This window comes from Pseudomonas sp. IT-P171, from assembly GCF_949767765.1.
Classification (GTDB): Bacteria; Pseudomonadota; Gammaproteobacteria; order Pseudomonadales; family Pseudomonadaceae; genus Aquipseudomonas; species Aquipseudomonas fluorescens_B.
Map to the genome: position 1 here is coordinate 1 of NZ_CATKQN010000009.1, position 57,671 is coordinate 57,671.

At 60.7% G+C, this 57,671-nt stretch carries 51 protein-coding genes and 2 pseudogenes (1 of these 53 running past the window's edge); 24 read left to right on the plus strand and 29 right to left on the minus strand.

Going from position 1 to position 57,671, the window contains the following annotated elements; genetic code table 11:
• Positions 1–59 precede the first annotated feature (59 nt).
• The 3 genes from ACM6I5_RS07230 to rpmE form a co-directional block, all read right to left on the minus strand.
• On the minus strand, positions 60–1,328 hold the full coding sequence (locus ACM6I5_RS07230) for a malic enzyme-like NAD(P)-binding protein (RefSeq protein ID WP_017336118.1): 1,269 nt from the start codon (positions 1,326–1,328) through the stop codon (positions 60–62).
• 182 nt (positions 1,329–1,510) lie between these two features.
• A complete protein-coding gene (locus tag ACM6I5_RS07235; RefSeq protein WP_414879941.1) occupies positions 1,511–2,311 on the minus strand; it encodes a thermonuclease family protein in 801 nt (266 codons plus the stop codon).
• Positions 2,312–2,325: 14 nt separating this feature from the next.
• On the minus strand, positions 2,326–2,556 hold the full coding sequence (gene rpmE / locus ACM6I5_RS07240) for a 50S ribosomal protein L31 (protein ID WP_414879940.1): 231 nt from the start codon (positions 2,554–2,556) through the stop codon (positions 2,326–2,328).
• 170 nt (positions 2,557–2,726) lie between these two features.
• Between rpmE and ACM6I5_RS07245 the strand changes: the two genes are divergently transcribed.
• From ACM6I5_RS07245 to ACM6I5_RS07290, 10 genes are all read left to right on the plus strand, one after another.
• Positions 2,727–4,946: a primosomal protein N' gene (locus ACM6I5_RS07245; protein WP_017336115.1), complete on the plus strand. Its 2,220-nt coding sequence runs from the start codon at positions 2,727–2,729 to the stop codon at positions 4,944–4,946.
• A gap of 267 nt (positions 4,947–5,213) precedes the next feature.
• Positions 5,214–6,950, plus strand: a complete 1,737-nt coding sequence (gene argS, locus ACM6I5_RS07250) for an arginine--tRNA ligase (RefSeq protein WP_414883505.1) — start codon at positions 5,214–5,216, stop codon at positions 6,948–6,950.
• A gap of 1 nt (position 6,951) precedes the next feature.
• On the plus strand, positions 6,952–7,650 hold the full coding sequence (locus tag ACM6I5_RS07255; RefSeq protein WP_017336113.1) for an SPOR domain-containing protein: 699 nt from the start codon (positions 6,952–6,954) through the stop codon (positions 7,648–7,650).
• 288 nt (positions 7,651–7,938) lie between these two features.
• A complete protein-coding gene (hslV, locus tag ACM6I5_RS07260) occupies positions 7,939–8,469 on the plus strand; it encodes an ATP-dependent protease subunit HslV (protein ID WP_007899242.1) in 531 nt (176 codons plus the stop codon).
• A gap of 55 nt (positions 8,470–8,524) precedes the next feature.
• Positions 8,525–9,862, plus strand: coding sequence for an ATP-dependent protease ATPase subunit HslU (gene hslU / locus ACM6I5_RS07265; RefSeq protein ID WP_017336112.1), 1,338 nt, complete (start codon positions 8,525–8,527; stop codon positions 9,860–9,862).
• A 193-nt stretch (positions 9,863–10,055) separates the two neighbouring features.
• Positions 10,056–10,436 carry a gamma-butyrobetaine hydroxylase-like domain-containing protein gene (locus tag ACM6I5_RS07270; RefSeq protein WP_017336111.1) on the plus strand — a complete coding sequence of 127 codons (381 nt, stop codon included), beginning with the start codon at positions 10,056–10,058 and terminating at the stop codon, positions 10,434–10,436.
• A gap of 260 nt (positions 10,437–10,696) precedes the next feature.
• Entirely contained in the window at positions 10,697–12,376 is a 1,680-nt protein-coding gene (phaC, locus tag ACM6I5_RS07275) for a class II poly(R)-hydroxyalkanoic acid synthase (protein ID WP_414879939.1), read from the plus strand.
• Between the two features lie 84 nt (positions 12,377–12,460).
• Positions 12,461–13,315 (plus strand): poly(3-hydroxyalkanoate) depolymerase, encoded by an 855-nt coding sequence (gene phaZ, locus ACM6I5_RS07280; protein ID WP_010464458.1) that lies wholly within the window; start codon positions 12,461–12,463, stop codon positions 13,313–13,315.
• A 114-nt stretch (positions 13,316–13,429) separates the two neighbouring features.
• Positions 13,430–15,112, plus strand: coding sequence for a class II poly(R)-hydroxyalkanoic acid synthase (gene phaC, locus ACM6I5_RS07285; protein WP_414883467.1), 1,683 nt, complete (start codon positions 13,430–13,432; stop codon positions 15,110–15,112).
• Positions 15,113–15,171: 59 nt separating this feature from the next.
• On the plus strand, positions 15,172–15,792 hold the full coding sequence (locus ACM6I5_RS07290) for a TetR/AcrR family transcriptional regulator (RefSeq protein WP_017336107.1): 621 nt from the start codon (positions 15,172–15,174) through the stop codon (positions 15,790–15,792).
• A 128-nt stretch (positions 15,793–15,920) separates the two neighbouring features.
• Here the strand turns inward: ACM6I5_RS07290 and ACM6I5_RS07295 are convergent, their stop codons facing one another.
• The 3 genes from ACM6I5_RS07295 to ACM6I5_RS07305 all read right to left on the minus strand — a co-directional run bounded on the left by ACM6I5_RS07295 (position 15,921) and on the right by ACM6I5_RS07305 (position 17,789).
• Positions 15,921–16,802 carry a phasin family protein gene (locus ACM6I5_RS07295; protein WP_414883468.1) on the minus strand — a complete coding sequence of 294 codons (882 nt, stop codon included), beginning with the start codon at positions 16,800–16,802 and terminating at the stop codon, positions 15,921–15,923.
• Between the two features lie 10 nt (positions 16,803–16,812).
• Entirely contained in the window at positions 16,813–17,235 is a 423-nt protein-coding gene (locus ACM6I5_RS07300; RefSeq protein ID WP_017336105.1) for a phasin family protein, read from the minus strand.
• A gap of 278 nt (positions 17,236–17,513) precedes the next feature.
• The gene (locus ACM6I5_RS07305; protein WP_017336104.1) at positions 17,514–17,789 is read right to left on the minus strand and encodes a polyhydroxyalkanoic acid system family protein; all 276 of its coding nucleotides are present in this window, start codon (positions 17,787–17,789) and stop codon (positions 17,514–17,516) included.
• 155 nt (positions 17,790–17,944) lie between these two features.
• Here ACM6I5_RS07305 and ubiE point away from each other — a divergent pair, with 155 nt between their 5' ends.
• From ubiE to ACM6I5_RS07360, 11 genes and pseudogenes are all read left to right on the plus strand, one after another.
• A complete protein-coding gene (gene ubiE, locus ACM6I5_RS07310; protein ID WP_007948968.1) occupies positions 17,945–18,715 on the plus strand; it encodes a bifunctional demethylmenaquinone methyltransferase/2-methoxy-6-polyprenyl-1,4-benzoquinol methylase UbiE in 771 nt (256 codons plus the stop codon).
• Entirely contained in the window at positions 18,715–19,338 is a 624-nt protein-coding gene (locus ACM6I5_RS07315; RefSeq protein WP_017336103.1) for an SCP2 domain-containing protein, read from the plus strand. Before ubiE ends, ACM6I5_RS07315 begins: the two co-directional genes overlap by 1 nt.
• Complete coding sequence (gene ubiB, locus ACM6I5_RS07320) at positions 19,335–20,939, plus strand: ubiquinone biosynthesis regulatory protein kinase UbiB (RefSeq protein ID WP_414883469.1); 1,605 nt, start codon at positions 19,335–19,337, stop codon at positions 20,937–20,939. The genes ACM6I5_RS07315 and ubiB overlap by 4 nt, the downstream gene beginning before the upstream one ends.
• A gap of 80 nt (positions 20,940–21,019) precedes the next feature.
• Positions 21,020–21,421, plus strand: coding sequence for a phosphoribosyl-AMP cyclohydrolase (gene hisI / locus ACM6I5_RS07325; RefSeq protein ID WP_414883470.1), 402 nt, complete (start codon positions 21,020–21,022; stop codon positions 21,419–21,421).
• On the plus strand, positions 21,414–21,746 hold the full coding sequence (locus ACM6I5_RS07330; protein ID WP_008047820.1) for a phosphoribosyl-ATP diphosphatase: 333 nt from the start codon (positions 21,414–21,416) through the stop codon (positions 21,744–21,746). The genes hisI and ACM6I5_RS07330 overlap by 8 nt, the downstream gene beginning before the upstream one ends.
• Positions 21,747–21,771: 25 nt before the next feature.
• Positions 21,772–22,050, plus strand: coding sequence for a twin-arginine translocase TatA/TatE family subunit (locus ACM6I5_RS07335; RefSeq protein ID WP_017336100.1), 279 nt, complete (start codon positions 21,772–21,774; stop codon positions 22,048–22,050).
• A gap of 10 nt (positions 22,051–22,060) precedes the next feature.
• A complete protein-coding gene (gene tatB, locus ACM6I5_RS07340) occupies positions 22,061–22,522 on the plus strand; it encodes a Sec-independent protein translocase protein TatB (protein ID WP_017336099.1) in 462 nt (153 codons plus the stop codon).
• The gene (tatC, locus tag ACM6I5_RS07345; protein WP_414883471.1) at positions 22,519–23,313 is read left to right on the plus strand and encodes a twin-arginine translocase subunit TatC; all 795 of its coding nucleotides are present in this window, start codon (positions 22,519–22,521) and stop codon (positions 23,311–23,313) included. Before tatB ends, tatC begins: the two co-directional genes overlap by 4 nt.
• Positions 23,310–24,017: a 16S rRNA (uracil(1498)-N(3))-methyltransferase gene (locus ACM6I5_RS07350; protein ID WP_017336098.1), complete on the plus strand. Its 708-nt coding sequence runs from the start codon at positions 23,310–23,312 to the stop codon at positions 24,015–24,017. The genes tatC and ACM6I5_RS07350 overlap by 4 nt, the downstream gene beginning before the upstream one ends.
• Positions 24,018–24,256: 239 nt before the next feature.
• A pseudogene (locus tag ACM6I5_RS07355) lies at positions 24,257–25,315 on the plus strand (methyl-accepting chemotaxis protein); the annotation flags it as partial.
• Between the two features lie 144 nt (positions 25,316–25,459).
• Positions 25,460–26,173 carry a methyl-accepting chemotaxis protein gene (locus ACM6I5_RS07360; protein WP_414883506.1) on the plus strand — a complete coding sequence of 238 codons (714 nt, stop codon included), beginning with the start codon at positions 25,460–25,462 and terminating at the stop codon, positions 26,171–26,173.
• A gap of 454 nt (positions 26,174–26,627) precedes the next feature.
• Here ACM6I5_RS07360 and mdoH read toward each other — a convergent pair whose 3' ends face one another.
• From mdoH to hutC, 17 genes are all read right to left on the minus strand, one after another.
• Positions 26,628–29,198: a glucans biosynthesis glucosyltransferase MdoH gene (mdoH, locus tag ACM6I5_RS07365; protein ID WP_017336096.1), complete on the minus strand. Its 2,571-nt coding sequence runs from the start codon at positions 29,196–29,198 to the stop codon at positions 26,628–26,630.
• Positions 29,191–31,002, minus strand: a complete 1,812-nt coding sequence (locus ACM6I5_RS07370; protein WP_414879934.1) for a glucan biosynthesis protein G — start codon at positions 31,000–31,002, stop codon at positions 29,191–29,193. Before ACM6I5_RS07370 ends, mdoH begins: the two co-directional genes overlap by 8 nt.
• A gap of 321 nt (positions 31,003–31,323) precedes the next feature.
• A complete protein-coding gene (gene dtd, locus ACM6I5_RS07375; protein ID WP_414879933.1) occupies positions 31,324–31,761 on the minus strand; it encodes a D-aminoacyl-tRNA deacylase in 438 nt (145 codons plus the stop codon).
• Positions 31,758–32,729 (minus strand): prolyl aminopeptidase, encoded by a 972-nt coding sequence (pip, locus tag ACM6I5_RS07380; RefSeq protein ID WP_017336093.1) that lies wholly within the window; start codon positions 32,727–32,729, stop codon positions 31,758–31,760. The genes dtd and pip overlap by 4 nt, the downstream gene beginning before the upstream one ends.
• Positions 32,730–32,810: 81 nt before the next feature.
• Positions 32,811–33,764 (minus strand): alpha/beta hydrolase, encoded by a 954-nt coding sequence (locus tag ACM6I5_RS07385; protein ID WP_050558245.1) that lies wholly within the window; start codon positions 33,762–33,764, stop codon positions 32,811–32,813.
• Positions 33,765–33,969: 205 nt separating this feature from the next.
• The gene (locus ACM6I5_RS07390) at positions 33,970–34,926 is read right to left on the minus strand and encodes a choline ABC transporter substrate-binding protein (RefSeq protein WP_414883472.1); all 957 of its coding nucleotides are present in this window, start codon (positions 34,924–34,926) and stop codon (positions 33,970–33,972) included.
• Positions 34,927–35,198: 272 nt separating this feature from the next.
• Positions 35,199–36,002: an N-formylglutamate deformylase gene (gene hutG / locus ACM6I5_RS07395; RefSeq protein ID WP_414883473.1), complete on the minus strand. Its 804-nt coding sequence runs from the start codon at positions 36,000–36,002 to the stop codon at positions 35,199–35,201.
• 10 nt (positions 36,003–36,012) lie between these two features.
• Entirely contained in the window at positions 36,013–37,218 is a 1,206-nt protein-coding gene (hutI, locus tag ACM6I5_RS07400) for an imidazolonepropionase (protein ID WP_017336089.1), read from the minus strand.
• Between the two features lie 101 nt (positions 37,219–37,319).
• Positions 37,320–38,852: a histidine ammonia-lyase gene (gene hutH / locus ACM6I5_RS07405; RefSeq protein WP_414883474.1), complete on the minus strand. Its 1,533-nt coding sequence runs from the start codon at positions 38,850–38,852 to the stop codon at positions 37,320–37,322.
• Between the two features lie 120 nt (positions 38,853–38,972).
• Entirely contained in the window at positions 38,973–40,496 is a 1,524-nt protein-coding gene (gene hutH, locus ACM6I5_RS07410) for a histidine ammonia-lyase (RefSeq protein ID WP_414883475.1), read from the minus strand.
• A gap of 154 nt (positions 40,497–40,650) precedes the next feature.
• On the minus strand, positions 40,651–41,481 hold the full coding sequence (locus tag ACM6I5_RS07415; protein ID WP_414883476.1) for a quaternary amine ABC transporter ATP-binding protein: 831 nt from the start codon (positions 41,479–41,481) through the stop codon (positions 40,651–40,653).
• Positions 41,478–42,329, minus strand: a complete 852-nt coding sequence (locus ACM6I5_RS07420) for an ABC transporter permease (protein ID WP_017336085.1) — start codon at positions 42,327–42,329, stop codon at positions 41,478–41,480. The genes ACM6I5_RS07415 and ACM6I5_RS07420 overlap by 4 nt, the downstream gene beginning before the upstream one ends.
• A 70-nt stretch (positions 42,330–42,399) precedes the next feature.
• A complete protein-coding gene (locus tag ACM6I5_RS07425) occupies positions 42,400–43,368 on the minus strand; it encodes an ABC transporter substrate-binding protein (RefSeq protein ID WP_017336084.1) in 969 nt (322 codons plus the stop codon).
• Between the two features lie 68 nt (positions 43,369–43,436).
• Positions 43,437–44,909 (minus strand): purine-cytosine permease family protein, encoded by a 1,473-nt coding sequence (locus tag ACM6I5_RS07430; RefSeq protein WP_414883477.1) that lies wholly within the window; start codon positions 44,907–44,909, stop codon positions 43,437–43,439.
• 57 nt (positions 44,910–44,966) lie between these two features.
• Positions 44,967–46,649, minus strand: a complete 1,683-nt coding sequence (hutU, locus tag ACM6I5_RS07435) for a urocanate hydratase (RefSeq protein ID WP_017336082.1) — start codon at positions 46,647–46,649, stop codon at positions 44,967–44,969.
• A 521-nt stretch (positions 46,650–47,170) separates the two neighbouring features.
• The gene (locus tag ACM6I5_RS07440) at positions 47,171–47,740 is read right to left on the minus strand and encodes a HutD family protein (RefSeq protein WP_414879922.1); all 570 of its coding nucleotides are present in this window, start codon (positions 47,738–47,740) and stop codon (positions 47,171–47,173) included.
• A complete protein-coding gene (gene hutC / locus ACM6I5_RS07445; protein WP_174602685.1) occupies positions 47,737–48,447 on the minus strand; it encodes a histidine utilization repressor in 711 nt (236 codons plus the stop codon). Before hutC ends, ACM6I5_RS07440 begins: the two co-directional genes overlap by 4 nt.
• A gap of 146 nt (positions 48,448–48,593) precedes the next feature.
• On the opposite strand from hutC, the gene ACM6I5_RS07450 reads away from it, so the two are divergent.
• Positions 48,594–49,958 (plus strand): formimidoylglutamate deiminase, encoded by a 1,365-nt coding sequence (locus ACM6I5_RS07450; protein WP_414883478.1) that lies wholly within the window; start codon positions 48,594–48,596, stop codon positions 49,956–49,958.
• Positions 49,959–50,077: 119 nt separating this feature from the next.
• Here ACM6I5_RS07450 and ACM6I5_RS07455 read toward each other — a convergent pair whose 3' ends face one another.
• Together ACM6I5_RS07455 and ACM6I5_RS07460 are read right to left on the minus strand one after the other, a co-directional pair.
• A complete protein-coding gene (locus tag ACM6I5_RS07455; RefSeq protein ID WP_017336078.1) occupies positions 50,078–50,647 on the minus strand; it encodes a lipocalin family protein in 570 nt (189 codons plus the stop codon).
• A 31-nt stretch (positions 50,648–50,678) separates the two neighbouring features.
• Positions 50,679–50,933: a hypothetical protein gene (locus tag ACM6I5_RS07460; protein WP_007907841.1), complete on the minus strand. Its 255-nt coding sequence runs from the start codon at positions 50,931–50,933 to the stop codon at positions 50,679–50,681.
• Between the two features lie 294 nt (positions 50,934–51,227).
• On the opposite strand from ACM6I5_RS07460, the pseudogene ACM6I5_RS07465 reads away from it, so the two are divergent.
• Positions 51,228–52,250 (plus strand): annotated as a pseudogene (locus tag ACM6I5_RS07465) (cache domain-containing protein); the annotation flags it as partial.
• Positions 52,251–52,343: 93 nt separating this feature from the next.
• Positions 52,344–53,108 (plus strand): methyl-accepting chemotaxis protein, encoded by a 765-nt coding sequence (locus ACM6I5_RS07470; protein ID WP_371927683.1) that lies wholly within the window; start codon positions 52,344–52,346, stop codon positions 53,106–53,108.
• Between the two features lie 116 nt (positions 53,109–53,224).
• On the opposite strand, the gene ACM6I5_RS07475 is transcribed toward ACM6I5_RS07470, so the two are convergent.
• The 4 genes from ACM6I5_RS07475 to ACM6I5_RS07490 all read right to left on the minus strand — a co-directional run.
• On the minus strand, positions 53,225–53,827 hold the full coding sequence (locus tag ACM6I5_RS07475) for a DUF924 family protein (RefSeq protein WP_017336076.1): 603 nt from the start codon (positions 53,825–53,827) through the stop codon (positions 53,225–53,227).
• A 3-nt stretch (positions 53,828–53,830) separates the two neighbouring features.
• Entirely contained in the window at positions 53,831–54,841 is a 1,011-nt protein-coding gene (locus tag ACM6I5_RS07480; protein WP_017336075.1) for a class 1 fructose-bisphosphatase, read from the minus strand.
• A 238-nt stretch (positions 54,842–55,079) separates the two neighbouring features.
• A complete protein-coding gene (locus ACM6I5_RS07485) occupies positions 55,080–56,453 on the minus strand; it encodes a DUF3999 domain-containing protein (RefSeq protein WP_017336074.1) in 1,374 nt (457 codons plus the stop codon).
• Positions 56,450–57,671, minus strand: partial view of a DUF2339 domain-containing protein gene (locus ACM6I5_RS07490; protein WP_414883479.1) — the end only. 2,381 nt of this gene lie beyond the right edge of the window; 1,222 of the gene's 3,603 nt are visible here — the last part of the coding sequence; its start codon lies off the right edge, out of view; its stop codon occupies positions 56,450–56,452. The genes ACM6I5_RS07485 and ACM6I5_RS07490 overlap by 4 nt, the downstream gene beginning before the upstream one ends.

Here is a 57,671-nt window from a genome sequence, read left to right on the forward strand (position 1 = left end):
GCAGGCACAAAAAAGCCCCGACTCACCAGAGCCGGGGCTTTTTTTGATGCGACTAAGGCTTAGCCGTTGAACACGTCATCCACGCTTTTCAGCGGGTAGTTCTTCGGATACGGCAGGGTGGCCACACCGGTCTCGATCGCAGCCTTGGCCACGGCATCGGAGATCAGGGTGATCAGGCGGGCATCCATTGGTTTCGGGATGATGTACTCACGGCCGAATTCCAGTTTGATGCCGCCGTAAGCGTCGCACACTTCCTGAGGAACCGGCAGTTTGGCCAGTTCACGCAGGGCGTTGGCCGCCGCCACTTTCATCTCTTCGTTGATGCGCTTGGCGCGAACGTCCAGGGCACCACGGAAGATGAACGGGAAGCCCAGTACGTTGTTGACCTGGTTCGGGTAGTCCGAACGGCCGGTGGCCATGATCACGTCGTCACGGGTAGCGTGAGCCAGTTCCGGGGCGATTTCCGGATCCGGGTTCGAGCACGCGAATACGATCGGGTTGGCCGCCATGGACTTCAGGCCCTCAGCGCTCAGCAGGTTCGGGCCGGACAGGCCAACGAACACGTCCGCGCCTTGCAGGGCATCTGCCAGGGTGCGCTTGTCGGTCGCGTGAGCGAAGACAGCCTTGTACTGGTTCAGGTCGTCACGGCCGGAGTGGATCACACCGGTACGGTCGACCATGTAGATGTTTTCGATGTTGGCGCCCATGCTCACCAGCAATTTCATGCAGGAGATGGCGGCAGCACCGGCGCCCAGGCAGACGATCTTGGCGTCGGCGAGGGTTTTGCCAGCGATTTCCAGGGCGTTGATCATACCGGCCGCGGTCACGATCGCGGTGCCATGCTGGTCATCGTGGAACACTGGAATGTCGCACTGCTCGATCAGAGCACGTTCGATCTCAAAGCACTCAGGCGCCTTGATGTCTTCCAGGTTGATGCCACCGAAGGTAATGGAGATACGCTTAACGGTGTCGATGAAGGCTTGCGGGCTTTCGGAATCGACTTCGATGTCGAATACGTCGATGCCGGCGAAGCGCTTGAACAGCACGCCTTTACCTTCCATCACGGGCTTGGAAGCCAACGGGCCGAGGTTGCCCAGGCCCAGAATCGCGGTGCCATCGGAAATGACTGCAACCAGGTTGCCTTTGCCGGTGTATTTGTAGGCCAGTTCAGGGTCGCGAGCGATTTCGCGTACTGGTTCGGCTACGCCGGGGCTGTAGGCCAGCGACAGGTCGCGGGCGGTAGCGGTGGCCTTGGTGAGCTCGACACTCAGCTTACCTGGACGAGGATGGGCGTGATATTCGAGAGCGGCAGTTTTCAGATCAGACATGGGGGCATTCCGCTTTTACTGTTGGACAGACTGGTCAGCGAGGATACGCGCCTCGCAAAGTCCCCACAAGACTGACCAGTCACCCCTGTCAAGCGCCCGGCCCTACGACTTTGGGCCAAGAGCCACGGAACATAAGGGATAGACTGTTCACAATCGACATAAAAAATGTCTACAATTTTTTATCAGGGCGCCGCTTGCAGCATCGCCGGATCGGTCAGAGGCAGGAGCCAGCGCGCCTGCCCCTGTTTCAATCCGCCACGGCGGGAACGGTCCACCACCCAGCCACGTGCCTCGATCTGCTTGCCCTTCAGGCGCTCCAGCGCCGCGACGTCGAACTGCCCCAGTAAATTGGGTGCAACTCGCAGTACAAGCGAATCCTGCAACTCGATCCAAACGCCGCCGCGATTGCGCTGAACCTTGCTCACACGCCCACTGACCACGGCGAAACCGGACGCGTTGATCTGCTCCGCTTTCAGTACAGGTGACTGACGCCAAACGCCGAGCCCGGCCTGTCGCGCACTGTGTTCTGCCGCTTGCTGACAGGTGACCAGATCGACATTCGGCGCGACCGCCACCTGAAACCCAAGGCCCTCAGCGAGCATCTGCGCCTCGAGGTTGACGCCATCGGCGCCATAGAGATGTGCAAGGGTGCGACCGTAGTGATCCTTGCTCTCTTTACCCGGGAGCACGCCGACCCGCCCGTCGCTGGCAGCCACCAAGGCTTCCAGACGTTTGCGCGCCGCCACGGCGAACGGCTCGTCGGAGCGGCCCTGCTTGCCCAGCTCCGGCGTATTCAAGCCAATCATGCGCACACTGCGGCCATCGCTCAGGCGCACTGTGTCGCCATCCACCACGCGTTGCACCGCGACCGACGCCAGCCCACTCGGCACAGGGCAGAAGGCCTGGGCGCCCGAGAACCAAATCGCGGACACAAAAAAGGCGCCCACGAGGGACGCCTTTTTCATTAGCAAGGTAAAGCCCATGGGGCTTTCGAACCTTACTCTGCTGCAGCAACAGGCTTCTTGCCGAAAGCACCGAAGCGGTCTGCGAAGCGCTGTACACGGCCGCCAGTATCCAGAGTCTTCTGCTTACCGGTGTAGAACGGGTGGCACTCGTTGCATACGTCGATCGCCAGAGGCTTGGCCAGGTTCGAACGAGTTTCGAACTTGTTGCCACAGCTGCAGGTAACTGCGGTGATTTCGTATGTTGGATGGATATCGGCTTTCATGATGAATTCCTCAGGCTAGCGTGCCGCCACTCAACACCATTGTTGAATACCGCACGTAATTAGGCCGCGGATTCTACCAGACAATCTCAATCACGCAAGCTGTCGCTGAGACCGACCGTCTGCTAGGCTCCCGGCCTTCCTCACCGCTCAATCATCGAGAAAATAGCCGCGTGCCCGACGCCATTCTGCGCCTCGCCCTGCCTTCGCCCCTGCGCCGCCTGTTCGATTACCGCGCCCCTGCCGGGGTCCTGCGCGACCAGTTGCAACCGGGCATGCGCTTGCGGGTGCCGTTCGGCCGGCGGGAGATGATCGGGATTCTGGTGGAGGTCACCGACACCAGTGAAGTACCGGCAGAAAAACTCAAACCGGCCCTGGCCCTGCTCGACGCCACACCGCCCTTGCCACCCGCATTATTCAAGCTGTGCCTGTGGACCTCTCAGTATTATCAGCACAGCCTCGGCGACACCTTGAGCTGGGCGCTGCCGGTGTTGTTGCGTCAGGGTGAGCTGGCCGAAGCGCGCCAGGAACGTTTCTGGTCCGCCGCGCCTGGCGCCAGCCTCGATGACCCGCGTATCGCCCGCGCCCCGCGTCAGCGTGAAGCGCTGGCGACACTGGCCCAGCATCCCCACGGCGTCGCTCATCAATTGCTGAGCAAACTGATGCTGAGCAAGGACAGCCTCGACCTGCTGCTGGCCAAGGACCTGGTGCAAGTCGAAATCCGCAAGCACGCTCCCGGCGCGCGCCACGAGCATTGGCTGGCGCAACCCGAGTTGCCGCTCAACCCTGAGCAACGCGCCGCTTATGAAGCGATTCGCGCCGGGTTCGACAGTTATCACGCGTTCCTGCTGGCCGGCGTCACCGGCAGCGGCAAGACCGAAGTCTATTTGCAGCTGATTCGTGAAACCCTCGAAGCCGGCAAGCAAGCACTGGTGTTGATCCCGGAGATCAACCTCGGCCCGCAAACCCTGGCGCGCTTCGAGCAACGATTCAATGCGCGCATCGCGCTGATCCACTCGGCGGTCAACGACCGCGAGCGTCTTGAAGCCTGGCTCGCCGCCCGGGATGGCGACGCCGACATTATTATCGGCACCCGCTCGGCGCTGTTCACACCGATGAAAAATCCCGGCCTGATCATCATCGACGAAGAGCACGACGGCTCCTATAAACAGCAGGAAGGCCTGCGCTATCACGCCCGCGACCTGGCATTGGTGCGCGCACGACAGGAAAACATCCCGATCGTGCTCGGCTCTGCCACGCCTTCGCTGGAAAGCCTGCACAACGCCTACACCGGTCGGTACGGCCTCCTACGGCTGAACGAGCGGGCGGGCGGCGCGAAGCAACCGCGCTTCCTTCGCCTGGATGTGAAAAGTCGCCCGCTCGACAGCGGTATTTCCGGGCCAATGCAGCAAGCCATTGGCCAGACACTCGCAGCCGGCCAACAAGTGTTGGTGTTTCTCAACCGTCGAGGTTTCGCGCCGACGCTGTTGTGCCACGACTGTGGCTGGATGTCCGAATGCCAGCGCTGCGATGCGCGGATGACCGTGCACCAGCGCTCCGGCGAACTGCGCTGCCACCATTGCGGCTACGTCGAACGCGTGCCCCGGCACTGTCCGAAATGCGGCAAGGTCGACTTGCGACCCGTCGGCGCCGGCACCGAACGTGCCGAAGAACGCCTGGCCATCCTGTTTCCGGACGTGCCGGTGCTGCGGGTCGACCGCGACAGCACATCGCGCAAGGACGCGATGAATCAGTTGTTCGCGACCATTCAGAAGGGTCAGCCATGCATTCTGGTGGGCACGCAGATGCTTGCCAAAGGGCATCACTTTCCACGGGTAACGCTGGTGTCGATTCTCGATGCCGACGGCGGACTGTTCTCCGGCGACTTCCGCGCCAGCGAGCGCATGGCGCAACTGATCGTTCAGGTGGCCGGACGTGCGGGCCGGGCTGAAGAGCCGGGCAAAGTGATTATCCAGACGCATCTGGCGGATCATCCGCTGCTGGTGCAATTGACCGAACAAGGTTACTTCGCCTTTGCCGAGCAGGCGCTGAGCGAGCGGCGTTCTGCCGGTTTGCCGCCATTTGCGCATTTGGCGCTGCTGCGGGCGGAAGCGCACAAACCGGGGCAGGCGGAAGGGTTTCTGGATGAAGCATGCAGTGAGGCTGAACGGTTGCTGGCCGAACAGAACCTGACCGGGATCGAGCTGCTAGGGCCAGTGCCGGCGCCGATGGAACGCCGGGCCGGGCGTTATCGCGCGCAGTTGTTACTGCAAGCGACGGCGCGGGCGCCGCTGCATCGGTTACTGGCCAATTGGTTGCTGGTACTGGAGCAGATGCCGAGCGGGCGGGCGGTGCGCTGGTCGCTGGATGTCGACCCTGTGGATTTATACTGAAACCCAGTGGCGAGGGAGCTTGCTCCCGCTCGGTTGCGAAGCGGCCGCAAAACTGCCAACCGAGAACCGCCAGACAGATTAAGGCGACTGATTTAGGACCGCTACGCGCCCCAGCGGGAGCAAGCTCCCTCGCCAAAAGGGAATCATCCGCCGTAAGTCCGCAATGAACCTACAATGGTTGGCAAGCCCGCCTTCGCAACGGATAATGCCCAGTTTTTCCACCAGCGCATCGAAGCGCCGCCGCGCTTGCGGTCGAAAGAGAAGACCATGAAAGACACCATTCGCCAGCTGATCCAACAAGCCATCACCCAACTCGTCAACGAAGGTGTGTTGCCTGAAGGCCTGTCGCCGGCGATCCAGGTGGAAAACTCCCGCGACAAGAAGAACGGCGATTTCGCCAGCAACATCGCCATGATGCTGGCCAAGCCTGCAGGCATGAAGCCGCGGGATCTGGCCGAGAAAATCATCGCCGCACTGCCGGCCGACGAGAACGTCACCAAGACCGAAATCGCCGGCCCTGGCTTCCTGAACTTCTTCCAGAACACCCAGGCCCTGGCTACGCGCCTCGACGCCGCGTTGGCCGACGAGCACGTCGGCGTACGCAAGGCCGGCCCGGTGCAACGCACGGTTGTCGATCTGTCGGCACCGAACCTGGCAAAAGAGATGCACGTCGGTCACTTGCGCTCGACCATCATCGGCGACGGCGTGGCCCGCGTGCTGGAATTCCTCGGCGACGAAGTGATCCGCCAGAACCACGTGGGCGACTGGGGCACCCAGTTCGGCATGTTGATGGCGTACTTGCAGGAAAACCCGATCACCAGCGACGAGCTGTCTGACCTGGAAAACTTCTACCGCGCCGCCAAGCAACGCTTCGACGAATCCGAAGAGTTCGCCGACCGCGCCCGTGGCCTGGTGGTCAAGCTGCAAGCCGGCGACCCGGACTGCCTGGCGCTGTGGACCAAGTTCAAGGACATCTCGCTGTCCCACTGCCAGAAAATCTACGAACTGCTGAACGTCAAACTGACCATGGCCGACGTGATGGGCGAAAGCGCCTACAACGACGACCTGATCAACGTGGTCAACGACCTCAAGGCCGCCGGCCTGCTGGTCGAGAGCAACGGCGCGCAGTGCGTGTTCCTCGACGAATTCAAGAACGCCGACGGCGACCCGCTGCCGGTGATCATCGTCAAGGCGGATGGCGGCTACCTCTATGCGACCACCGACCTGGCGGCCGTGCGTTACCGCAGCGGCAAGCTGAAGGCTGATCGCGCGCTGTATTTTGTCGACCAGCGCCAGGCCCTGCACTTCCAGCAAGTGTTCGCGGTCGCCCGCAAGGCCGGCTTCGTGACGCACCCGATGGAAATGGAACACATGGGCTTCGGCACCATGAATGGCGCCGATGGCCGTCCGTTCAAGACCCGTGATGGCGGCACCGTGAAGCTGATCGACCTGCTGACCGAAGCCCAGGAACGCGCCTACACCCTGGTGAAGGACAAGAACCCGGAGCTGGCCGAGGCCGAGCTGCGCAACATCGCCAAGGTCGTGGGCATTGGCGCGGTGAAATACGCCGACCTGTCCAAGCACCGCACCAGCGACTACAGCTTCAACTTCGACCTGATGCTGAACTTCGAAGGCAACACCGCGCCGTACCTGCTGTACGCGTATACCCGCGTGGCGGGCGTGTTCCGCAAGCTCGGCAAGGACTTCAGCGAAGTCGAAGGGCAGATCGTCCTGGACGCCGCGCATGAACATGAGCTGGCTGCCAAACTCGCGCAATTCGGTGAAATACTGAACAACGTGGCCGAGAAAGGCACCCCGCACATCCTCTGCACTTACCTGTACGACGTTGCCGGCCTGTTCTCCAGCTTCTACGAGAACTGCCCGATCCTCAGCGCTGAAACCCCGGCGCAAATGCAAAGCCGCCTGCGCCTCGCCGCGCTGACCGGCCGCACTCTCAAGCAAGGCCTGGAACTCTTGGGTCTGGAAACTCTGGAGCGTATGTAAGTTGGCTGCCAAGAAAAAACCTGCACCCAAGCGTGGCGCCAGCCGTTACCAAGCTCCTGCAAAGCAACCGATTCCGGGCTGGCTGTGGATGGCCATCGGCCTGACGGTCGGCGCGTTCATTGTGTTCCTGATGAAGCTGGAACCAGGCAAGGGTAGCGAGAGCGTCAAGCGCGAGAAGATCGAGCAGCAGAAAGCCAGCAAGATCGCCGAGGCCAACAAGACCCCGCCGAGCCCGACGCAACCGGTGAAGCCGAAGTACGACTTCTACACCCTGCTGCCGGAATCGGAAGTGATCGTGCCGCCGGATGCCGTGCCGGAGAAAACGCCGCCGACGCCGGCTGTACCGACCACGCCGGTCACACCAGCGGAAGCGGCGAAGATCGACACTGCGCGCGCTCAAGCGGCATTGGCCGGCATCACCCCGCCACCGCCGCCCCCCGTGGCCAAGGCCGCGCCGGTGACCAAGTTTTTCCTGCAGGCCGGCTCGTTCCGCAAGGAAGCCGATGCCGACAAGGTGCGTGCGCAGATCATCTTGCTCGGTCAGGCGGTGGCGGTTGAATCCGGCACGGTCAAAGACGAGACCTGGTATCGCGTTTTGGTTGGACCGTTCAGCAACCGCGAACAACTGACCACCGCGCAGAAGCAACTGGCCGGCGCGGGCTTCAGCAACCTGTTGTTACAACAACGCCAGAACCGCTGATTCCCCCGGGACACAACCTGCTTTGTGGCGAGGGAGCTTGCTCCCGCTGGAGTGCGAAGCGCTCCCAATTCAGCCATCGCGGCTTATAGACAAACCGCGATGGCCGGATTTACGACTGCTTCGCAGCCGAGCGGGAGCAAGCTCCCTCGCCACAGGTATTCGCTCCAAGCCTTTTTTGCGAGCTGCACACCGCTCGTCCCCCGCCATACCCCGCAGTTGAAAAACGCTCCACCACCCCCATATGAGTTGGCATAAGGCATTTTCGCCCCGCTGCGTGGAGACTCTCCCTTGACCACCATCGTTTCAGTTCGCCGCCACGGCAAAGTCGTCATGGGCGGCGACGGCCAGGTTTCTCTCGGCAATACCGTGATGAAAGGCAACGCGAAGAAAGTTCGTCGCCTTTACCACGGCCAGGTTATCGCCGGTTTTGCCGGGGCCACCGCTGACGCCTTCACCCTCTTCGAGCGCTTCGAAGGCCAGCTCGAGAAACATCAAGGTCACCTGGTTCGCGCCGCCGTCGAACTCGCCAAAGAATGGCGCACCGACCGCTCCCTCAGCCGCCTCGAAGCCATGCTCGCGGTCGCCAACAAAGACGCGTCCCTGATCATCACCGGCAACGGCGACGTGGTCGAACCCGAAGAAGGCCTGATCGCCATGGGTTCCGGTGGCGGTTACGCCCAGGCTGCCGCCAGCGCGCTGCTGAAGAAAACCGATCTGTCCGCCCGCGAAATCGTCGAAACCGCGCTCGGCATCGCCGGCGACATCTGCGTATTCACCAACCACACCTTCACCATTGAGGAGCAGGACCTCGCCGAGTAAGCCTGTTCCGGCCTTAGCGCCACGGCTCACTTTTGCTTGAGGACCGCCAATTACTATGTCCATGACTCCCCGTGAAATCGTCCACGAACTCAATCGTCACATCATCGGCCAGGACGATGCCAAGCGCGCCGTCGCCATCGCGCTGCGCAACCGCTGGCGCCGGATGCAGCTGCCGGAAGAACTGCGCGTTGAAGTCACACCCAAGAACATCCTGATGATCGGCCCGACCGGTGTCGGTAAAACCGAGATCGCCCGTCGCCTGGCCAAACTGGCCAACGCGCCGTTCATCAAGGTCGAAGCGACCAAGTTCACCGAGGTCGGCTACGTCGGTCGCGACGTCGAGTCGATCATTCGTGATCTGGCTGACGCCGCTATCAAGCTGCTGCGCGAACAGGAAATGACCAAGGTTCGCCACCGCGCCGAAGACGCCGCCGAAGAGCGCATCCTCGACGCCCTGCTGCCACCGGCGCGCATGGGTTTCAGCAACGATGACACCCCGTCGGCCGACTCCAACACCCGCCAGCTGTTCCGCAAGCGCCTGCGCGAAGGTCAGCTGGATGACAAGGAGATCGAAATCGAAGTCGCCGAAGTGGCCGGCGTCGATATCTCCGCGCCACCGGGCATGGAAGAAATGACCAACCAGCTGCAAAGCCTGTTCGCCAACATGGGCAAGGGCAAACGCAAGAGCCGCAAGCTTAAGGTCAAGGAAGCGCTGAAGCTGGTGCGCGACGAAGAAGCCAGCCGCCTGGTCAACGATGAAGAGTTGAAGGCCAAGGCGCTGGAAGCGGTCGAGCAGCACGGCATTGTGTTCATCGACGAGATCGACAAGGTGGCCAAGCGCGGTAACTCCGGTGGCGTCGATGTGTCTCGTGAAGGCGTACAGCGCGACCTGCTGCCGCTGATCGAAGGCTGCACCGTCAACACCAAACTGGGCATGGTCAAGACCGACCACATCCTGTTCATCGCTTCCGGCGCATTCCACTTGAGCAAGCCGAGCGATCTGGTGCCTGAGTTGCAAGGTCGTCTGCCGATCCGTGTCGAGCTGAAAGCGCTGACACCGGAAGATTTCGAACGCATTCTCAGCGAGCCGCACGCGTCGCTCACCGAGCAATATTGCGCACTGCTGAAAACCGAAGGCCTGGCCATCGAGTTCCAGCCGGACGGCATCAAGCGCATCGCCGAGATCGCCTGGCAGGTCAACGAGAAGACCGAGAACATCGGTGCCCGTCGCCTGCACACCTTGCTTGAGCGACTGCTCGAAGAGGTGTCGTTCAGCGCCGGTGACCTGGCCAGCGCCCACGACGGCAAGGTGATCCTGATCGACGCCGACTACGTCAACAGCCACCTGGGCGAATTGGCGCAGAACGAAGACCTGTCCCGTTATATCCTGTAAGCAACATTCTGTGTGAGCGGGCTCCTGTGGCGAGGGAGCTCGCTCCCGCTGGGTCGCGAAGCGGCCCCGAAATCGGCGAATGCTGTCTGTCAGCAAAACCCGTTCGCCGGATTTACGACTGCTGCGCAGCCGAGCGGGAGCAAGCTCCCTCGCCACAGGATCACCCGCCACCCTCAAGACGGATGACCGGCCCATGACGACCCAACTCCCCACCGACATCAAGCTGCACAAAGCCTCGAAAACCCTGTCGCTGAAATACGCGTCCGGCGAGGAGCATCACTTGCCCGCCGAGTTCCTGCGCGTGCACTCTCCTTCCGCCGAGGTCCAGGGCCACGGCAAACCTATCCTGCAATTTGGCAAGATCGGCGTAGGCCTGACCAAGGTAGAACCGGCCGGTCAGTACGCACTGAAATTGACCTTCGACGATGGCCACGACAGCGGCCTGTTCACCTGGGATTACTTGTACCAGTTGGGCGTGCGTCAGGAGGATCTCTGGAACGATTATCTTGCCGAACTGAAAGCGGCCGGAAAGACCCGCGACCCGAACGAGTCTGTCGTCAAGCTGATGCTCTAGCCCAGGCTTCTTGCGCTTTAGAGGGCATTTTCTAATTTCATCTGTTTGAATGCTTGGCCGCGAGGCCAGTCATTGGCCTGCTTGCGAAAAAAATTAAACTCGGGTAACCAATGGAGCTGGCAAGTTCCCTGCAGTGCTCTCTGCGAACAAAAAAGCAGCGATGCAGAATTAACGGTCACCCGAGCAGTAGTACCTGGCATTGGCTGTGTACCTACACAGCTGGACCCTGGTACTCGTCTCAGGACAATGGAGCGTCGTAGATGAGTAACAAGAATAACGATGACTTGAAGTATCAGGCCTCGGAAAACACCCTGGGGCTGAATCCTGTCGTTGGGCTGCGTGGAAAGGATCTACTGGCTTCTGCTCGAATGGTGCTCAGGCAGGCCATCCGGCAACCGATTCATAGCGCCAGGCATGTCGCTCATTTCGGCCTTGAACTCAAGAACGTGCTCTTCGGCAAGTCCGAGCTGCAACCGACCAGCGATGACCGTCGCTTCCACGATCCGGCCTGGAGTCAGAACCCGCTCTACAAACGTTATCTGCAAACTTACCTGGCGTGGCGCAAGGAACTCCACGACTGGATCGACGACAGCAACCTCGGGCCCAAGGATGTGGCACGCGGGCATTTCGTGATCAACCTCATGACCGAGGCCATGGCCCCGACCAACAGTGCGGCCAACCCGGCGGCGGTCAAACGTTTCTTCGAAACCGGTGGCAAGAGCCTGCTCGACGGCCTCTCGCACCTGGCCAAGGATCTGGTGCACAACGGCGGTATGCCGAGCCAGGTCAACATGGGCGCGTTCGAAGTCGGCAAGAGCCTGGGCGTGACCGAAGGCGCCGTGGTCTTTCGCAACGACGTGCTGGAGCTGATCCAGTACCGGCCGACCACCGAGCAGGTGCACGAGCGCCCCTTGCTGGTGGTGCCGCCGCAGATCAACAAGTTCTATGTATTCGACCTGAGCCCGGACAAAAGCCTGGCGCGTTTTTGCCTGCGCAATCACGTGCAGACTTTCATCGTCAGCTGGCGCAACCCGACCAAGGAGCAACGCGAGTGGGGTCTTTCGACCTACATCGAAGCGCTCAAGGAAGCGGTCGACGTGGTCACCGCGATCACCGGCAGCAAAGACGTGAACATGCTCGGCGCCTGCTCGGGCGGTATCACCTGCACCGCGCTGCTGGGCCACTACGCCGCGATCGGCGAGAAGAAGGTCAACGCCCTCACCTTGCTGGTGAGCGTGCTGGACACCACCCTGGACAGCGACGTGGCCCTGTTCGTCGACGAGCAGACCCTCGAAGCCGCCAAGCGTCATTCCTATCAGGCCGGTGTGCTGGAAGGCCGTGACATGGCGAAGGTCTTCGCCTGGATGCGGCCCAACGATCTGATCTGGAACTACTGGGTCAACAACTACCTGCTCGGCAACGAGCCGCCGGTGTTCGACATTCTGTTCTGGAACAACGACACCACACGGTTGCCCGCCGCATTCCACGGCGACCTGATCGAGATGTTCAAAAACAACCCGCTGATTCGTCCGGACGCACTGGAAGTGTGCGGCACGCCGATTGATCTGAAACAGGTCACGGCGGACATCTATTCCCTGGCCGGCACCAACGACCACATCACCCCGTGGAAGTCCTGCTACAAATCGGCGCAACTGTTCGGTGGCAAGGTTGAGTTCGTGTTGTCCAGCAGCGGGCATATCCAGAGCATTCTGAACCCGCCGGGCAATCCGAAATCACGTTACATGACCAGCACCGAGATGCCGGTGAAGGCCGAGGACTGGCAGGAAAATTCCACCAAGCACACCGATTCCTGGTGGCTGCACTGGCAGGCCTGGCAAGCGGAACGTTCGGGCGAACTGAAAAAAGCTCCGACAAAACTGGGCAACAAGGCTTACCCCGCGGGTGAAGCTGCACCAGGCACTTACGTACATGAGCGGTAAATGACACACCCCGATCCGCTGCAGGAGCGGAGCCTGCTCAGCGCCTGCAGCGGATCGGGATAATTAACCCACAGGGCTTGAAGCATGCCGCAACCGTTCATTTTTCGTACCGTCGACCTGGATGGCCAGACCCTCCGCACGGCGGTACGCCCCGGCAAGCCTCACTTGACGCCCTTGCTGATTTTCAATGGCATCGGCGCCAACCTGGAGCTGGTGTTTCCGTTCGTCGCGGCGTTGGACCCGGACCTCGAAGTCATCGCTTTCGATGTCCCGGGTGTTGGCGGCTCGTCGACACCGAACCGGCCGTATCGTTTTCCGGGTCTGGCCAAACTCACGGCACGGATGCTCGATTATCTCGATTACGGGCAAGTCAACGTGATCGGTGTGTCGTGGGGCGGCGCCCTCGCCCAGCAGTTTGCCTACGACTATCCCGAGCGCTGCAAAAAACTGGTGCTGGCGGCGACGGCGGCAGGTGCGGTGATGGTGCCGGGCAAGCCGAAAGTGCTGTGGATGATGGCCAGTCCACGGCGCTACATCCAGCCCTCTCACGTGATTCGCATTGCGCCAATGATCTACGGCGGCTCGTTCCGACGCGATCCGACACTCGCCGCCAGCCATGCGGCAAAGGTGCGTTCGGCCGGCAAGCTCGGTTACTACTGGCAGCTGTTCGCCGGCCTCGGCTGGACCAGCATTCACTGGCTGCACAAGATCAACCAGCCGACGCTGGTGCTGGCAGGTGACGATGATCCTCTGATCCCGTTGATCAACATGCGCATGCTGGCCTGGCGGATTCCCAATGCTCAGTTGCACATCATCGATGACGGGCATCTGTTCCTGATCACCCGCGCCGAGGCTGTGGCGCCGATCATCATGAAATTCCTCGAGGAAGAACGGCAGCGCGCCGTGATGCATCCGCATCCGGCGCCATTGGGCGGTTAGCCGACTCATCGTCGGTCGGCAGGACGCCGCGCCGCGCAACAACCCGTTACAGCGTCTATGGTGTTCTGGTTCGGTGTATTTGTTTTAGGCCTGAAGACGAAGGAGTGTTGATTCATGCGCGAAAAACCAACGAAGGAGTTTCTGCCCACTCCCGCCGCGTTCATCAACGCACAGAGTGCGATTACCGGCCTGCGTGGTCGGGATCTGCTGTCAACCCTGCGCAGTGTTGCCGCCCATGGTTTGCGCAACCCGGTGCACAGCGCCCGACACGCCTTGAAGCTGGGCGGTCAATTGGGGCGGGTGTTGCTGGGCGAAACCCTGCACCCGACCAACCCGCATGACAGTCGCTTCGCCGACCCGGCCTGGAGCCTCAATCCGTTTTATCGCCGCAGCCTGCAGGCGTACCTGAGTTGGCAGAAGCAGGTCAAAAGCTGGATCGACGAAAGCAACATGAACCCGGACGATCGCGCCCGCGCCCACTTCGCGTTCGCCTTGCTCAACGATGCGGTGTCACCGTCCAACACCCTGCTCAATCCGCTGGCGATCAAGGAGATCTTCAACTCCGGCGGCAACAGTCTGGTGCGCGGCATCGGTCATCTGGTCGATGATTTCCTGCACAACGACGGCCTGCCCAGGCAAGTCACCAAGCAGGCGTTCGAGGTCGGCAAAACGGTCGCCACCACCACCGGCTCCGTGGTGTTTCGCAATGAGCTGCTGGAGCTGATCCAGTACAAGCCGATGAGCGAGAAGCAGTATTCCAAACCGCTGCTGGTGGTGCCGCCACAGATCAACAAGTACTACATTTTCGACCTGAGCCCGAGCAACAGCTTCGTTCAGTTTGCCCTGAAAAACGGCCTGCAGACCTTCATGATCAGTTGGCGCAACCCGGATGTGCGTCATCGCGAATGGGGCCTATCGACGTACGTCGAAGCCGTCGAAGAAGCGATGAATGTGTGCCGGGAGATTACCGGTGCCCGGGACGTGAATCTGATGGGCGCTTGCGCTGGCGGGCTGACCATCGCCGCGCTGCAAGGCCATTTGCAAGCCAAACGACAATTGCGCAGGGTATCCAGCGCAACCTATCTGGTGAGCCTGCTCGACAGTCAGATGGAGAGCCCCGCGACCCTGTTCGCCGACGAACAGACACTGGAAGCGGCCAAGCGTCGGTCATATCAGAAAGGCGTACTGGATGGCCGCGACATGGCCAAGGTCTTCGCCTGGATGCGCCCCAACGATTTGATCTGGAGCTACTTCGTCAACAACTACCTGCTGGGCAAGGAGCCGCCGGCGTTCGACATTCTCTACTGGAACAACGACAACACGCGTCTGCCGGCGGCCTTTCACGGTGACCTGCTGGACTTCTTCAAGCACAACCCGCTGAGTCATCCAGGGGGTCTTGAAGTGTGCGGCACGCCGATCGATTTGCAGAAAGTCACGGTCGACAGCTTCAGCGTGGCCGGCATCAACGACCACATCACCCCATGGGATGCCGTGTACCGCTCGACCCTGCTGCTGGGTGGCGAGCGGCGCTTCTTGCTGTCCAACAGCGGGCATGTGCAGAGTATCCTCAACCCGCCTTCCAACCCGAAAGCCAATTTCATCGAAAGCACAAAACTGAGCGGCGATCCCCGGGCCTGGTATTACGACGCCAAACAAGTCGACGGCAGTTGGTGGACGCAGTGGCTGGGCTGGATCCAGGAACGCTCGGGCACACAGAAAGAAACCCACATGGCGCTCGGCAACCAGAACTATCCACCGATGGAGGCAGCACCCGGTACTTACGTGCGCGTGCGCTGACGCTCAACACACCACGGCCGGCATCGACCGTGGCATGACCTGATCATTAAGAAGACTGGATGAAAACCCGCGACCGGATCCTCGAATGTGCCCTGCAGTTGTTTAACCAGAAGGGCGAACCGAACGTCTCCACCATGGAAGTTGCCAACGAAATGGGCATCAGCCCGGGCAACCTCTACTACCACTTCCACGGCAAGGAACCGCTGATTCTCGGGTTGTTCGAACGTTTCCAGGCGGAACTCGCGCCGCTGCTCGATCCGCCGTCCGACGTGGAACTGGCCCCTGAAGACTATTGGCTGTTTCTGCATTTGATCGTAGAGCGCCTGGCTCATTACCGGTTTCTGTTCCAGGACCTGTCGAACCTCGCCGGGCGGTTGCCGAAACTGGCCAAAGGAATACGCAATCTGCTCAATGCACTGAAGCGCACGCTGGCTTCATTGCTGGCGCGGCTGAAGGCTCAAGGGCTGTTGGTCAGCGACACGCAGGCGCTGGGGCAACTGGTGGAGCAGATCACCATGACGCTGCTGTTCTCGCTGGACTATCAGCGGATTCTGGATCGTGAGGGTGAAGTGAGACTGGTGGTGTACCAGATCATGATGCTGGTGGCGCCGCATCTGCTGCCGCCGATCAAGGTTGCGACTGAACAGCTGGCGCTGCAATACCTCGAAGAACACGAATAACCCCCGAACACCGCGGCCCCTGTGGGAGCCAGCCTGCTAGCTCCCACAGGGGCCGCGGTGTTTGCAGAATCGTGCACAAACAAAAACGCCCGGCCTTTACAGGCCGGGCGTTTTTTTGAGCCCTGGAATCAGGACTGACTGGTTGGCGTCGATGGAGCTGGCGCGGCAGTCGGGGTTGCAGCAGGGGTCGGCGCGGAAGCGGAGTTCGATGCGCTTACAGTCGACGGGGTTGCCGGTTTGGCGGCAGCCACTGCTGGTTTGGGTGCAGCGGCTTTCGGCGCTGCCGGTTTTTTCACTGCTGGCTTCTTCGCTGCGGCAGGTTTTGCCGCTGGCTTGGCTGCCGGTTTGGCGGCTGCGGTTTTCGCTGCAGGCTTGGCGGCTGGCTTGGCGGCTGGTTTAGCTGCGGCTTTGGCGGCGACCGGTTTGGCCGCTGGCTTGGCTGCGGCAGGTTTGGCAGCAGCCGTTTTGGCAGCAGGCTTGGCCGCTGCTTTTGCAGCGGGTTTGGCAGCCGGTTTAGCGGCTGCTTTTGCCAGTGGCTTGGCAGCCGTTTTAGCAGCAGGTTTGGCCGCTGCGGTTTTCGCCGCAACAGGCGCAACCTTGGCACCGGTGAGTCGTTCGATTTGCTTGGTCAGGGTATCGACCTTGCTGTGCAGCGCTTTCACTTCATTACGGCTTGGTACGCCCAGACGCGAAATGGCGCTGTTCAGGCGCTTGTCGAAAGCGCCTTCCAGCTCATCCCACTTGCCCAGCGCACGATCTTTCACGCCACTGATGCGCGACTTGGCCGAGGAAGCGGAGTCCTTGACGTCGTCGACTTTTTTGCCAACTGCGTTCTTGGTGAGCTTCTCGGCTTTCTCGCCGTCTTTGACCAATGCATCGAAGAGCTTGCTGCCGTCAGTGTCGATCTTCGAGTACACGCCTAAACCAGCCAGCCAGATTTTGCGGGAGTAGTCTTCGACTTTCCCAATCCACGAGCTGCCTTCTTTTTCGGTGTTCTTTTTACCAGCCATCCCGTTCTCCTTAAGATTTACGCGCGACGCGTTCGAGCAATGCCGTCAGCTCATCGAGCTTAGCAGAGAGTGTCTCAACGTCATGTTTAGACGGAATGCCGATACGATTCAAGGCACTTGCAACACGCGAGTCGAAAGCCTTCTCGACCTTGTCGAGTTGAAGTTCGACCTTGCCTTTGAATGTGCTTACTTCACTCTTGGCTTCATCGATCTCGGCGTTAGCGGCTTCAAGTTTCTCGGAGACTACTTTTTTGCCTTTGGTTTCAACGGTTTGACCCGCTTTTACCAGCTCTTGAAAATACTCGCTGCCCTCTTGGCCGACCTTGGTGTAGGCACCCAGGCCTGCCAGCCAGATCTTGCGGGCATAGGATTTGACGTCGCTCAGAGCAGTTGTCGAAGCGTCGATTTTTTTCTTCAAAATAACTTTGGCCATGGTGCACCTCACGCGCAGAAGGTTTGAGGAACTGCCCGCGAAAGTGTCGGGCTCAGGCACAAAGTAGGGAGAAAAATTAGAAACGGCACCCTAACAACTGACATAAACAGGTGCTGCATGACCGAGATCAATTGTGGCGAGGGCGCTTGCTCCCGCTCGACTGCGCAGCAGTCGAAAACAGGCGAACCGAATGTCCCTGAGAATATGCAGTGCCAGCGTTGGAGGCGCTTCGCACCCCAGCGGGAGCAAGCTCCCTCGCCACAGGTATAGGCTCGATCTCAGGCGAGGGCTTTATCGAGGGCCTTTTCGATTTCCGATTTGATCATGCCGCTCATGGCCGACATCATCAGGCCCAACTCCACATCGACGCGGATCGAATCTTCGCTGACATGCACTGCGCCTTTCACCCCGGAACGCTTGAGGTTCAGGGTATCGCCAGACCACTGCGGCTCCAGGCCATATTGATCGGACAGCTTCTGCGCCAACTGGTCGGCCTTCTCGCGGGCCGCTTCCTTGCCCAGGCCGTGGGCACGCTCAACACTAATACGGGCCATCGAATGACTCCTGCTTTATGGATACTTTCCTGAAGCATCTTGACCGCTGCTGCGGCAAAACGTCCCGGCGGTTGCCTATCTTACCTTCAGCCTTGCCAAGACAAAGCAGGCCACCGGGATTAGAATGTCCCGCATTCTCTTCTGGTGACAGCGATATGACTGATCAGCGCAAAGGCAGCGATGCCGAACCCACCACTCACTTCGGTTTCAAAAACGTTCCGGAAAGCCAAAAAGCGGAAAAAGTCGCTGAGGTTTTCCACTCGGTAGCCGCCAAGTACGACTTGATGAACGACCTCCTGTCGGGCGGCATGCACCGCTTGTGGAAGCGTTTCGCGATCGAGCTGTCGGGCGTGCGCACCGGCAACCGCGTGTTGGACATCGCCGGTGGCACCGGCGACCTGACCAAGAAATTCTCGCACCTCGTGGGCCCGACCGGCCAGGTGGTGTTGGCCGACATCAACGAATCCATGCTCAAGGTCGGTCGTGACCGCCTGCTGGATCTCGGCGTGGCCGGCAACGTCGAATTCGTCCAGGCCGATGCTGAAAAGCTGCCGTTCCCGGACAACCACTTCGACTGCGTGACCATCGCTTTCGGCCTGCGCAACGTCACGCATAAAGAAGACGCCCTGCGCTCGATGCTGCGTGTACTCAAGCCGGGTGGCCGTTTGCTGGTGCTGGAGTTCTCCAAACCGACCAACGCGCTGATGTCCAAAGCTTACGACGCCTACTCGTTCGCCTTCATGCCACTGATGGGCAAGCTGATCACCAACGACTCGGAAAGCTATCGCTACCTGGCCGAATCGATCCGCATGCACCCGAACCAGGAAACCCTGAAGTCGATGATGGTCGAGGCCGGTTTCGATCGCGTGACCTATCACAACATGACCGCAGGCATCGTCGCCCTGCACCGCGGCATCAAACCCTGATGCTGCTGGCCGGCCTGCTCGCCAGCGTTGAACTCGGTCTGAACCGGGTGCTGCGTCTCGACAGCACGGCGCTGCCGCGGCTGGCGCATTTGAGCGGCAAGGTGATTGCCGTCGACTGCCGCAGCCCGGCGCTGCAACTGTTCATTTTGCCCAGCGACGAAGGCTTGATGCTGGCCTCTCACTGGGAAACCGGCGCCGACTGCACCTTGCGTGCACCGGCCTCCAGCCTGTTGAAACTGGCGATGAGCAAGGACAAGACCTCGGTCCTGCATGGCCCTGAAGTTGAACTCGACGGTGACAGCGGCGTGTTGCTGGAACTGGCGGCGATCCTTCAGGACCTCGAGCTGGACTGGGAGTACGAACTCTCGCGCTGGCTCGGCCCCGTCGCCACGTCCCTGGTCGGCGGTCACCTGCGCAGCCGCGCACGCTGGTATCAGCAAGGGTTCGCCAGCCTCAATCAGAACCTGGGCGAATACCTGGCCGAAGAATCGCGCACCCTCGTCGGTCAGCGCGAAGCCGAAGCCCGTTTCAGTGAACTGGACCAGATCAAACTCGATCTGGAACGTCTCGAGGCGCGTTTCGAGCGCCTTTCCCGATCCCTCGACCCAAGCGATAACGCATGAAGCTGCTTGCCGTCCGCCGTTTGTTGCGCATCCAGCGCGTTGTGATTCGCTACCGCCTTGATGACCTGCTGTTCGCCCTGCCGCTGCCGTGGTTTCTGCTGGCGCTGCGCTACGCCTTGCCGTGGCGCTGGTTCCCGCGCAAGACGCTGGACCTGAGCCGTGGCGCCCGATTGCGCCTGGCGCTGCAGGACCTGGGGCCGATTTTCATCAAGTTCGGGCAGATCCTGTCCACCCGCCGCGACCTGCTGCCGGAAGACATCGCCGACGAGCTGATGAAGTTGCAGGACCGCGTGCCGCCGTTCGATTCGCAAGTGTCGATCAAGCTGATCGAAGAACAGCTCGGCAAGAAAATCAGTGAAGTGTTCAGCCGCTTTGACGTCGAACCGCTGGCTTCCGCTTCGGTGGCGCAGGTGCATGCCGCGCAGCTGAAAACCGGTGAAGAGGTCGTCGTCAAAGTCATCCGCCCGGGCCTGAAGCCGATCATCGCCCAGGACTTGGCGTGGCTGTTCATCCTCGCCCGCGCCGCGGAAAAGCTCTCGGCCGATGCACGCCTGCTGCACCCGGTGGACGTGGTCAGCGACTACGAAAAAACCATCTACGACGAACTCGACCTGCTGCGCGAGGCGGCCAACGCCAGCCAGTTGAAACGCAACTTCGATGGCTCGCCGTTGCTGTACGTGCCGCAAGTCTATTGGGACTGGTGCCGGCCGAAAGTGCTGGTGATGGAACGCATCTACGGGATTCAGGTGACCGATCTGGAGACCCTCGCCGATCAACGCACCGACATGAAAATGCTCGCCGAGCGCGGCGTGGAAATTTTCTTCACCCAGGTGTTCCGCGACAGTTTCTTCCACGCCGACATGCACCCCGGCAACATCTTCGTCAGCACCGTCAACCCGTGGAGCCCGCAATACATTGCGATCGACTGCGGCATCGTCGGCAGCCTGACCCCGGAAGACCAGGATTACCTGGCGCGCAACCTGTTCGCGTTTTTCAAGCGTGATTACCGTCGTGTGGCGCAACTGCACATCGATTCGGGCTGGGTGCCGGCGGAAACCAAACTCAACGAATTCGAAGCGGCGATCCGCACGGTGTGCGAGCCAATCTTCGAAAAACCGTTAAAAGATATTTCATTCGGCCAAGTGCTGATGCGCCTGTTCCAGACCGCTCGACGCTTCAACATGGAAGTGCAGCCGCAGCTGGTGCTGCTGCAAAAAACCCTGTTGAACATCGAAGGCCTGGGCCGTCAGTTGTACCCGGACCTCGATTTGTGGAATACCGCCCAACCGTTCCTCGAACGCTGGATGCGTGAACGCGTCAGCCCCAAGGCCTTGCTCGGCAACGTGCAGAGCCAGTTCGAGCAACTGCCGCACCTGGCCAACATGGCGCGTGATCTGCTCGAACGCATGTCCCAGCCCCACGCCTACGACCCGCCGCCACCGTGGCATCGGCGCCGGGACGACTGGTTCCTGCGGCTGCTCGGCACAGCCCATCTGGCCGGCGGCGCAATACTCGCCGTTGGCGGGCCGCTGAATGAACTGGCTTACTGGCCGGCCGGGATCATGATGGCCGTCGGTTTGTATCTGGTCGTTCGCCGATAGCCAGTTGTGTGATCCACTGGCACACTGTTTGAACGTTGGGCCCTGCTAATGAAGTGCGGGGCCCGCTGTCGGAGTCGAAGATGAAAAACTGGCTGGACGAGATCAAGTGGGACGCCGATGGCCTGGTGCCGGCAATTGCCCAGGATCACAAGACCGGGCGCGTCCTGATGATGGCCTGGATGAACCGTGAAGCGCTGGAACTGACCGTTGCCGAAAACCGTGCCATTTACTGGTCACGTTCCCGTGGCAAGCTGTGGCGCAAGGGCGAAGAGTCCGGTCACGTGCAAACCCTGCATGAGATGCGCCTCGACTGTGACGCCGACGTGATCATCCTGATGGTCGAGCAGATCGGCGACATTGCCTGCCATACCGGCCGTCAAAGCTGCTTCTACCGCGTCTTCGAGAACGGCGACTGGAAAACCGTCGATCCGGTCCTGAAAGACCCGCACGCTATCTATTGCGCAGGACACACCCATGAGTGACACCCTGACCCGACTGGCCGAGGTACTGGAAGAGCGCAAAGGCGCCGCCGCCGACAGCTCGTATGTCGCCAGCCTGTACCACAAGGGCTTGAACAAGATTCTGGAAAAAGTCGGCGAAGAGTCGGTCGAGACCATCATTGCCGCCAAGGACGCCGCCATCAGCGGTGACTGCAGCGACGTGATCTACGAGACTGCCGACCTTTGGTTCCACAGCATGGTCATGCTTGCCCAACTGGGGCAGCATCCACAGGCTGTACTCGATGAACTGGACCGTCGTTTCGGTCTGTCCGGACACGCCGAGAAAGCCTCGCGCCCGTCCGCCTGAACAATTATTAGAGAGGAGCAGCAACATGGGCATTTTTGACTGGAAACACTGGATCGTCATCCTGGTTGTTGTCGTTCTGGTGTTCGGCACCAAGAAACTGAAAAACCTCGGCACTGACGTGGGCGAGTCGATCAAGGGCTTTCGCAAAGCCATGAACGATGAAGACAAGCCGGTTGACCCGACTGTGACCCCGGCCCAGCCGGTGCCACCGGTTCAGCCACAGACCACACAGTCCGTGAACCAGCCGCACACCATCGACGTGCAGGCGCAAAAAGTCGAAGAGCCGATCCGCAAAGACGTGTGAGCACTGACTAATGTTTGGTATCAGCTTCTCTGAACTGCTGCTCGTCGGCCTCGTGGCCCTGCTGGTGCTGGGCCCCGAACGTCTGCCGGGGGCTGCGCGCACGGCCGGCCTGTGGGTCGGGCGCCTGAAGCGCAGCTTCAACGCGATCAAACAGGAAGTTGAACGTGAAATCGGTGCCGACGAGATTCGTCGGCAACTGCACAACGAGCACATCCTGTCGCTGGAGCAGGAGGCACGGAAAATCTTCACGCCGACCCAGCAGGAGGCTACGCCGGTTCAGCCGGTTGAACCTGTGGCGGAGCAGACGATTCATGCACCGATTGCAGAAGCTGCACCTGTCGCGGCACCAACGGAAACGGTGAAAACTGTTGAACCGGCAGCGGCTGTCGCATCCGTAGAACCTGTTGCTCCTGCCGCCGCGCCGACAACGCCGGCCCCTCACGACACCACTTTGCCGCCGCGAGTCTCATGAGCGATCTCCCAGAAAACGACCAGCACATGCCGCTGGTTTCGCACCTCACCGAGTTGCGTACCCGTCTGCTGCGCTGCGTAGCGGCGATCTTCATCATCTTCGCCGGGTTGTTCGCCTTCACCCAGCAGATCTACACCTTCGTCTCGACGCCGTTGCGCCAGTACCTGCCGGTGGGCGCGACGATGATCGCCACCGACGTGTCGTCGCCGTTTTTGACGCCACTGAAGCTGACCATGATGGTGTCGCTGTTCCTGGCAATTCCGGTGATCCTGCATCAGATCTGGGGCTTCATTGCGCCGGGCTTGTACAAACATGAAAAACGCATCGCCGTACCCTTGCTGGTATCGAGCATCATGCTGTTTTACGCCGGCATGGCGTTCGCCTACTACCTGGTGTTCCCGCTGATCTTCAAATTCTTCGCCGCCGCCACCCCGGCCGGCGTGGAGATGATGACCGACATCAGCAGCTACCTCGATTTCGTCATGACGCTGTTCTTCGCCTTCGGCGTAGCGTTCGAGATCCCGGTGGCCGTGGTGCTGCTGGTATGGATCGGCGTGGTCGACGTCAAATACCTGAAGAAAATCCGCCCGTACGTGATCATTGGCTGCTTCGTGGTCGGCATGATCCTGACGCCACCGGACATCTTTTCGCAGACGCTGCTGGCCGTACCGATGTGGCTGCTGTTTGAAATCGGCATCCTGTTCGGCGGCCTGATCAGCAAGCGCGGCGACCACCCGGACGACCAACCGGCCGACGATCACAACGACCAGCCGCCAGCGACCCAAGCGTGAACCTGCTGCTCCTCGAAGAGGCCGATTTCATTGCGGCCGACCGAGTGGTCCTGCGCGATCGCCGGTTGACGCACATGCAGGAAGTTCACCGCTGTGAAGTGGGTGACAGCCTGCGCGTCGGGCGTATCGGCGGCCTGATGGGTTCGGCCGAAGTGCTGCGTCTGGACAGCGATGAAGCCGAACTGCGTGTCACCCTCGACCAACCACCACCGGCCAAGTTGCCGCTGACCCTGGTATTGGCCCTGCCGCGGCCCAAAATGCTCCGTCGGGTGTTTCAGACCGTGGCGGCCATGGGTGTGCCGCGAATCGTGCTGGTAAACAGCTACCGCGTCGAGAAGAGCTTTTGGCAGACCCCGTTTCTCGAACCTGAAGCGATTCGCGAGCAACTGATCCTCGGCCTCGAGCAGGCAAGAGATAGCGTGTTGCCTGAAATTGTCATCGAAAAACGCTTCAAACCGTTCGTCGAAGATCGACTGCCCGCGATCACCGAAGGCACCCTCGGCCTGGTCGGTCACCCCGGCAATTACCCGCCCTGCCCCCGCGGCCTGGACGAACCGGTGACCCTGGCCATCGGCCCGGAAGGCGGCTGGATTCCCTACGAAATCGATTTACTCGGCAAATCCGGCCTGCAACCGGTGCAGCTCGGCGAGCGCATCCTGCGCGTAGAGACTGCCGTCACTGCGTTGCTTGCACGCCTGTTCTAATCCGGTCCCCGAGCTTCGCTCCAAACCCCGTGGCGAGGGAGCTTGCTCCCGCTCGAAGCGGCCACCGCATTTAATCCCCAATATCGCGGCGACTGTTTTACGCCGGCTGCGCCGCCGAGCGGGAGCAAGCTCCCTCGTCACAGGTTAACCAAGCCAAGCTCGTGCTGCGCCTACAGATTTCCGCCCGCCAGCCGATACACCTCCCATAAAACCAACTTGTGGTCCGTGGGAGTTGCAGCATGTACCGATGGCTAGCCGAGAAACTGGGGAACGTCAGCGTCAATCGCAAACTGGGTGTCGGCTTCGGTCTGGTGCTGCTTCTGACGGTGTTGATCACCGCTACCGGCTGGACTGGCCTGGGTAATGTGATCAGTCGCGGCGACAAGCTGGGATTCATTTCCAGCCTCAATGAGCTGACCAAGGATTTGCGCCTGGCCCGTCTGGATTACGAGATGCGCCGCGGCGAACAAGGTCCGGGCGCCGTCAACGACCTGCTCGGCCAACTCGATACCGGACTGAAAACCGCGCGCACGTTGATCGAACAACCGGCCGACGTAGCGATGATCGACCAGCAATTGACCGCCGTCAGCGAATATAAACTAGCCTTCGCCGCCATGACCCAGGCCGGCGCCAGCCGCGAAGACGCTCGCAGCAAACTCGGCGCCAACGCCGACAACGCTGTGGCGCGAGTCACTGAAGTCGAGAAGTCCCTGCTGCAAGGCGACAACGTGGCTGACTTCAACAACGTGGTGGAAGTCAGCAAGCTGCTGCAACAAGCCCGCTATCAGGTTCGCGGCTACACCTATAGTGGCAAGGCCGATGCCGAACAACCGGCGCTGGATGCCATCGCCAACGCGTTGAACAGCCTCGAAAGCCTTCCATCGAAACTGCCGCAGCAGCACACCGCCAATCTGCAACAGGCCAGCGAAGCGCTCAAAGCCTACCGAGCCGCGGTCACTCAGTTCCGTGACTCGCAGGTTGCGACGGCTGATGCCCTGAAACGCATGGCCGCGCAAGGCGACATCCTGCTCGGAGTCAGCAAGAAACTCACCGCCTCACAAACCGTCGTGCGTGACACCGATGCGGCACACGCCAGGAACATGCTGTTGCTGGCCACTTCCCTGGCGCTGGTCTTCGGCCTCTTCGCGGCGTGGGCGATCACACGGCAGATCGTCATTCCGTTGAGCCAGACACTGAAAGTGGCCGAGCGCATTGCCGCCGGCGACTTGACCCACAACCTCGTTTCCGAGCGCCACGATGAACTCGGTCAACTCCAGCGCGCCATGCAGAACATGACCCTGGGTCTGCGCGAATTGATCGGCGGCATCAGCGATGGCGTTACGCAAATCGCCAGCGCTGCCGAAGAACTGTCCGCAGTGACCGAGCAGACCAGCGCCGGGGTCAACAGCCAGAAGGTCGAGACCGACCAAGTGGCGACCGCGATGAACGAAATGACCGCCACCGTGCAGGAAGTCGCTCGTAACGCCGAAGAGGCCTCTGAAGCGGCTCTGGCCGCCGATCAGCAGGCCCGCGAAGGTGACAAGGTCGTTGGCGAAGCCATCGCGCAGATCGAGCGCCTGGCCCTGGAAGTCGGCAACTCCACCGAAGCCATGGGTCACCTGAAACGCGAAAGCGACAAGATCGGCAGCGTGCTCGACGTGATCAAATCCGTGGCCCAGCAAACCAACCTGCTGGCGCTCAACGCCGCGATCGAAGCCGCCCGCGCCGGTGAAGCAGGGCGTGGTTTCGCGGTGGTCGCCGACGAGGTCCGCAGCCTGGCCCAACGCACCCAGAAGTCCACCGAAGAAATCGAAGAGCTGATCGTCGGTCTGCAAAGCGGCACCCAGCAAGTCGCGACCATCATGGACAACAGCCGCAGCCTGACCGACAGCAGCGTCGAACTGACCCGCCGTGCCGGTGGCTCACTGGAAAGCATCACCCGCACCGTGTCGGCGATCCAGTCGATGAACCAGCAGATCGCCGCAGCGGCCGAACAGCAGAGCGCGGTAACTGAAGAGATCAACCGTAGCGTGCTGAACGTGCGCGATGTGTCCGAGCAGACCTCGGCCGCCAGTGAAGAGACCGCGGCCTCCAGCGTAGAGTTGGCGCGGCTGGGGACGCATTTGCAGATGCTGGTGGGCAGGTTCAAGGTTTGAGGTGATGTGCATGCCTCGGTCCGCTTGGAACCGAGTTGATGCAATCGCCAGCAGGCTGGCTCCCACAGGAGAATGCATTTCAGTGTGGGAGCCTGCCTGCTGGCGATGGGGCGCGACGCGGTCTGTCTGACCGGGCCTTACTCCATATTGCCGACCTTGTTCACCGCCACTACGTTGTATGGCGCGTCGTAGATAAGCGTCATGAGGCCCGCAAACGCCGGCTCCCCTCAGGAAAAGCATCGATACGGACAAAAATTATCCGGGCGCACCAATTCGCGGACGGGGCCTAACGCACTCGCTCGTTTGCAAAAGTGTTTGCGCGTGATTTGTTGTTTCGCGGGACTGAAAGCAAAAGATCGCAGCCTTCGGCAGCTCCTACAGATTGATACCGTGCAGGAGCTGCCGAAGGCTGCGATCTTTAAAAACACCCGCCTCCTCTCAGAAGCGGGGCCTTTTATGCCAATTGAGGCTGTGCACTCAGTGGCTTGAGCGGCAGCAGCGGCGCATGGGGATCGGCTTTCACCGATTTGCGCCAGGCTTCCAGCCACGCGGAATGACCTTCGTTCCACACCTGCTCATGCAAGCGAGCCAGTGCTACCGGATCGCTCAGCAGTTGCACACGCTCGTTGTTGGTCAAACCGTCAGGCCCGACTTTCAAGGCATGGCGCACACGCTCGATCCGCAGCCATTCGATCGGCTCGGCCTCACGGTGACGCGACGTCGCCAGCGCGCACGCCAGGGCGTTCTGCTGTGGATCGACCACCGAGCGGATGAAGCCGTCTTTCAGCGCGTGGTAACGGTTTTCATGGGTGTACTGATCCGTTGCCAGCAACGCCTGCGGCGGATTGTATTCCTCGGGGATCAGGAACAGGCTCTCGTCACGGGACTTGAGGCCCAGGCCCACGCGGCTGGAGATCACCGACACCGGAATCGACAGCATCAACGAACCGACGATCGGCACCAGCCACCAGAGGAAGCTCGGGTTCAGCCAGATCACCAGCAACGCCCAGAAGAAACCCAGCAGGGTTTGCGGCCCGTGACGCTTGACCGCTTCGCTCCACGGCGTGGAGTCGTCGTCACGTTGCGGCGAGTTCCAGGTGGCGGCCCAGCCGAGGAACGCGGCGAGCACGAAGCGAGTGTGGAAAATCATCCGCACCGGCGCCAGCAACATGGAGAACAGCATCTCCAGCAGCATCGACAAGGTCACCTTGAACTTGCCGCCGAACTCTTTCGCGCCCTTGGCCCAGATCAGGATGATGCTCAACAGCTTCGGCAGGAACAGCAGCACGATGGTGGTCGAGAACAACGCGATCGCCTTGTCCGGGTGCCATTGTGGCCACAGCGGATAGAGCTGGCGCGGTTCAAGGAAGTACTGCGGCTCCATCAGTGTGTTGACCGCCAGCAGCGCCGTCGACAGCACCAGGAAGAAGAACCACAGCGGCGCCGACAAATAAGACATCACGCCGGTCAGGAACACTGCACGGTGAACCGGGTGCATGCCCTTGACCAGGAACAGGCGGAAGTTCATCAGGTTACCGTGGCACCAGCGACGGTCACGCTTGAGTTCGTCCAGCAGGTTCGGCGGCAGTTCTTCATAGCTGCCCGGCAAGTCGTAGGCAATCCACACGCCCCAACCCGCACGACGCATCAACGCGGCTTCGACGAAGTCGTGGGACAGAATCGCCCCGGCGAATGCGCCTTTACCCGGCAACGGCGCCAGGGCGCAGTGCTCGATGAACGGCTTCATGCGGATGATCGCGTTGTGGCCCCAGTAATGGGATTCGCCCAACTGCCAGAAGTGCAGACCGGCGGTGAACAGCGGACCGTACACCCGAGTCGCGAACTGCTGCATGCGCGCATACAGCGTGTCCATGCCCGAGGCACGCGGCGCGGTCTGGATAATCCCGGCGTCCGGCGTGGCTTCCATCAAGCGCACCAGACTGGTCAGGCATTCGCCGCTCATCACCGAGTCAGCGTCGAGCACGACCATGTACTTGTAATCGCCGCCCCAGCGACGGCAGAAGTCGTCGAGGTTGCCGCTTTTGCGTTTTACCCGACGGCGACGGCGGCGATAGAAAATCTTGCCGAAACCGCCGGCTTCGCGGCAAACGTCCAGCCAGGCTTGCTGCTCGGCAACACAGATATCGGCATCGTTACTGTCACTGAGGACAAAAAAGTCGAAGCGATCCAGGTCACCCGTGGCAGCGACCGACTCGAACGTCGCGCGCAGACCGGCGAACACCCGCGGCACGTCTTCGTTGCAGATCGGCATCACCAGTGCGGTGCGCGCGTCCTTGGGAATCGGCTCATTGCCGGCGCTTTTACCGGAGATGCGGTACTTGTCGTGCCCGGTGAGCAACTCAAGGAAGCCCATCAATGCCGTCCAGAAACCGGCCGACACCCAGCAGAACAGAATCCCGAACATGATCAGGATGCTGGTCTGCAGCGCATACGGCAGTACTTGCGTGACGGTTTTCAGGATTGGCTGATGCAGGACTTCGTTCAGGTCGACGAACGACCAGCCCTGGTACGGCATGATGCCCTTCATGTACCAGCCGGCGACGATGGTCTGACCAAGCATCAGTACCAGCAGGATGTAACGCCGGATCGAACCTACGGTGCGCCAGCGCGCGGCCGGCAGCACGTTCTCGTCTTTCGGCGGGGCTGGCGGATTGGTGCGGCCGGTCAGACGCCGCCAGCCACGCACCAGAATGTTGGTGCGCCACGGCTCCGGCACGACTTTGGTCCGGCGGATCGGTGGAGTGGCCTTGAGGCAAACCCGACCGCTGGCGTCGAGCACCAGCATTTCCGCTTCTTCCAGCTCTTCAGCGGAGTTCAGGGTCAAACGACGGCCCACCGAGGCTTGAGCAGCCTCGGTCGGTGCGTCGAACGTCGAGGACGACAGGCGCTGGTGCAGCTCGCTGAAGGACTGGCAGCCCGCGAGTTCCGCGCGCTGCTCGTCGGTCATCGGTAAATGCGCCAGATACTCGGCAAGCGTCTCTGGCTGTACTTGAGAATTACTCATCGGCAGGCAACTGGTAGCTCCAGGTCTCGGTCAGGACGTCTTCAGTCGCGGCCGATTCCGGTGTGGCTGGGGCCGCGTCCGCAGCAGCAGGCTGCTTGGCGTCTTTGTTGGCCTCCTTGGCATCTGCGACTGGCTTGGCTTCGGCCTGCTTGGCCTCGGCTTGCTTGGCTTCCTTGTCTGCTTTTTCCTGTTGTCTGGCGGCAACCTTGTCGGCCTTGGCCACAGCATTGCTGGACGCTGGCACGGATGACTTGGCCAGGTCGGCAGGCAGAATGTTCTGGACCAGCGCAGCACGCATCTCGGTGGCTTTGCTCGGGTCCTTGATCTTCATGCGCAGGGTCAGGCGCCAGCCCTTGGTTTCAGGGTTGTATCGCACGCTGTTCTCGACCAGTTCGGCATTGTCGCCAACGCTGACCTGGCTGCGAACGTCCGCATCGGACGGCAATGCCGCCAGCGACGGGCCTTCGAAGTCCACCAGATAGGCAACGCTGCCGTCCGGCTGACGAATCAGGTTGGACTGTTTGACGTCGCCTGTGGAGCGCAGGGTCTGTTGAACCCAGGCACTGTCCGGCGCATGAAGCGCGGCTTCGTCGATGGTCCAGTGCATGCGGTAGCCGAACTCCAGCGGCTGGCCAGGCTCAGGCAGTTTTTCCGGGCTCCAGAAGGCAACAATGTTGTCGTTGGTTTCATCGGCCGTCGGAATTTCGACCAGGTCTACAGAACCCTTGCCCCAATCGCCTTTTGGCTCGATCCAGGCACTTGGGCGCTTGTCGTAGCGGTCGTCGAGGTCTTCGTAGTGACTGAAGTCACGGCCACGTTGCAACAAGCCGAAGCCACGCGGGTTCTCGACCGAGTAGTTGCTCACCGACAGGTGTTTCGGGTTGTTCAACGGGCGCCAGATCCACTCGCCGTTGCCGGCATGGATCGACAGACCGCTGGAGTCATGCAGTTCGCGACGATAGTTCAGCACTTTGGAAGGCTGGTTGGCGCCGAACAGGAACATGCTGGTCAGCGGCGCAACGCCAAGCTTGGTGACCTTGTCACGCAGGAACATCTGAGCCTTGACGTCGACAATGGTGTCGCTGCCCGGACGTACGGTCAGGCGATAGGCACCGGTAGCGCGTGGCGAATCCAGAAGGGCGAAGATGACCAGGTGCTTGTCGCCCGGTTTCGGCTGTTGAATCCAGAACTCACGGAAACGCGGGAACTCTTCGCCGGACGGCAACGCGGTATCGATCGCCATGCCGCGAGCGGACAAGCCATACGTGTGACCCTTGCCGACAACGCGGAAGTAACTCGCGCCGAGCATGGTCATGATTTCGTCTTGCTTGTCGGCCTTGTTGATCGGGTACAGCACACGGAAACCGGCATAACCCAGTTGCTCAGTCGCTTTAGGATCGAATTTCAGGTCGCCGAAATCGAAACGCGTCGGGTCGTACTTGATCTCTTCGACGGTATTGGCCGTGATTTCGTTGATTTTCACCGGCGTATCGAAATGCATACCCTGGTGATAGAACGAAAGCTTGAACGGGGTTTTCTGATCGGCCCATTCGGCTTTTTCGGTCAGGAAACGGATTTTTTGATAGTCCGCAAACTTCATCTCGCGGAATTCGTTCGGCAGGTTACTGCGCGGGGCTTCGTATTTCTGCCCGGCCAGCTCTTTTGCCTTGGCCGATACATCATCCAGACTGAATGCCCAAAGCTGGCCGGCGCTGAGCAGGCAAAGCAGGGCAGAGCCCGCTACCAGAGCGCTTCGTAACCGTTTGGCAGACAATTTTGGTGCAATACAGGGACTAACAATCACGAGCAACCCTCGCCGAAAACAGATCAAAAAACCAACGGCCAGTTGAAGGGCCTGTGAGGTAGACGGAAGGAAAAACCCGTCCCTACAAACCACTCTTGCCAAGTTGGCGAGCATTGTTCCGACTCCTATGGGGCCAAATGATTCCCCAACAGGTCCAGGACAAGTCTCTACCTAAGTCAAAACGGACCAACGAACGCTGATCCCCGTAGCGCGCGATTATCTAGCAGGCCGCGTTACAACGCATCAGGCGCAACAAAGTATTTCTCGCGAAAAACCCCTGTTTTCAGTGAAAAAGCGCTTAAAAACTTGTTTCAAGCGCTTTCAGGTCTGTAACAGGAAGGTAACCGGGCCATCATTGACCAGGTGCACCTGCATATCCGCGCCGAATCTACCTGATGCCACAGTGCCATGCACCTGTTTCGCTTTCCCTAATAGATAGTCGAAAAGCTCCTCGCCCAACGCCGGAGGTGCGGCCGTTGAAAAACCCGGGCGCAACCCGCTTCTGGTGTCGGCAGCCAAGGTGAACTGCGAGACCAGCAGCAACCCGCCACCGACGTCCGCCAGGGACAGATTCATCTTGCCCTCGGCGTCACTGAACACTCGATAGTTAAGCAGCTTATGCAGAAGTTTGTCGGCGCTGGCCCGAGTATCCTCGGGCTCGACCGCGACCAGTACCAGCAACCCCTGATCGACGGCACCCACCACCTCCCCCGCTACCTCGACTCGCGCTCCACGCACGCGCTGCAGCAGGCCCTTCATGCTTCTTCTGGGGACAGGTCGAGCAAGCGCCGGGCCATCTGATCAGCGGCGCGCACCAAGGCATCGGTAATGCCCGGTTCGGAGGCGGCATGCCCGGCGTCACGGATCACCTGCAATTCACTGTTCGGCCAGTTCTGATGCAATTCCCAGGCGTTATCCAGCGGGCAGATCACGTCGTAACGACCGTGCACGATCACGCCTGGCAAATGGGCGATCTTGCCCATGTCGCGAATCAGCTGGTTCGGCTCGAGGAACGCATTGTTGGTGAAGTAATGGCATTCGATACGGGCAATCGACAACGCACGCTGCGGCTCGGAGAAACGGTCGACCACCAGCGGGTTTGGACGCAAGGTCGCCGTACGGCCCTCCCAGGTAGACCAGGCCTTGGCCGCGTGCATCTGCGCAATCTGGTCGTTGCCGGTCAGGCGCTTGTGGAAAGCGCTGAGCAAGTCTTCACGCTCGTCCAGCGGGATCGGCGCGATGTAGTCCTGCCAGTAATCGGGGAACAGACGGCTGGCACCTGCCTGATAGAACCATTCGATTTCCTGCGGACGGCAGAGAAAAATCCCGCGCAGAATCAGACCGTGTACCCGCTCCGGGTGGGTTTGCGCGTAGGCCAGCGCCAGGGTCGAGCCCCATGACCCGCCAAACAGCACCCATTTGTCGATGCCCAGGTGCTGACGAATCCGCTCAAGGTCGGCGACCAGATCCCAGGTGGTATTGTTTTCCAGGCTGGCGTGGGGGGTGGAGCGGCCGCAACCGCGCTGATCGAAGGTGACGATGCGGTACAGGTTCGGATCAAAAAAGCAGCGACTCTGTGCATCACACCCGGCACCGGGGCCACCGTGGATGAATACCACCGGCAAACCTTCCGGCGAACCGCTTTCGTCGACATACAAGGTGTGGGTTTCATCGACAGCCAGATCGTGCCGGGCGTGGGGTTTGATCTGCGGGTACAAAGTCTGCATTGCGCGCTCCGTAAGGGGTCGAGGTCATCCCTGGGGGGACTTCTATTATTCTGCCGTCCGGCATCATAAACCCGAATTACGTCAATGAGCATGCCCTTGCTGAGCCAGAGTTTTACCGCCCGTTTTTTCAGCCAGATAGCCGAGCAGCGTTTCATAGAGCGCATCGACCTCGGCGACCTGGCCCCGCCCTCGCAAACAGCCGTGAACCAGTCCCTCGCCGTAATAAAGTGTTGCGGCCACGCCCGCGGCGTCCAGTCGCTCGGCGTAGCGCACGCCGTCGTCGCGCAGCGGATCGAATTGCGCCACAGCGATCAGCGCCGGCGGCAAGCCGCCGAGATCCTCGGCGAGCAACGGCATCGCATAGCCGCCCGGTTGTCGACTGCCGCGCAAGTACAAGGCGTGATAACAATCCACGTCGCTGCTGCTGAGCAACGGCGCGTCAACGCATTCGCTGCGCGACGCCAGCCGCTGGTCGCCGCCGAGCCCCGGATAGATCAGAACCTGTGCCGCTGGCAATGGCTCACCCGCATCGCGCAATGCCAGGCAAAGCGCGGCGGCGAGATTTCCCCCGGCACTGTCGCCTGCCACCAGCGTACGCGCGGGATCAAGCTGGAATGGCCCGGTTCGCAACGCCCGCCACACCCCCAGACAATCGTTGAAGCCCGCCGGAAACGGATGCTCCGGCGCCAGACGGTAATCGACGGCGATCACTAACACGTCGAGCGTCGACGCCAGTTCAGCGCAGATGAAATCGTGGGAATCCAGATCCCCCACCACCCAACCGCCGCCGTGCAGATACACGATGCAAGGACAACCGCCGGTCAACGGCGAAACCGGCGGCTGATACGAGCGCACCGGCACACCGGCCAATTCAAAGTCCACGACATACAGCCCGGCGGGACGGGGCGGGGTAAATGCCCGACACATGTCGCTGTAGGCCTGGCGCATGCCGGCGAGGCTGCTCTCGGTGCTGTTGAAGCTGACGGTTTTCTCGACGAAGGCCGACATTTGTGCAGATAGCGGGTAAGTAGCCATGAGCCTGGTGCCAGTCAGTTCAGCATTGGAAGTGGAACTCGGTTCTGTGGCGAGGGAGCTGGCTCCCGCTGGTTTGCGAAGCAGCCCCCAAACCACTCAACCGAGTTTTATCAGGTGCACCCGAGCAGCCGGGTTTACGACGGCTTCGCCGCCGAGCGGGAGCAAGCGCCCTCGCCACAGAAATTGCGCGCCAAAAGAAGGCGGGTCAGTTTTTCAGGCTGGCCTGTACGGTGGCTACACCGTCCTTGCCGTCAAAACTGCTGACACCCGCCAGCCAGCGCTGAAGGTCTTCCGGGTGATCACGCAGCCATTGCCTGGCAACGTCCTGCGGCGTCTTGCGCTCCATGATCGGCACCATCAGCTGACTTTCCTGAGCGGCGGTAAACGTCAGGTTCTCCAGCAGACGGTTCACGTTCGGGCAACGTTCGGCGTAGTCCGGTGACGTCACCGTGGAGACCGTGGCCGCCCCTTCGTTCGGCCCGTAGACATCTTCGCTGCCGGTCAGGTAGGCAATTTTCATGTTGATGTTCATCGGGTGCGGGGTCCAACCGACAAACACCACGAATTCCTTGCGGTTCACCGCCCGCTGAACGGCGGCCAGCATGCCGGCCTCACCGGACTCGATCAGTTTGAAATCCTTCAAGCCGAAGTGATTGGTCTCGATCATGGTCTTGATGGTGGTATTGGCACCGCTGCCCGGCTCGATGCCGTAGATCTTGCCGCCAAGCTTGTCTTTGAATTTGGCGATGTCGGCGAAGGTTTTCAGCCCGGCGTCGGCGACGTACTGCGGCACAGCAAGCGTTGCCTGAGCGTCGGCCAGACTCGGCTTGGCCATGACTTTCACCTGATTGGCCGCCACGAACGGCGCGATATTGTTGTCCATCGCCGGTTTCCAGTAACCGAGGAAGATATCGAGGCGCTTGTCACGGATGCCGGCGAAGATGATTTGCTGCACGGCGCTGGTCTGCTTGCTTTCATAGCCAAGACCATTGAGCAGCACATCAGCCATGCCGCTGGTGGCAATTACGTCGGTCCAGTTGACCACTCCCATGCGCACGGCTTTGCAGGAAGCATCGTCACTGGCCAGAACACTGGTGCTCAGAAGAGCGGTACCGCAAAGGATTGAGAGACAGCGGGTGAACAAACCTTTGGTGCTTGTCATAGAGGGCTTTCTCGTGCGGCAGCGGATTGTTGTGGGCTCGGTGTCTTTGTGCACCGTGTCCGGAACATTACGCAGCAGACGAGAGGTAAAAGCGAACTGTGGCGACTGTGTTTTGCACGGTGGCGACTGTCCCGATCCAGTATCGAGGCGGACAACAACCTGTGGCGAGGGAGCTTGCTCCCGCTCGGCGGCGAAGCCGTCGTGGTCCGGGGCTGCTTCGCAACCCGGCGGGAGCAAGCTCCCTCGCCACAAAAAGCCCCCTCGCAACAGAGTTATGCGGTGTAGTGCTTTTCGCCCCAGGCCAACAATCCTTGCAGCAATTCCTTGAGCACCACTTGCGTCGGCTCAGCCAAATCCGGGCGATAGCGGAACGGCTCGAATTCTTCCATGTAGGTGCACTGGCACAACTCCAGTTGCACCGCATGAATGTTTTCCGCCGGATTGCCGTAGTGCCGGGTGATGTGGCCGCCCTTGAAACGACCATTCAGCACATGGCTGTAGTCGCCATGCCGTGCGCAGATCGCTTCCAGCTGGGTGGCCAACTGAGGATCACAACTGGCGCCGTTGAAGGTGCCGAGGTTGAAGTCCGGCAGCTTGCCGTCAAACAGGTGCGGAATGATCGAACGGATCGAGTGCGCATCGAACAGCAACGCATAGCCGAATTCGGCTTTCAAACGAGCCAGTTCGTTCTGCAGCGTGCTGTGGTACGGCGTCCAGACCTGTTCCAGATAGGTCGCGCGTTCCGCTGCCGACGGCTCCATACCCTCACGGAACAACGGAATGCCGTCGAACAGCGTCGACGGGTACAGACCGGTGGTCGCGCCTGCGTACAGAGGCTTGTCGTCGGACGGGCGGTTCAGGTCGATGACAAACCGCGAGTACTCGGCGGCCAGCGTGCTGGCGCCCAGTTCGGCAGCGAACTCGTAAAGCCTGGGGATGTGCCAGTCGGTGTCCGGCAGGCTTTTCGCGTCGGCGATCAACCCAGCTTCGACCGCCGGGGTCAGGCGCAGGCCGGCGTGGGGAATGCTGATCAGCAGCGGCACACGGCCTTGTTTGAAGTTCAGAACCTTATCCACAACTATTCTCCTAAACGCTCGTTTCAACGCCGTGACGCACGACGCGTTTCTCCAGATCACCGCCCAGCCAGTACGACAGGTCGGCGGGACGATCGATTTGCCAGGCGACGAAGTCCGCGAACTTGCCAACTTCCAGCGAGCCGTGTGTCTCGGCCATGCCCAACGCGGTGGCGGCATGAATCGTTGCACCCGCCAGGGCTTCTTCCGGGGTCATGCGGAAACAGGTGCACGCCATGTTCAGCATCAAGCGCAGCGACAGCGCTGGCGAGGTGCCGGGATTGAGGTCGCTGGCAATGGCGATTTTCACGCCGTGTTTGCGCAGGGCATCCATCGGCGGCAATTGGGTTTCACGCAGGAAATAGAACGCCCCCGGCAGCAACACCGCGACGGTGCCGGACGCGGCCATGGCGATGGCGTCTTCTTCGGTCATGAACTCCAGGTGGTCGGCCGACAATGCGTGATAACGCGCCGCCAGACTCGAACCGTGCAGCGATGACAGTTGCTCGGCGTGCAGCTTCACCGGCAAGCCAAGCGCTTGAGCGGTGATGAACACGCGCTCGACCTGCGCCGGTGAAAACGCCAGGTACTCGCAAAACGCGTCCACCGCATCCACCAGGCCTTCGGCGGCGAGCGCGGGGAGCATTTCCGCGCAGATGTGATCGATGTAATCGTCGGCGCGGCCCACATACTCCGGTGGCAGGGCGTGAGCCGCCAGGCAGGTGCTGCGCACGCTGATCGGCAGTTCGGCGCCGAGACGACGGGCGACCCGCAGCATCTTGCGTTCGTTGGTCAGATCAAGGCCGTAGCCGGATTTGATTTCGATGCTGGTGACACCGTCACGCATCAGGCTTTTCAGGCGCTTGGCGGCGCTGGCGAAAAGTTCGTCTTCACTGGCCGTGCGAGTGGCGCGTACGGTGCTGGCGATGCCGCCACCGGCCGCCGCGATTTCCGCGTAGCTGACGCCTTGCAGGCGCTGTTCGAATTCACCGCTGCGGTTACCGCCGAACACCGTGTGGGTGTGGCAGTCGATCAGGCCCGGGGTGACCCAGGCCCCGTTCAAATCGTTGACGGCCGGGTATTCACCAGACGGCAGCTCAGCGCGAGGGCCGATCCACTCAATGCGCGCACCTGACGTCACGATGGCCGCATCCTCGATGATCGAGTAGACGCCTTGCGCCATGGTTGCGACGTGGCAGTGTTGCCAGAGGGTTTTCATCCCTTAGTCTCCACAGTATTCAAAATCGAATCGCCAGCAGGCTGGCTCCCACAAGGATGCGCAATGCAACTGTGGGAGCCAGCCTGCTGGCGATGAGTACATCACAGGCTCGGCAAAAGCTTCACCGACACCAGTTCATTCAGGCAACGCGTCGCCAGCAGTTCAGTCGCCGCATTGATGTCCGGCGCAAAGAAACGATCCTTCTCATAGAACGGCACTTCTTTACGCAGAATCGCCCGGGCCTTTTCGAGTTTTGGCGAAGTCTTCAAGCCTTCACGCAGGTCCAGGCCCTGGGCTGCCGCCAACCATTCCACCGCCAGAATCCCGCGTGTGTTCTCGGCCATTTCCCACAGGCGCTTGCCGGCAGCCGGTGCCATGGACACGTGGTCTTCCTGGTTCGCCGACGTCGGCAGGCTGTCCACGGAATGTGGATGGGCCAGCGCTTTGTTCTCGCTGGCGAGTGCCGCAGCGGTCACTTGGGCGATCATGAAACCGGAGTTCACGCCGCCATTGGCCACCAGGAACGGCGGCAGTTGCGACATGTGCTTGTCCATCATCAGCGAGATGCGGCGTTCGCTCAGCGAGCCGATTTCAGCGATGGCCAGAGCCATGTTGTCGGCAGCCATCGCAACGGGTTCGGCGTGGAAGTTACCGCCGGAGATCACGTCACCTTCAGCAGCGAACACCAGCGGGTTATCCGAGACGGCGTTGGCTTCAACGGCCAACACTTCGGCAGCCTGACGGAACTGGGTCAGGCAGGCGCCCATGACTTGCGGCTGGCAGCGCAGGGAGTACGGGTCCTGAACCTTTTCGCAGTTCTGGTGCGAGTCGGAGACTTCACTGCGCTCGCCCAGCAGGTCGCGGTAAGCGGCAGCGGCGTCGATCTGGCCTTTCTGGCCACGCGCGGCGTGAATGCGTGCGTCGAACGGCGAGCGCGAACCCAGCACCGCTTCGACGGTCAGGCCGCCCAGGGCCAGGGCGCCCGCGAACAGATCTTCACCTTCAAACAGACCGCGCAACGCATAAGCGGTGGACACCTGAGTGCCGTTGAGCAGCGCCAGGCCTTCTTTCGCGGCCAGGGTCAGCGGGGTCAGACCGGCGACTTTCAGCGCTTCGGTCGCGTCCAGCCATTCGCCTTTGTAGCGTGCCTTGCCTTCACCCAGCAGCACCAGCGACATGTGGGCCAACGGCGCCAGGTCACCGGAGGCACCGACCGAACCTTTCAATGGAATGTGCGGGTAAACCTCGGCGTTGATCAGGGCGATCAGCGCGTCGATGACCACCCGGCGAATGCCGGAGAAACCACGGCTCAGGCTGTTGACCTTGAGCACCATGACCAGCCGCACCAAGGCGTCGCTGATCGGCTGGCCCACACCGGCGGCATGGGACAGCACCAGTGAGCGCTGCAGGTTTTCCAGGTCTTCGCTGGCGATGCGGGTCGAGGCCAGCAGACCGAAACCGGTGTTGATGCCGTAAGCGGTGCGGTTCTCGGCGAGGATCTGTTCCACACAGGCAACGCTGGCTTCGATCTGAGCCGAGGCGCTGTTGTCGAGGGTGATCCGGACCGGCTGCTGATAGATATCACGCAGTTGGGCCAGGCTCAGTTGGCCGGGAATCAGGTTTAGCGCAGTCATTTTGAGCTCCTTATGAGAGTTTGTTATTAACTAACCAGACGCTCCGGAGATGTCCGTTGTCCGTCGCTTCCCGCCTTGTGGGGAGGGGCTGCGCCTTGGCACGCTGGTTTGATGTAGAAATCAGTTCAGATTCGGTAAAGCCTCGCGCAGCAAATTCGAATCTTTCAAAACCCCGGCCGCCGCCGCGATATCCGGTGCCAGCCATCGGTCCTGGTCGTAGGCCGGAACGCGCTCGCGCAGCAGACGCCAGGCCGTATCAGTGCCCGCGCCGAAGCGTTGTTCTTTCAGGAACTCAAAGGCCTGAGCCGCCAGCAGGTACTCGATAGCGAGGATCTGCGTGCAGTTTTCCAGCGCGCGATGCAGCTTCAGCGCGGCGTTGGTGCCCATGCTCAGGTGATCTTCTTGCAGACCGGACGTCACGTAGTTGTCGAGGACCGCCGGTTGCGCCAGTTGACGGTTTTCCGCACACAGCGAAGCAGCCACGTATTGCACGATCATCATTCCGGAGTTCACACCCGGATTGGCCACAAGGAACGCCGGCAGGCCGCTGACGTGCGGGTTGATCAAGCGGTCGAGACGTCGCTCGGCGATGGAACCTATTTCCGCCATGGCGATGGCCAGCAGATCAGCGGCCATGGCCACGGACTGACCGTGCGGGTTGGCCTGGGACATGATGCGGAAATTGTCCGGCGTGCCCAGCAGCAATGGGTTGTCGGTGCAGCCATTGAGTTCGGTTTCGATCTGTTGGATCGCGTGCGCCAGTTGATCCCGTGCCGCACCGTGGACCTGTGGGATCGAACGGATGCTCAGCGCATCCTGGGTGCGGATACCTTTGCTCGACGCAATCACTTCACTGCCATCAAGCAGCGCCCGCAGATTGATGCCGACCTGCTGCATGCCCGGATGCGGCTTGAGGGCGATGATTTCGGCATCGAACGCTGCGATCTGGCCGCGCTGGGCTTCGAAGCTCATGGCGCCGATCACGTCGGCCCATTGCAGCAGGCGCGTGGCATCGGCAATCGCAAGGGCGCTGAGGCCGCTCATGCACGGCGTGCCGTTGACCAGGCACAAGCCGTCTTTGGCGCCGAGTTGAACCGGTTGCAGACCTTCTTCGGCCAAGGCCTGTTGCGCAGAAACGATCTGCCCGCGATAGCTGACATTGCCGACGCCCAGCAGCGCAATGCCGATGTGCGCCATGTGGGTCAGGTAACCCACCGAGCCCTGGGACGGCACTTGCGGGGTGATGCCGCGATTGAGCAGAGCCAGCAGCGCTTCGACCACCCGGCGATGAATGCCGGACTTGCCGTGACTGTAGTTGCGGATCGCGGCGCACATGATCGCCCGGGTCTGGTCGTCGGCCAGCGGAGCGCCGACGCCACAAGCGTGACTGAGCAAGGTGTTGCGCGACAGCTGGCTGAGTTGTTCGTCTTTCAGAGAGACGTTGCACAACGCGCCCAAGCCCGTGTTGACGCCGTAAGCGCGTTCGCCGCTGGCGACGATGCGCTGGACGATCGCCTGAGCGTTCTCGATCCGCGCCCAGGCCTGGGTCGACAGCTCGAGCTGAGCGCCGTGGCGGGCGACGGCGACTACATCCTGCCAACGCAGAGGGGCGTCGGCGATAACGATTTTTTCAGCCTGGGACATCTGGAGCCTCATACAAAATTCATGGACATGTGACACCTGTGGCGAGGGAGCTTGCTCCCGCTGGGCTGCGTAGCGGCCCCAAAATTTCGCGACCGCTGCGCGCTCGAGCGGGAGCAAGCTCCCTCGCCACAAAAGCGGTCCCGCCACAAACCTCTTAAACCACCGCCGCACGCCGCTGTACGAACCGGTCTACATACTCATCCGCCGGCGAATGCAGGATCTCTCGCGGCGTGCCGACCTGAATCAGGCGGCCATCCTTGAGGATTGCGATGCGGTTGCCGATGCGTACGGCTTCGTCGAGGTCGTGGGTGATGAAGACGATGGTCTTGTGCAGGGTCTTTTGCAGTTCCAGCAACTGGTCCTGCATTTCCGCGCGGATCAGCGGATCGAGCGCACTGAACGCTTCGTCCATCAGGATGATGTCGGTGTCCGCCGCCAGTGCGCGGGCCAGGCCCACACGCTGACGCATGCCGCCCGAGAGCTGGTGCGGGTATTTGTTTTCGTAGCCCTTCAGACCCACGGTGTTGATCCAGTGCAGCGCGCGCTCGGAGCACATTTGCTTGCTCTCGCCACGCACTTTCAGGCCGTAGGCGACGTTGTCCAGCACGGTCTTGTGCGGCAGCAGGCCGAAGCTCTGGAACACCATGCTGATCTTGCGCCGGCGAAATTCGCGCAGGGCGTCCATGTCGTATTGCAGGATGTCCACGCCATCCACCAGGATCGCGCCGCTGGTCGGGTCGATCAGGCGGTTGAAGTGGCGCACCAGGGTCGATTTGCCGGAGCCGGACAGGCCCATGATCACGAAGATCTCGCCGCTACCGATGCTCAACGACAGGTCGTTCACGCCGACCACGCAGCCGGTTTCGGCCAGCACCTGATCCTTGGTCTTGCCCTGGCCGATCATGCCCAGCGCTTCCTTGGAACGGTTGCCGAAAATCTTGAAGACGTTTTTGACTTCGATTTTGCTGATGGCTTCGTTGTTCATTTGCTCACCTCATGCCGTGGCCGACCATACGCCTGAGTAATGCGGTCGATGACCACTGCCAGAATCACGATCGCCAGACCGGCTTCAAGGCCACGTCCGACGTTGAGGGTCTGAATCCCCACCAACACATCTTCGCCAAGGCCACGGGCGCCGATCATCGAGGCAATCACCACCATCGACAGGGCCATCATGGTGGTCTGGTTGATCCCGGCCATGATGCTCGGCAGGGCCAGCGGCAGTTGCACGCCGAACAGTTGCTGCCAGCGGTTGGCACCAAAGGCGTTGATCGCTTCCATCACTTCGCCGTCGACCTGGCGGATGCCCAGATCGGTCAGGCGGATCAGCGGCGGCGCAGCGTAGATCACGGTGGCGAAAATCGCCGGGACCTTGCCCAGACCAAACAGCATCAACACCGGGATCAGGTACACGAAACTCGGCATGGTCTGCATGATGTCCAGCAGCGGCATCAGCACCGAACGCAGGCGATTGCTGCGCGCCGAAAGAATGCCCAGCGGAATGCCGATCAGCACCGAAATGACCGTCGCCACCATCATCAGCGCGAGGGTCTGCATCAGCTTGTCCCAGAGCCCGACCGCGCCCACCAGGAACAACAGACCGACAATGACGGCGGTGGTCACGACCTTGCGGGTCGCGTGCCAGGCAATGCCCGCCACGATCGCCAGCATCAGCCACCAGGGCGCCGCGCGCAGCAGCCCTTCAAGATTGACGATGGCCCACAACAGGGTGTCGGAGATGTGCCGGAACACGTCGCCGTAGTTGGTGACCAGCGAATCGACCCAACCGTTGACCCAGTCGGCGATGGAAAAGGTAAAGCTTTCGGGAAACATAAGAGACTCTCAATCAAGGGGTTGCGATTCAGCGTCCGACTGCCGTTGCCGACAGTCGGAGAGGCTCAACCTACAAGGCCGCGTCGATCTTTTTGGCTGCGTCTTCGCTCACCCATGCGTGCCAGACTTCAGGATGTTCCTTGAGGAAAATTTTCGCCAGTTTTGGTGACTCGATCCGCTCTTTGGCCATGCGCCCGAGGTTCTGGTTCAGCAGGTCGATCGGCAGGTTGACCTTTTCCAGCACGGCCACCAGTTCCGGGGCTTGCTCGTGGAAGGTCTTGGAGAGGCCGACCTTGATCGTCACTTGCTTGTTCACCCCTGGTTTCTCTTCGAGTTTGACCAGGTCAACCTGGCCCATCAGCGGTGTTGGCGACCAGTAGTAGAACAGGATCGGCTCGCCACGCTTGTAGCTCGACAGCACGGCGGCATCCAGCGCCGGACCGGTGCCCGGGCGGAAGTTGGTGTAGCTGCTTTCCAGACCGTAGCTTTTCAGCATTTCGCTGTTATCCAGCTCACAGGTCCAGCCGGCCGGGCAGTTGTAGAAACGGCCCTTGGAAGGCTCTTCGGCGTCTTTGAACACCGAGGAATACTTGGCCAGGTCAGCAATGTTTTTCAGGTCCGGCGCCTTGGCTTCCAGCTTGCGCTTGGCATCGCCTTCGATCACGTAGCGCGGCACGTACCAGCCTTCGACTGCGCCTACGACTGGCGCACCGACACCGACGACCTTGCCGGCCTTCTCGGCCTTGTTCCAGACTTCGCTGCGGCCGACCCATTCTTCGGCAAACACTTGAATGTCGTTGCTGCTCAGGGCGTTTTCCATGGTGATGGAGTTGCCCGGCAGGCTATCGGTCTTGCAGTCGTAACCTTTCTCCAACACGACTTGCAGCACGTCGGTCAGCAACATGGCGCTTTCCCAGTTCAGGCCGGCGAATTTCACCGGTTTACCCGATTCGCACCAACCGGCAGCCTGAGTGGCGCCGGCGCTGGCCAACAGGCCCATGGAAAGCAATGTGGTCAGCAGGGTCTTGTTCGATTTCATTGTTTGACGCTCCTAATCATGAATTGGCTTACGGCAGTCAAGAGGCATCCAGCCCTGTCCACGTCCAATCAGGCCTGCGCCGCAGCGCGACCGGCCCCGCTTGTTTTAGGTTGTACAACGCTGTCCTGCTCGACCGGCAGAATCAGGTGATCGGGCACGGTGCCGTGCCATTTTTTCGCACACACGTAATACAGGGCTGCAGGAATCACCAGACCGATGATCCAGGAAATATCCACATCACCCAGCGCTGCCACCAGCGGACCGGTGTAGAACTTGCTGGAAATGAACGGCAGCTGCACCAGCACACCGAACACATAGATGCTGATACCGAGCATGTTCCAGCGACCGTAGCGACCGTTTGGATCGGACAGCGCCGGCACGTCATAGCGCTCACGGGTGATGCAGTAGTAGTCCACCAGGTTGATCGCGCTCCATGGCGTAAAGAACGCCAGCAGGAACAGGATGAAGGACTTGAACGCACCAAGGAACGAGTGCTGGCCGAGCAACGCCATCAGGGTCGCAGCACCGACGATCACCAACACGAAGAGCAGACGCTGCAAGCGCGTGACTTTCAGGTCACCACGGAAGCCGCTGATGATGGTCGCAATGCACATGAAGCTGCCGTAGGAGTTCAGCGTGGAGATGGTGACCTTGCCGAACGCGATGCTGAAGTACAGCAGCGCAGCCGTGGTACCGGCACCGCCCAGACCGACGATGTAGGCCACTTCGTGGCCGACGAATTGCCCATTGGCCGAGGCGGCGGCAAACACGCCGAGGATCATCGCCACTTGTGCGCCAATGACCGAACCTGCACCCGCGGCGAAAAAGGTTTTCACCGAGGAAGTCTTGCTCGGCAAGTAGCGAGAATAGTCAGCCACGTAAGGGCCGAAGGCGATCTGCCAGGACGCCGCGAGCGATACCGCCAGCAGGAAGCTGCTCCAGCTGAAGTGGCGGATTTGCAAGAGTGCGCCAACGTCAGTCTGGCTTATCAGACGACTGAACAGGTAAACAAAGGCAATCACCCCAATGACACTGGCAACCCGGCCAATCCAATGGATCACCCGATAGCCGAGTACCGTGACCAGCACGATGACACTGGCGAAGATGAGGATACCGACGGTGTCACTGACGCCAAACAACTGGCCCAGCGCCTGGCCGGAAAGTACCGTTCCGGTTGCGGTGAAACCGAGGTACATCAAACAGACCAGCACGATCGGGATGGCCGCGCCATAAACACCAAACTGCACACGGCTGGAGATCATCTGCGGCAGGCCAAGCTTTGGCCCTTGCGCGGCATGCAGCGCCATCACCCCACCGCCGAGCAGTTGCCCGATCAGCAAACCGATCAACGACCAGAACACATCACCGCCCAGCACCACGGCCAGGGCCCCGGTGACAATCGCGGTGATTTGCAGGTTGGCACCCATCCACAGGGTGAACTGGCTCAACAGACGACCGTGTCTCTCCGCTTCCGGGATGTAGTCGATCGAGCGTTTCTCGATCAACGGTTTACTGCCTGCACGATCGTTGTTAACTGCCATGGTTCAACCTCTGTGGATTGTTATTGTGGGTTGGCGGGCTCCCTGTAGGAGCGAGCATTACTTGCCGGTAATCATCGGCAGATTCAGGCCCTGTTCCTTGGCGCAGTCGATCGCGATCTGGTAACCCGCATCGGCGTGACGCATAACGCCAGTTGCCGGGTCGTTGTGCAAAACGCGAGCGATACGCTCGGCCGCTTCGTCAGTACCGTCGCAGACAATCACCATGCCCGAGTGCTGGGAGAAGCCCATGCCGACGCCGCCGCCGTGGTGCAGGGAAACCCAGGTCGCGCCGCTCGCGGTGTTGAGCAGAGCGTTGAGCAGTGGCCAGTCGGACACGGCGTCGGAGCCGTCCTGCATGGATTCGGTTTCGCGGTTCGGGCTGGCGACCGAACCGGAGTCCAGGTGGTCGCGACCGATCACGATTGGCGCGGACAATTCACCGCTGCGAACCATTTCATTGAACGCCAGGCCAAGCTTGGCGCGCAGGCCCAGGCCAACCCAGCAGATACGAGCCGGCAGCCCCTGGAAGCTGATGCGCTCGCGCGCCATGTCCAGCCAGTTGTGCAGGTGGGCGTCGTCCGGGATCAGTTCTTTGACCTTGGCGTCGGTCTTGTAGATGTCTTCAGCGTTACCCGACAGTGCAGCCCAACGGAACGGACCGATGCCACGGCAGAACAGTGGGCGGATGTAGGCCGGTACGAAGCCAGGGAAGTCGAATGCGTTTTCCACGCCTTCTTCCTGGGCCATCTGACGGATGTTGTTGCCGTAGTCGAAGGTCGGAATGCCCATCTTCTGGAATTCGAGCATCGCTTTAACGTGCACGGCCATCGATTGCTTGGCGGCTTTCACCACGGCTGCAGGCTCGGTCTTGGCACGAGCGCGGTACTCTTCCCAGGTCCAGCCGGCCGGCAGGTAACCGTTGAGCGGGTCGTGGGCGCTGGTCTGGTCGGTGACCATGTCCGGGCGCACGCCGCGCTTGACCAGTTCCGGCAGAATTTCCGCCGCGTTGCCCAGCAGAGCGATGGAAATCGCCTTGCCTTCCTTGGTGTATTTGTCGATGCGGGCCAGTGCGTCGTCGAGGTCGGTGGCTTGCTCGTCGACATAACGGCTGTTCAGACGGAAATCGATGCTGACCTGCTGGCATTCGATGTTCAGCGAGCAAGCACCGGCCAGGGTTGCAGCCAGAGGTTGAGCGCCGCCCATGCCGCCCAGGCCTGCGGTCAGGACCCAACGACCTTTCAGGTCATCGTTATAGTGCTGGCGACCGGCTTCGACGAACGTTTCGTAGGTCCCCTGGACGATGCCCTGGCTGCCAATGTAGATCCAGCTGCCGGCGGTCATCTGGCCGTACATGGCCAGGCCTTTGGCGTCGAGTTCGTTGAAGTGTTCCCAGCTCGCCCAGTGCGGTACGAGGTTGGAGTTGGCGATCAATACGCGCGGGGCGTTAGTGTGAGTCTTGAACACGCCGACCGGCTTGCCGGATTGCACCAGCAGGGTCTCGTCGTCATTCAGATTGGTCAGGCTTTCAACGATCTTGTCGTAGCATTCCCAGTTACGCGCCGCACGACCGATACCACCGTAAACCACCAGTTCTTTAGGGTTCTCGGCGACTTCCGGGTCGAGGTTGTTCATCAGCATGCGCAGCGGCGCTTCAGTCAGCCAGCTCTTGGCGGTCAGCTTGTTACCGCGGGCAGCGCGGATTTCAACGTCACGAAACTTAGTAGGTTTAATGTCAGTCACGAAAAAGACTCCTCAGCGATCAATCCAAACCAACCCTGGCGGTGGGTAAGCCAGCCTGTGCGCGTCACAGCGACACAAGCGAATCAGTGGACGCTGCGGAGAGTCTCGATCGACTCATACGCATACGTCTTTACTTGTACATACAAGCATATGCAATCAAGCGGCCAACTTATTGGATGGGCATTCGAGAAAAATTCTGAAAAGGCTGGGAAGCCTGTAGATCAAGGGTTATGAGGAAGATGAAATTTTTCGGGGGGATTGTGCGGAGGGATGATGGCTCGTTACTTGAGCGTGGTTTTGCGCCACGCTGGGGCGTTCGGTAACAAAGTGGTGCGCGCTGAGAAACAGGAAAGGTGATTGCTTTTGTGGCGAGGGCGCTTGCTCCCGCTGGGCTGCGAAGCAGCCCTTAAACCATTCAACCGAGATTTGTCAGATAGATTTCGCTAGCGGGCTTTTTACGACGGCTTCGCCGCCGAGCGGGAGCAAGCTCCCTCGCCACAGAGATGTTGTAAACAGTTGGATCAGTGTGCAGTCAGCTCGATCACGCAGCAGGCGCCGTTGCTGGAGACGTCCAGCAGGCCGGTGTTACCGACGAGTTGCAGGCAATCATGACGACCCAATTGCTGGGCATTGTTTTCGACCGTCACCTCAAGCGCTTCGCTCACACTGAACACCAGCACCGTCCCGGCCTCGCTGAAAAACCGCTGCTCGCCGTCCAGCCACTGCAACCGCGCGCTGTAACGCTGCGGCGCATAAATCAGGTTGAAGTCGCGAATCGGACCACCCAGCAACGTGCAGGACACCTGGCTCTCGCCGCTGAAGGCATACGGGTCCAACGGTAACAACGGCCGCGTGACCTGGCCATCCACCGACAAGGTCATGCCGTCGCCCTGCAACACCGTGATGATCCGCTCGTAACCGGCGAAGGTCGAAAACCCGCCCGACTCGGCGATATCGGCAATCGACAGGCGCCAGCCGAAACCATCAAGGCCAGTGCCCGCGTCGCGGGTGATTTCTTCGGTACTGCCACCGCCATTTTTCCATGGCATGCGTGGGTAATCGACAGCGCGTAAAACCTTGACCTGACTCATTTGTGAAACCGACCTTCCAGACGATGACGGGAACCGGGGTGGATCAAACGGGCGGCGGTCACTGGCTGACGGCCGGACCAGGTACGGCGACGGATCAGCAGGCACGGCTCGCCCTTTTCAATCTGCAGCAATTTGCACTCGCTGGCCTCGGCCAGAATCGCCTCGACCACGTGCTCGCCTTCAGTCAGCGGCGCGACCTGGTTCAGATAGGCGTAAGGCGTTTGCAGGGTGAAGTCCTGCTTGAGGTAGTCCGGCGCCACCAGCGCGTTGACGAAACGGTCTTCGATTTGCACCGGAATGTCGTTTTCGAAATGCACGATCAGCGAGTGGAAGACCTTTTGGCCTTCACGCATGTCCAGGGCCAGGGCGCGCTCGGAACCGGCGGCCTCTTCTTCAAGCGTGATCACCTGGCATGTATGGCGATGGCCACGGGAGGCGATTTCGTCGGCGATGTTGTGCACTTCAAACAGCGCAGACTGGCTTTTCGGCTCGGCGACGAACGTGCCGACGCCCTGCATACGCACCAACAGGCCGTCGGCGGTCATCTCGCGCAGCGCGCGGTTGATGGTCATGCGACTGAACCCGAGTTGGCTGACCAACTCGCTTTCCGACGGAACGCGGTAGTGCGGCGGCCAGTTTCCACTGTCGATCTGCTGGGTGATCATTTGTTTGACGCGAGCGTACAAGGGCGCCGGACTGTCGCCCATGTTCGCGGCCAACGGTGACACTGTAGGCGGAGTCGGCACGGTAAATCCTTGTTCATTTGGTGAGGGTTGCTAGCTTGCCGGAGTTTACCGAGCAGGCAAACGTCTGTATATGTATATACAAATAACACACGATGGGGTGCTGAACCATGTCCGCCTTCTTTGCCGAACGCGCGCTGCTGCCTAGTGGATGGGCCAACAATGTACGTCTTGAGGTCAGCGCCGACGGCGTTTTGACCCATGTCCAGGCCAATTCCAACGCAGATGACGCCGAACGGCTAAGCGGTCCACTGCTGCCGGGCATGCCGAATCTGCACTCCCACGCCTTCCAGCGGGCCATGGCAGGGCTGGCGGAAGTGGCCGGTAATCCGAACGACAGTTTCTGGACCTGGCGCGACTTGATGTATCGCCTCGTCGGAAAAATCAGCCCGGATCAACTCGGCGTCATTGCTCGTCAGCTGTACATCGAAATGCTCAAGGCCGGTTACACCTCGGTCGCGGAATTTCATTATGTGCATCACGACACCAACGGCCAGCCTTACGCAGATCCGGCCGAACTGGCGCTGCGCATCAGCCAGGCGGCCAGTTCCGCCGGTATCGGCTTGACCTTGCTGCCGGTGCTCTACAGCCATTCCGGTTTCGGTGGCCAGACGCCGAACGATGGCCAGCGTCGCTTTATCAACAGCACTGAAAATTACCTGAAGCTGCAGTCGCGCTTGCAGCCGATCCTGGCGCAGCAACCGGCGCAATCGCTGGGTCTGTGTTTCCACTCATTGCGCGCGGTCACCCCACAGCAAATCAGCGAAGTACTGGCGGCCAGCGACAAGCAGTCTCCGGTGCACATTCACATCGCCGAACAGCAGAAGGAAGTCGATGACTGCCTGAGCTGGAGCGGTCGTCGCCCCCTGCAATGGCTGTACGAAAACACCGATGTCGATCAGCGCTGGTGCCTGGTGCACGCGACTCACGCCAACCCGGAAGAAGTCGCGCTGATGGCCAAGAGTCGCGCCATCGCCGGTCTGTGCCTGACCACCGAAGCCAACCTCGGCGACGGGATTTTCCCGGCCGTGGATTTCCTCGCCCAGGGCGGGCGCATGGGCATCGGTTCCGACAGCCATGTGTCATTGAGCGTTGTGGAAGAGTTGCGTTGGCTGGAATACGGCCAGCGCCTGCGCGATCAGCGGCGTAATCGGCTGTATGGCGCGGATCAGCCGATGGTTGGCCGCACGCTATATGACGCTGCGCTGGATGGCGGCGCGCAGGCGCTGGGGCAGCCGATCGGTGCACTGGAAGTTGGTAAACGTGCGGATTGGCTGGTGCTGGACGGCAACGATCCGTACCTGGCAACGGCCAGCGGTGACGGGATCCTTAATCGTTGGTTGTTTGCCGGCGGCGATTGCCAGGTGCGCGATGTGCTGGTCAATGGCCAGTGGGTGGTGCGTGACGGGCGTCATGCAGCAGAAGAAGAAAGTAACCGCGCGTTTACCCAAGTCCTGCGCGACCTCCTGGGCTGACACAAATGAAATGTGGGAGCGAGCCTGCTCGCGACAGGGCGATCAAATTCAACAGAAGTGTTGACTGATACTCCGCTATCGCGAGCAGGCTCGCTCCCACATCTGTTCTTTACTAGCCGTCAGTTCGAGGTCTTGGCCATCTGCGTATCCGTCGCACGCCAGATCAACCGAGTGGTGTCATATCCCTGCTGACGCGCCTTGCTCAGCAGCTCTTCGCGCACTACGCCGTTGACCGTCGGGGTCCGTGACAACAGCCACAGATACCGGCGGCTCGGGTCGCCGACAATGGCGGTCTTGTAGTCATCGCTGACGTACAACACCCAGTATTGCCCCTTCGCCACACCCGGCAGCAATCGCGAGAACCAGTTGTCGAACTCGACCCACAACTTGTCGGTCTTGCCCGGCACCTGTGGATAAGCCGTGCCTTTGGCCTCTTCCCATTGCCAATCCGCCGTCAGACAACGGTTCAACACCAGCACGTTACCGTCCGGCTTGAGCGTGTAATGGGCTTCGGATTGCGCACAGTTGCGCTGAAAATACATCGGCAGACGCGCCAACTCGTACCAGGTCCCTTGGTACTTCTTCAAATTGACGCTGGCGACGGTTTTCGGCGCCAATGGATCTTCGCCAGAAGTGGCGCAGCCGGCCAATACCAGGCCGGCAAAAAGGAGGATCAATAACCGTTTCATTGTTTTTCTCCCGCGGGCGCATCGCCCCGGATTACTTCAGGCCTTGGCCGGAAAACATCAACACTTTGTCACCGGCGTACTGCACGCTGATAAAGCTGTTCTTGTCGCCCCAGGTGCAACTGGACATGCCGAGCGCGCCCGAGCAGTCGGTGGGTTTGCCCAACAAGGTTTCCACCTCGGCCTTGGGCATGCCTGTCGACAGCTTCGAATAATTTTCCTGATTGATCTTGCCGCATGCGGCCAGCAACACGCAGAACGAAAGCAAAGCGATGGAACGCAGCGACATGGTGTAGCTCCTGGGGCGAAGGGGAATGGCATGGCTGCCAAGCTGAAGCTTAGAAGAGAAAAGCCCTGTCTGGTTCCCTGACCGAGCGCCTATTTGTTGGGCCGCTCGTCTGCCTTTTGCCGAAAAATCAGCCACTTTCTTTCGCCGTTGAGCATTTCATCGGTTTTGGCAAAAGTCGCCTAATCTTTGGCGCCGGCGAGTCGACATAAATGCAGCGCAAAGCCCGCTCCTGTGGCAAATTGGCGCCCCTTGTTGACCAGCCCCTCCGCGGTAGCTCATTTAATGACCAGAAACATGAAATTCAGCCACAAGATTCTGCTGGCTGCTGCCCTCGTAGTGGCCGTCGCATTCGCTTGTTTCATCCTTTTCAACGACTACCGCCAGCGGCAGACCCTGCGCAGCAGTACCGAATCGTCGATGCAGGAACTCGGCAGCCTGACCACCAGCAACATCCAGACCTGGCTGGAAAGCCGCATTCAGTTGCTGCAGTCGCTGTCCCAGCAGATCGTGGTGGATGGCAGTGCCCTGACCAGCCTCAAGCGGGTCATCGACCTGCCCGCCTACACCAGCAACTTCCAGCTGAGCTACTTTGGTGGCACCGACGGTGTGATGTTTTCGGTTCCGGCCGGCAATCGTGCCGCGGACTACGACCCTCGCGCACGCGGCTGGTACAAGGCAGCCAACAGCGCGCAACAGACCATCGTCACCGAACCCTACATCGCGGCGTCCTCCGGCAAACTGGTGATCACCGTCGCCACGCCGGTACAGCGCCAGGGCCAGATGATCGGCGTCGCCGGCGCCGATATTGACCTGTCCAGCGTCAGCGCGATCATCAACTCGCTGAACTTCGGCGGTCACGGTCATGCGTTTATCGTCAGCGCCGACGGCAAGATCCTGATTCACCCGGACAGCAAACTGGTCCTCAAGAATCTGGCCGACGCCTACCCGAACGGTGCCCCGCAAGTCAGTCCGGGCCTGAAAGAAGTCGAGATCGACGGCAAGCGCCAGTTCATTTCCTTCACTCACGTCAACGGTGTGCCGTCGGCAAACTGGTACGTGGCGCTGGTGCTGGATCAGGACACCGCGTTCTCGATGATCAGCGAATTCCGCACCTCGGCGATCATCGCCATGGTCATCGCCGTAGTGATCATCATCGCGTTGCTGGGCATGCTGATCAGTTTCCTGATGCAGCCGCTGCTGACCATGGGCCGCGCCATGCATGACATCGCCGAAGGCGAAGGTGACCTGACCAAACGCCTGATCATTCACGGCCATGACGAATTCGGTGCGCTGGGCACTTCGTTCAACCGCTTTGTCGAGCGTATTCACACCTCGATCCGCGAAGTGTCCTCGGCCACCGGCCAGGTCAACGAAGTCGCACTGCGGGTCGTCGCCGCGTCCAACTCGTCGATGTTCAACTCCGACCAGCAAGCTTCGCGCACCAGCAGCGTGGCCGCGGCGATCAACGAACTGGGCGCCGCCGCCCAGGAAATCGCCCAGAACGCCGCCCTCGCCTCGCAGCACTCCAGCGACGCGCGCGCCCTGGCCGAAGACGGTCAGCAGGTGGTGGATAAAACCATCGCGGCGATGCAACAGCTCTCGGCGAAGATCAGCGATTCCTGCGGCAACATCGAGACGCTCAACAGCAACACGGTGAACATCGGGCAGATTCTGGAAGTGATCACCAGCATCTCGCAGCAGACCAACCTGCTGGCATTGAACGCCGCCATCGAAGCGGCACGGGCCGGTGAAGCCGGTCGCGGTTTTGCCGTGGTCGCCGATGAAGTGCGCAACCTCGCCCACCGCACCCAGGATTCGGCGCAGCAAGTGCAGAAGATGATCGAGGAACTGCAAGTCGGCGCCCGCGAAGCGGTGAGCACCATGACCGACAGCCAGCGCCAGAGCGAAAGCAGCGTGGGCATCGCCAACCAGGCGGGCGAGCGTCTGGGCAGCGTGACCCAGCGGATCGGCGAGATCGACGGGATGAACCAGTCCGTGGCGACGGCGACCGAAGAGCAGACCGCCGTGGTGGAATCGATCAACGTCGACATCACCGAGATCAACACGCTGAATCAGGAGGGTGTGGAGAACCTGCAGGCGACGTTGCGCGCGTGTTCTGATCTTGAGCAGCAGGCGGCGCGGTTGAAGCAGTTGGTGGGCAGTTTCAGAATCTGAGGCGCTCTTACTGGCCTCATCGCCAGCAGGCTTGCTCCCACAATAGGTTTGTGTCGATCACAAACTCCTGCGGGAGCCAGCCTGCTGGCGATGACGGTATCAGCAGAAATGGAAATCTAAAACCGAGACCCTGGCCCCGAAAGAAACGCCAACTCCTCAGCCGTCGATTCCCTTCCCAATACCGCATTCCTGTGTGGAAACCGCCCAAACCGCGCAATCACCTGCTGATGCTTCTCGGCATAGTTCAGATAGTCGGTAAAAAGTTTCCGCTCGGCCTCCGGGTGCTGTGCCACAAGGTCGATATAGCGCGAGACCGCTTCATTCTGCACCGCCAGATTCTCGCAATGCTCAAACACCAGGTAGATAAACACCCGCTGAATCGGCCGCAACTGTCGATCGAAATCCGCAGCAATGCCTTGCGCTACGAGAGCCTGCGCCCTGGGATCGCCTGCAAAGGATTTGGGAGTGTCGCGAAAGATCATTCGCGGAAGTTGATCGAGCAGCAGCACCAGGGCCAGCCAACCGTCGGGGCGTTGCGCCCAGTCAGTCAATCCGCCGGCCAGTGCCTGCTCGACCCAGTCCCCGAAACGCGTCTGCGCTTCGAGGTCCTGGCTGTCGCGCTTGCCGAACCATAACTTACCCTTCTCTGCCGCTGTTTCGATCGGTGATTCGGCGTTTCCGAACCACCATTCGAGCAACGGCTGCCAGGGCGCGGTCATGGTTTATTCCTTGTGGTAAGCCGTGATGCGTGCGACTTCTTCTTTCGAACCGAGGAACACCGCTACGCGCTGGTGCAAGCCGTCCGGCAGAATGTCGAGGATGCGCTGGTGACCATCGGTGGAGGCGCCGCCGGCTTGTTCAACCAGGAACGACATCGGGTTGGCTTCGTACATCAGACGCAGTTTGCCCGGCTTCGACGGCTCGCGGCTGTCGCGTGGGTACATGAACAAGCCGCCACGGGTCAGGATGCGGTGCACGTCGGCAACCATCGCGGCGACCCAGCGCATGTTGTAGTTCTTTTTCAGCGGGCCTTCGTCGCCGGCCAGCAATTCGCCGACGTAGCGTTGTACCGGCGCTTCCCAGTGACGCTGATTGGACGCATTGATCGCGAACTCCTGGGTGGACTCCGGGATCGTGATGTCTTCATGGGTCAGTACGAAGCTGCCCATTTCACGATCCAGGGTGAAGCCTTTGACGCCATTGCCCAGGGTCAGAACCAGCATGGTCTGTGGACCGTAAATCGCGTAACCGGCGGCAACCTGCTGAGTGCCTGGCTGCAGGAAGGCCTTTTCGTTCAAAGGCTCGTTCTGGGTCAGGTATTCGTTCGGGCAACGCAGCACCGAGAAGATCGTACCGACCGGCGCATTGATGTCGATGTTCGACGAACCGTCCAGCGGGTCAAACACCAGCAGGTAGGCGCCTTTCGGGTATTTGCCCGGGATCTGGTAGGCATTGTCCATTTCTTCGGATGCCATGCCGGCCAGGTGACCGCCCCATTCGTTGGCTTCGAGCAGGATGTCGTTGGACATCACATCAAGCTTCTTCTGCACTTCACCTTGGACGTTTTCGGTGCCCATGCTGCCCAGAACACCACCCAGGGCGCCTTTGGAGACGGCGTGGCTGATTTCTTTACAGGCGCGCGCCACCACTTCGATCAGGAAACGCAGATCGGCAGGGGTGTTGTTGCTACGGGTCTGCTCAATCAAATAGCGACTCAGGGTAACGCGGGACATGGAAGGCTCCGGTGGAATGGGGGGCTAAAAACCCGCGCAGTTTAACGCGAGTCGGGGCGCATTTCCTCCTATCAGACGTGGAACACCCAATAGAGTTCATGTGCCGGGTTCAGCGTAGTTCGAAACGGGCATCTTTACCGTCAGGCAAACCGCTATCGCCAGCAGGCTGGCTCCCACAGGGGAATGCAATTAACTGTGGGAGCCAGCCTGCTGGCGATCGGGTGCGCAGCACCCGCCTTCAAGGTTTGACCGGGGGTTTGCGCAACAAGCTGAACGCCATCGCCGCCAAGAACAGAACGCTCAGCAACAACACCCCCCACAACCCGAACTTCTTCCAGTGGGTCCCAACCTGCGAAGTCGAGGTGGCTGTCGATGTCGGTGTCGCCACCGCCCCGCTATCCACTGTCGCCCTGCCCAACGCCGCCCACTTGGCCGCGCTGTAATCCGGAATCAGCGTCGACAACGGCAGGTTCGCCGCCTTCACCGTCGCGCTGCCCAGCGCCAGCGTATAAGGCCCGGCACCGCGCGCCAGGAACACCAATTGCGTCGAGCGCACGGCAAACTTCACCGTTGGCGCTTCGGCACCCAAGCCACCGCCCCGCTCGTCCACCGTCAGCTTCAACTGCTGAACCGTTTGCCCCGACAGCTGCAACTCGTTCTGCACCACGTCCTGGCCACTCTGGGTCAGGCGATAAAGCAAACCGCTGCTCAACGGCTGCCACGGCAGACTGCTGTCCCGACGACCGGACAAGGTCACCGGCGCCAGGCTGTTCGGCTGACTCAACTCGACCTGCAAGCGCTCGACATTCAGCCCCATCGGCAATTGCCAGGTGTATTCCCCGGCCTTCACGCTGCTGCCGGCCAACGCTTGCGACCAGACCAACGGCAGCGGCAGGCTGCGGGTGCTGGCGCTTTCCAGTTGCGCCGACGTCAGCGTCGGCGCCGACTGCGGCGTGCTCCACAACAAACGCAGGTAGCGCGCTGATTGACCCGGCAAACCGACTTCATGCTGCTCGACCCGCTCGTCGGCAAACGTCAGCCGCGCCACCTGCCCGTCACCCCACGACTGCCAATGCTGCAAGTCGTCGCTGGCTTCGATACTGAAACGCTGGAAGCCGTCGCGCTCGCTGGTCCAGTCGAGGATCAACTGCTGCAGCGGTGCCTTGATGCCGCTGGCGTCGAGCAACCAGCCACGCAGCACTTCTTCGCCCACCTCCAGCTGACTCGACGGCTGCACTTCGACCAGCGTGCCATTGGCGCTCGATTGCACCCGCACACTCGGCGCACGCTCGGTGTCGTCCGCGGAGTTGTACAGCGGGAACCACTTCACATCGGTCAGGGTACGGTTTTCGCTGGTTTTCGCGGTTTCCCGCGCCAAGGCATAGGCCTGAGCTTCGCCTGCCGCATTGAACACGCGCACGTCGCTCAGGTCGGTCTGCCGCGCGTTCAATTGCACGGCCAAGGGTAATTCGAGGCGATACCACGGCCCCTCGCCACTCACGGTCAACGGCACTTGCGTGGCGAAATCCACCGGTTTTTCCTGCGCGCCGGCCGACAGCGCCATACCCATGGCAACAACGCCCAACCAGACCAGGTTCAGCTTCGAACTCAAGATGACACTCCTTCGGTTTGCGGGGCCGGGTTTTCAGGTTCCGGCGCGGCGTCGGCACGCTTGGGTGGCAACGGAGCGAGATAGCCCACCACCAACAGCAACACACCCACACCGATAAACGAGACGATCCGCGCCAGCCCGCCACGGTTACTCAATTCGACAAAGAACAGTTTCGCGACCACGACGCCGATCAACGCCGCGCCAATCAGCCAGACTTCACGACGATGTCGTAGATGGCCGCCGATCATCAGACTCAGGGCCATCAAGGTCCAGACGATCGACAGACCGGCCTGCACCTGCATGGACGCGAGCAGCAGATCCAGCTCGAACGGGACGCCGCCCCAATGATGAGCCGTGCGGTTCACCAGCGCGGTGAAGAACGCAAACAGTGAAACGCCGGCGATCAGTTGTGTGGCGTGATCGAAGGTGTCCTTGCGGATCGCCAGTCGCGTCACCGCGCTGCGCGCCCAGACATAAACCCCGAACAGCGCAAACAGCAGGCCCAATTCCAGCGGATTGATCAGCGGTACGTAAGGCAACGGTTCGGCCGTACCGTCGCTGACGATGTTCGCCAGCCAGAACCAGCCGAGCATCAGCACCGCCAGAGGTGCTGCCGCGTACAAGCGGTATTCACGCGCGTATGCCGACACTGGCCAAGGCCCGTTGCGTGGCGCAGCCATCAGCACCAGATACAGGCTCGGCAGTATCGCCCAACCCAACCAGCGCCAGGCGTTGTACTGCTCGGACAACAACAGCAGGCCGTAGCGCAATTCCAGCGCCAGCACCCCGATCAACAGCCAGCAGCCGAGCACATGAGCAGTGCTCAAGGCACGCGCCGGCAGCATCGGTGCCAGACGCCGCAGCGAGATGAAATGCACGACAAACACCGCCGCCCAGGCCAGCCAACCGAAATCCGCCGCCGGGTGATAACGCGAGTGCCAAGCGGCGAGCAACACCACACCCGCGGCCGGTATCAGCAAGGTGCTGACCAAGCCCAGCGACGGCCATTTCAGGCGCAACGCCAACACGGCCCACACCGCCACACTCACCGCAGCGACCGTCAGCAGCAACGTCGCTTGAAGATTCACCGGCGCAAACCGCAGCACATCACTGATCCATGCCAGCGCCCACCATCCCGCGCCCCACACCAGCAGCACTTCGGACAAGCGCTGCAAACTCAACGCGTCAAACGCCGAAGCATGGTTGCCGAGCTGCAAG

Excerpts from the sequence above, each read along its gene's own strand:
- ACM6I5_RS07230 (WP_017336118.1), bottom strand. The coding sequence starts at position 1,328 with ATGTCTGATCTGAAAACTGCCGCTCTCGAATATCACGCCCATCCTCGT.
- ACM6I5_RS07235 (WP_414879941.1), bottom strand. The coding sequence starts at position 2,311 with ATGGGCTTTACCTTGCTAATGAAAAAGGCGTCCCTCGTGGGCGCCTTT.
- rpmE (WP_414879940.1), bottom strand. The coding sequence starts at position 2,556 with ATGAAAGCCGATATCCATCCAACATACGAAATCACCGCAGTTACCTGC.
- argS (WP_414883505.1), top strand. The coding sequence starts at position 5,214 with ATGAAAGACACCATTCGCCAGCTGATCCAACAAGCCATCACCCAACTC.
- hslU (WP_017336112.1), top strand. The coding sequence starts at position 8,525 with ATGTCCATGACTCCCCGTGAAATCGTCCACGAACTCAATCGTCACATC.
- ACM6I5_RS07270 (WP_017336111.1), top strand. The coding sequence starts at position 10,056 with ATGACGACCCAACTCCCCACCGACATCAAGCTGCACAAAGCCTCGAAA.
- phaC (WP_414879939.1), top strand. The coding sequence starts at position 10,697 with ATGAGTAACAAGAATAACGATGACTTGAAGTATCAGGCCTCGGAAAAC.
- phaZ (WP_010464458.1), top strand. The coding sequence starts at position 12,461 with ATGCCGCAACCGTTCATTTTTCGTACCGTCGACCTGGATGGCCAGACC.
- phaC (WP_414883467.1), top strand. The coding sequence starts at position 13,430 with ATGCGCGAAAAACCAACGAAGGAGTTTCTGCCCACTCCCGCCGCGTTC.
- ACM6I5_RS07290 (WP_017336107.1), top strand. The coding sequence starts at position 15,172 with ATGAAAACCCGCGACCGGATCCTCGAATGTGCCCTGCAGTTGTTTAAC.
- ACM6I5_RS07295 (WP_414883468.1), bottom strand. The coding sequence starts at position 16,802 with ATGGCTGGTAAAAAGAACACCGAAAAAGAAGGCAGCTCGTGGATTGGG.
- ACM6I5_RS07300 (WP_017336105.1), bottom strand. The coding sequence starts at position 17,235 with ATGGCCAAAGTTATTTTGAAGAAAAAAATCGACGCTTCGACAACTGCT.
- ACM6I5_RS07305 (WP_017336104.1), bottom strand. The coding sequence starts at position 17,789 with ATGGCCCGTATTAGTGTTGAGCGTGCCCACGGCCTGGGCAAGGAAGCG.
- ubiE (WP_007948968.1), top strand. The coding sequence starts at position 17,945 with ATGACTGATCAGCGCAAAGGCAGCGATGCCGAACCCACCACTCACTTC.
- ACM6I5_RS07315 (WP_017336103.1), top strand. The coding sequence starts at position 18,715 with ATGCTGCTGGCCGGCCTGCTCGCCAGCGTTGAACTCGGTCTGAACCGG.
- ubiB (WP_414883469.1), top strand. The coding sequence starts at position 19,335 with ATGAAGCTGCTTGCCGTCCGCCGTTTGTTGCGCATCCAGCGCGTTGTG.
- hisI (WP_414883470.1), top strand. The coding sequence starts at position 21,020 with ATGAAAAACTGGCTGGACGAGATCAAGTGGGACGCCGATGGCCTGGTG.
- ACM6I5_RS07330 (WP_008047820.1), top strand. The coding sequence starts at position 21,414 with ATGAGTGACACCCTGACCCGACTGGCCGAGGTACTGGAAGAGCGCAAA.
- ACM6I5_RS07335 (WP_017336100.1), top strand. The coding sequence starts at position 21,772 with ATGGGCATTTTTGACTGGAAACACTGGATCGTCATCCTGGTTGTTGTC.
- tatB (WP_017336099.1), top strand. The coding sequence starts at position 22,061 with ATGTTTGGTATCAGCTTCTCTGAACTGCTGCTCGTCGGCCTCGTGGCC.
- tatC (WP_414883471.1), top strand. The coding sequence starts at position 22,519 with ATGAGCGATCTCCCAGAAAACGACCAGCACATGCCGCTGGTTTCGCAC.
- ACM6I5_RS07360 (WP_414883506.1), top strand. The coding sequence starts at position 25,460 with ATGAACGAAATGACCGCCACCGTGCAGGAAGTCGCTCGTAACGCCGAA.
- mdoH (WP_017336096.1), bottom strand. The coding sequence starts at position 29,198 with ATGAGTAATTCTCAAGTACAGCCAGAGACGCTTGCCGAGTATCTGGCG.
- dtd (WP_414879933.1), bottom strand. The coding sequence starts at position 31,761 with ATGAAGGGCCTGCTGCAGCGCGTGCGTGGAGCGCGAGTCGAGGTAGCG.
- pip (WP_017336093.1), bottom strand. The coding sequence starts at position 32,729 with ATGCAGACTTTGTACCCGCAGATCAAACCCCACGCCCGGCACGATCTG.
- ACM6I5_RS07385 (WP_050558245.1), bottom strand. The coding sequence starts at position 33,764 with ATGGCTACTTACCCGCTATCTGCACAAATGTCGGCCTTCGTCGAGAAA.
- ACM6I5_RS07390 (WP_414883472.1), bottom strand. The coding sequence starts at position 34,926 with ATGACAAGCACCAAAGGTTTGTTCACCCGCTGTCTCTCAATCCTTTGC.
- hutI (WP_017336089.1), bottom strand. The coding sequence starts at position 37,218 with ATGAAAACCCTCTGGCAACACTGCCACGTCGCAACCATGGCGCAAGGC.
- hutH (WP_414883474.1), bottom strand. The coding sequence starts at position 38,852 with ATGACTGCGCTAAACCTGATTCCCGGCCAACTGAGCCTGGCCCAACTG.
- hutH (WP_414883475.1), bottom strand. The coding sequence starts at position 40,496 with ATGTCCCAGGCTGAAAAAATCGTTATCGCCGACGCCCCTCTGCGTTGG.
- ACM6I5_RS07415 (WP_414883476.1), bottom strand. The coding sequence starts at position 41,481 with ATGAACAACGAAGCCATCAGCAAAATCGAAGTCAAAAACGTCTTCAAG.
- ACM6I5_RS07420 (WP_017336085.1), bottom strand. The coding sequence starts at position 42,329 with ATGTTTCCCGAAAGCTTTACCTTTTCCATCGCCGACTGGGTCAACGGT.
- ACM6I5_RS07425 (WP_017336084.1), bottom strand. The coding sequence starts at position 43,368 with ATGAAATCGAACAAGACCCTGCTGACCACATTGCTTTCCATGGGCCTG.
- ACM6I5_RS07430 (WP_414883477.1), bottom strand. The coding sequence starts at position 44,909 with ATGGCAGTTAACAACGATCGTGCAGGCAGTAAACCGTTGATCGAGAAA.
- ACM6I5_RS07440 (WP_414879922.1), bottom strand. The coding sequence starts at position 47,740 with ATGAGTCAGGTCAAGGTTTTACGCGCTGTCGATTACCCACGCATGCCA.
- hutC (WP_174602685.1), bottom strand. The coding sequence starts at position 48,447 with ATGGGCGACAGTCCGGCGCCCTTGTACGCTCGCGTCAAACAAATGATC.
- ACM6I5_RS07450 (WP_414883478.1), top strand. The coding sequence starts at position 48,594 with ATGTCCGCCTTCTTTGCCGAACGCGCGCTGCTGCCTAGTGGATGGGCC.
- ACM6I5_RS07455 (WP_017336078.1), bottom strand. The coding sequence starts at position 50,647 with ATGAAACGGTTATTGATCCTCCTTTTTGCCGGCCTGGTATTGGCCGGC.
- ACM6I5_RS07460 (WP_007907841.1), bottom strand. The coding sequence starts at position 50,933 with ATGTCGCTGCGTTCCATCGCTTTGCTTTCGTTCTGCGTGTTGCTGGCC.
- ACM6I5_RS07470 (WP_371927683.1), top strand. The coding sequence starts at position 52,344 with ATGTTCAACTCCGACCAGCAAGCTTCGCGCACCAGCAGCGTGGCCGCG.
- ACM6I5_RS07475 (WP_017336076.1), bottom strand. The coding sequence starts at position 53,827 with ATGACCGCGCCCTGGCAGCCGTTGCTCGAATGGTGGTTCGGAAACGCC.
- ACM6I5_RS07480 (WP_017336075.1), bottom strand. The coding sequence starts at position 54,841 with ATGTCCCGCGTTACCCTGAGTCGCTATTTGATTGAGCAGACCCGTAGC.